Origin of the sequence: Variovorax beijingensis (assembly GCF_007828835.1) — a bacterium.
Taxonomy (GTDB): domain Bacteria; phylum Pseudomonadota; class Gammaproteobacteria; order Burkholderiales; family Burkholderiaceae_C; genus Variovorax; species Variovorax beijingensis_A.
Genome location: NZ_VIVL01000016.1, coordinates 54,092 through 101,762 on the forward strand (window position 1 = coordinate 54,092; position 47,671 = coordinate 101,762).

The window sequence follows — 47,671 nt, forward strand, 5'->3', positions numbered from 1 at the left end:
CCAGCACATTGCCGGCGCGAATCGCCTGCAGCAGCCCCGGCACGCCCAGCGTGGAATCGGGGCGCAGCTCGAGCGGGTCGAGGAACTGGTCGTCCAGCCGCTTGATGAGCCCGTGCACCGGCCGCAGCCCCTGCAGGGTCTTGAGGTAGAGCCGCTGGTCGCGCACCGTGAGGTCGCTGCCCTCGACCAGCGTCAGGCCGAGATAGCGCGCCAGGTACGCATGCTCGAAGTAGGTCTCGTTGTAGGGGCCGGGCGTCAGCAGCGCGATGTGCGGCGGCACGCCGGCCGGGCACATGCGCTGCAGCCCGTCCATCATGGCGCTGTAGGTGGCGGCCAGGCGCTGCACCTGCAGGGCCTCGAAGGCCTGCGGAAACTGCCGCGTGATGGCCAGCCGGTTTTCCAGCAGGTAGCCCAGCCCCGAGGGCGCCTGCGTGCGCTGCGACACCACCCACCAGTTGCCGTCGGGCCCGCGCGCAAGGTCGAAGGCCGCGATATGCAGCCAGGTGTCGCCCGGCGGTTTCACGCCGTGCAGCGCGCGCAGGTAGCCGGGGTGGCCGTGCACCAGCGCCGCAGGCAGCAGGCCCTCGGCCAGCAGCTGCTGCGGGCCGTAGACGTCGGCCATGACACGGTCGAGCACGCGCACGCGCTGCAGCACGCCGGTCTCGATCTGGCTCCAGCTCTCGGGCGAGACGATCAGCGGGAACAGGTCGAGCGACCAGGGACGCTGCGGCCCGTCGGCGTCGGCATAGACGTTGTAGGTGACGCCGTTGTCCCGGATCTGCCGCTCGAGGCTGACGGCGCGCCGTGGCAGGTCGCTGAAGCCGCCCGGGCCGAGCTGCTCGAAGAAGGCGTTCCAGGCGGGTGTGAGGGGCGGGTTGTCGTTGGAGGAGGGCTGGAGGACCTGGGTCTGCGTCTGGGATTGGGCTGGGGGCAGGTCCGGCGGCATCGCGGGCCGCTCCGCCGCAGCGTCGTAGAGCATGGGCGGCAACGGAGCCATGGGCGCCGTGCCCGCAACCGGCCGCGCCGGCGTGGCCTGGCCGCGCAGTTCGTCGAAGTGGCCGGGCAGGGCGGCCGGCGCGAGCGCCGACGCCAGGGCGGCTGGAAATTCCAGCGCCTGGGCGTCGAACAGGGATTCGTTCAAAGGTTCCACAGGAGGTGGATTGTCACATTGCCGTCACCGGCCGGATGGCGGCAATGTGCTGGATGTCCTCTTGCGGGTTTTTTTGAGGCCCTCTCAGCGCCGCAGATCGAGCGTGAACGGGAATTCGCGGCTGCCCGCGAGTTCGATGGTTGCGGGCGGCGTGCGCATCAGCCCCGGCGTGTGGCCCATGCGCGTGAAGCGCGACATGCGACGGCTTTCCGCCTCGTAGGCATTGACCGGGAAGGTGTCGTAGTTGCGCCCGCCGGGGTGGGCGACGAAGTACTGGCAGCCGCCCAGCGAGCGCTTCATCCAGGTGTCGACGATGTCGAAGGTCAGCGGCGCATGGGCGCCGATGCTCGGATGCAGTGCCGACGGCGGGTTCCAGGCCTTGTAGCGCACGCCCGCCACGAATTCGCCGACGGTGCCCGTGGGTTGCAGCGGCAGCACCTTGCCGTTGACGGTGATCACGTGGCGGCTTTCGTTCAGGCCGGTCACGCGCACCTCGATGCGCTCGAGCGACGAATCGACATAGCGCACCGTGCCGCCGGCCGAGCCTTCCTCGCCCATCACGTGCCAGGGCTCGAGTGCATTGCGCAGCGACAGCTCCACGCCCATGGCCTGCACCTGGCCCACCAGCGGAAAGCGGAACTCCAGGTGCGGCGCGAACCAGTCGGCATCGAAGGCGAAGCCGGCTTGGCGCATCTCGCTGATCACGTCGTCGAAATCCATCTTGACGAAGGTGGGCAGCAGGAAGCGGTCGTGCAGTTCGGTGCCCCAGCGGGTGACGGGCGCCTTGTACGGTTCGTCCCAGAAGCGCGCCACCAGCGCGCGGATCAGCAGCTGCTGCGCAATGCTCATGCGCGCATGCGGCGGCATCTCGAAGGCGCGCAGCTCCAGCAGGCCGAGGCGGCCGGTGCTCGAGTCGGGCGAATAGAGCTTGTCGATGCAGAACTCGCTGCGGTGCGTGTTGCCCGACACGTCGATCAGGATGTTGCGCAGCGTCCGGTCCACCAGCCAGGCCGGCATGTTCTGGCCGTGGATCTCGCGGTTCCTGGCGATTTCCTTCAGCGCGATCTCGAGCTCGTAGACCTGGTCGTTGCGCGCTTCGTCCACGCGCGGCGCCTGGCTGGTCGGGCCGATGAACATGCCCGAGAACAGGTAGCTCAGCGAAGGGTGGTTGTGCCAGTAGAGCAGCAGGCTCGCGAGCAGCTCGGGCCGGCGCAGGAAGGGGCTGTCGGCCGGCGTGGCGCCGCCCATCACGAAGTGGTTGCCGCCGCCGGTGCCGGTGTGGCGCCCGTCGGTCATGAACTTCTCGGCCGAGAGGCGGGTTTCGAACGCGGCGTTGTAGAGGAACTCGGTGTGGGCGACCAGTTCCTTCCAGTTGTGGGCCGGATGGATGTTGACTTCGATCACGCCCGGGTCGGGGGTGACGGCCAGCATCTTCAGGCGCGGATCGCGCGGTGGCGGATAGCCTTCCATCACGATGCGCATGCCGAGCTGTTGCGCCGTGGCTTCGACGGCCGCGACCAGGTCGAGGTAGTCCTCCAGGCGCGCGAGCGGCGGCATGAAGACGTAGAGCACGCCCGAGGCGCTGCCTTTTTTCTCGGCCGACGGGCCGTTGGCGCGGCGCGGGTCGCGCACTTCGACGCACAGCGCGGTGCGCGTGACCCAATGGGCCGATTCGCCGCGCACCGGCTGGCGCGTGGCTGGCGTGGCGGAGGAGCGGATGGCTGCTGCGTCGGCTGCGGCGGCATCGCCGCTTGCCGCTGTGCCTGCTGCAGCCACCTCGCCCGGCGCCTGCATGCGCAGGGCCGCGGGCACCACCGGCGGCGCGCCGAAGGCATAGGGCACCGCGCCCAGGTCGGCACCCGCTGCGCCGCCGGCCGGCACGGCATAGCGCGCGCGGTAGTCGGCCGAGCTCGGCAGCGCGGCGCGCGGCGCGGTCGGGTCGCGCTCGACGAGGTAGGGGTAGTCGCCCTTGCTGGCCCAGGGCTGCGAATCGAGCGGCAGGCGGTAGCCCATCGGCGAATCGCCCGGGATCAGGTAGAGGCGGTCGTCGCGCAGGAACCAGGGGCCGGTCTTCCAGCCCGGGCCTTCGAGCGCCGGCGCGTCGGCATTGGCGTTGCCGGGTTCGAGCGGCAGCATGTAGCCGATGACCGCGTCGAGCTTCTGCGTGAACACGCGGCGCAGGCGAACGCGCTCGAGTTCGTCGTCGAGCTTCGATTCGAAGGGATCGACGTTGACCGGCAGCCGGCGTTCGCGCCAGAGGTAGTAATAGACGTCTTCGTAGCCGGGCTGGATGTAGCGCTCGGTGATGCCGAGCTTGTGCGCCAGCACGGTGGTGAAGCGGCGCGCGTCCTCGCTCGTGTAGTGCGTGGGCACGCGCTCGTCGGCAAAGAGTTCGGGGTCGTGCCAGAGCGTCTGGCCGTCGGCGCGCCAGAAGATCGACAGCGCCCAGCGCGGCAATTGCTCGCCCGGGTACCACTTGCCCTGGCCGAAGTGCAGGAAGCCGCCCTGGCCGTACTCGGCGCGCAGCTTGTGCACGAGCTCGGTGGCATAGCCGCGCTTGGTGGGGCCGAGCGCATCGGTGTTCCACTCGGGCGCGTCGCGGTCGCTGGTGGCCACGTAGGTGGGCTCGCCGCCCATCGTGAGCCGCACGTCGCCGGCTTTCAGGCGCGCATCGACCGCGTCGCCGAGCGCGAGCACCTCGGCCCACTGCTCCTCGGTGTAGGGCTTGGTCACGCGCGGCGATTCGTAGATGCGCGTGACCTTCATCTCATGGCCGAAGTCGACCTCGGCTTCGTCCACCGCGCCTTCGATGGGCGCGGCGCTCGAAGGCGTGGGCGTGCAGGCGAGCGGGATGTGGCCTTCGCCGGCAAGAAGGCCCGAGGTGGCGTCAAGGCCGATCCAGCCCGCACCGGGCAGGAAGACCTCGCACCAGGCGTGCAGGTCGGTGAAGTCGACCGTGGTGCCGCTCGGGCCGTCGAGCGCCTTGACGTCGGGCGTGAGCTGGATCAGGTAGCCCGAGACGAAGCGCGCGGCCAGCCCGCAATGGCGCAGCAGCTGCACCAGCAGCCAGCCCGAGTCGCGGCAGGAGCCGCTGCCGCTGGCGAGCGTTTCTTCCGGCGTCTGCACGCCGGGCTCCATGCGGATCAGGTAGTTGACGTCCTTCTGGACCTGCTGGTTGAGGCCAACCAGAAAATCGATGGTGCGCTGCTCCTTGCGCTCGATCTTGTCGAGGTAGGCCTGCAGAAGCGGCGTGGGTTCCTCGGTGACGAGGTAGGGCGCGAGTTCCTCGGCCTGCGAGGCGGTGTACTTGAACGGGAAGTTCTCGGCCTGCGGCTCGAGGAAGAAGTCGAAGGGGTTGTAGACCGCCATCTCGACGACCAGGTCGACCGTGACCTTGAACTCGCGCGTCTTCTCGGGAAACACGAGCCGCGCCTGGTAGTTGGCGAACGGGTCCTGCATCCAGTTGACGAAGTGCTCGGCCGGCTCGACCTGCAGCGAATACGAGATGACGTTGCTGCGGCAATGCGGCGCGGGCCGCAGGCGCACGACCTGCGGGCCCAACTGCACCAGGCGGTCGTATTTGTAGTGGGTGACGTGGTGGAGTGCGGCGTGAATGGACATGCGTTTTGTGTGCAGTACTGCGAGATTGCATCGAAAAGATGTCTCTTGTGAGACGCATACTAGCCTAGGGCCTGTCACCAATTAAGCGCCTTCGAGAATTGGTGGCAGGCCCTGGAAGCAAAGCAATTAACGCGCCACTGAGCGTGAGTGCAGGGAGGGTTTGCATCATGTGTTCTGGAGATTGCCGGTGAGGCCGGCGCGCGCGTCCGGCGGCGCCGCGGCATCGTCGTGGGCCTTTGCTGCGCTGGGCGGATCGCTGCTCGGCGCGGCATTGCAATTGCATCAGCCGAAGCTGTGGAGCGCGGGTGCCTATGCGGCGCTGTTCTTCGCGGGCCTGGCCGGCCTGGCGGGGCTGTCGCGGCGATGGCGGCCGCTGCCTCGCGCATGGCGCTTGCCGGCGGGGCTTGCGATGGTCGTTGCCCTGGCCTGCGGAGCGCTCGCCGCCGGCGGGCTCGCAGGCTGGCGGGCGGTGGCCTATGCGCGGGGCGCACTGGACCCGGCCCTCGAAGGCCTCGACCTGCAAGTGGTCGGCGTAGTCGCGCAGATGCCCCAGCGCAGCGAGGGCGGCACGCGCTTTCGGCTCGATGTCGAATCGGCCCGCTGGGCCGATGAACGGCTTGGGTCCGCGTCGCGTGTTCCGGCGCGCATCGCACTCGGCTGGTACCGCGACGACACGAGTCTCTGGGGGCGCGCTCCGGAAAGCCGTGCCGCGGCGACGGGCGGCGATGCGGCTGCGCTGCATGCGGGCGAGCGCTGGCGCCTCACGGTGCGGCTCAAGGCGCCGCACGGCAATCTCAATCCGCATGGCTTCGACAACGAGCTGTGGCTGTGGGAGCAGGGCGTGCATGCCAGCGGCTATGTGCGAACGGGTGCCCGCGACGCCGCACCGGCGCGCCTGCAATCCACGTGGCTGCATCCCGTCGAGCGTGCGCGGGAGGCGGTGCGCGACGCGGTGTTCGAGCGCGTGGCCGACACCCGGCAGGCGGGCGTCATCGCCGCACTCGTCACCGGCGACCAGGGTGCCATCGACCGCAGCGACTGGGATATTTTTCGCGCCACCGGCGTGGCGCACCTGATGTCGATCTCGGGTCTGCACATCACCATGTTCGCCTGGCTTGCCGCGCATGCGGTGGGCGCACTGTGGCGGCGCAGCGGCTGGCTGATGCTGCGCATTCCCGCGCCGCAGGCCGCGCTGGCCGGCGGGGTGCTGCTGGCCGGGCTCTACGCGCTTTTCAGCGGCTGGGGCGTGCCTTCGCAGCGCACGGTCTGGATGCTCGCGACCGCGGCGCTGCTGCGGCTCACCGGACGGCGCTGGCCATGGCCCCATGTCTGGCTGCTGATCGCCGCGGTGGTGGTGGCGCTCGACCCGTGGGCGCTGATGCAGGCCGGCTTCTGGCTCAGCTTCGTGGCGGTGGGTATCCTGTTCGCGACCGGCTTCATGCGGCCGGCCGGGGAGACGGCTGGAAAATGGTCCCGGCTGCTGGGGTTCTTCCGCGAGCAATGGGTGATCACGCTGGCGCTCACCCCGCTCAGCTTGCTGCTTTTCCAGCAGGTGTCGGTGGTGGGCCTGCTGGCCAATGCGGTGGCAATCCCCTGGGTCACGCTGGTGGTCACGCCGCTGGCCATGCTGGGCACCGTGGCGGCGCCGCTGTGGACGCTGGCCGCATGGGCCGTGCAGGCGCTGGCCGTGATGCTGAGGTGGTTCGCCGCATGGCCATATGCCACGCTCTCGATGGCGGCGCCACCCGTGTGGATGGCGGCCTGCGGGGTGGCGGGCGGCGTTCTGCTGGCCATGCGCCTGCCATGGTCGCTGCGCACGCTGGGCCTGCCGCTGCTGCTGCCGGTGCTGCTCTGGCACGCCCCCCGTCCGGCCGAGGGGCAGTTCGAACTGCTGGCCGCGGACATCGGGCAGGGCAATGCGGTGCTGGTGCGCACGGCAGCGCACAGTCTGCTGTACGACGCCGGCCCGCGCTACAGCCTCGAGAGCGACGCCGGCCATCGCGTGCTCGTGCCGCTGCTGCGCGCCTTCGACGAGCGGCTGGACATGCTGGTGCTGAGCCACCGCGACAGCGACCACACCGGCGGCGCGGCCGCGGTGCTCGCGATGCAGCCGCAGGCGGCGCTGTTGAGCTCGATAGAGGCCACGCACCCGCTGCAGGCGGTGCGTCCGGCGCGGCGCTGCGAGGCGGGGCAGCGCTGGACCTGGGACGGCGTGGATTTCGAGATCCTCCATCCGGCGGCGGACGACTACCTGTCGTTCACCAAGCCCAATGCCATTTCCTGCGTGCTGCGCATCGCCAACGGCCGCGCCACGGTGCTGCTGGCCGGCGACATCGAGCGCCTGCAGGAGGCCGCGCTGGTGTCGCGCACGGCCGATCTGCGGGCCGACGTGCTGCTCGCGCCGCACCATGGCAGCAAGACTTCGTCGAGCGCGCTGTTCCTCGAAGCGGTACGCCCGCGCATCGCGCTGGTCCAGGCGGGCTACCGCAACCGCTTCGGCCATCCGGCCCCGGAAGTGGTCGAGCGCTATGCCGCGCAGGGCGTGAAGCTGGTCGAGAGCGTGCCCTGCGGCGCAATGCTCTGGCGCAGCCGGGAACCGGGCGAAGTCGGCTGCGAACGGGAGCGCAATGCCCGCTATTGGCACCACCGCCTGCCGTGAAAGCGGGCGGCGGCGCGGTGTTTCGCCTCAACATAGGGCTTTCACTGGCCTCGAACTTGCTAAGCTATGGCTCAAGGAGATTGGTCGTTCCATGCACAAATTCGACGAGATGTATGAGCAGTTGCCCTATGCGGGGGCTGCAATCCGGCAGCACTACAAGCGCTACGACCAATGGCTCGCGAAGCAACCCGGCGAGGTGATGCGATCGCGGCGCGAAGAGGCGGAAATGATCTTCCGCCGGGTCGGCATCACCTTTGCGGTGTACGGCGCCAAGGACGAGGACGGTTCCGGCACCGAGCGGCTCATCCCGTTCGACCTGCTGCCGCGGATCATTCCAGCCCACGAGTGGGAGAGCATGGAAAAGGGGCTGGTGCAGCGCGTGACGGCGCTCAACCGCTTCCTGCATGACGTCTACCACGACCAGGAAATCATCAAGGCCGGCATCATCCCGGCCGAGCAGATCCTGAACAACGCGCAGTTCCGCCCCGAGATGATGGGCGTCAACGTGCCGCACAACGTGTACTCCAACATCTCGGGCATCGACATCGTGCGCGCCCCCGATGCCCAGGGCAACGGCGAGTACTACGTGCTCGAAGACAACCTGCGCGTGCCCAGCGGTGTGAGCTACATGCTCGAGAACCGCAAGATGATGATGCGGCTCTTCCCCGAGCTGTTCAACCAGAACCGCATCGCGCCGGTGGCGCACTACCCCGACCTGCTGCTCGAAACCCTGCGTGCCAGCGCGCCGCCCGCCACGGCCGAGCCCACGGTGGTGGTGCTCACGCCCGGCATGTACAACAGCGCCTACTTCGAGCACGCCTTCCTTGCCCAGCAGATGGGCGTGGAACTGGTCGAAGGGCAGGACCTGTTCGTCAAGGACAACTTCGTCTACATGCGCACCACGCGCGGGCCGCGGCGCGTCGACGTGATCTACCGCCGCGTCGACGACGACTTCCTCGACCCCGAGGTGTTCCGTCCCACCTCCACGCTCGGCTGCGCGGGCCTGATGCGCGCCTACCGCGAAGGCAACGTCGTCATCTGCAATGCCGTGGGCACCGGCGTGGCCGACGACAAGTCGATCTACCCCTATGTGCCCAAGATGGTCGAGTTCTACCTCGGCGAAAAGCCGATCCTCAAGAACGTGCCCACCTACATGTGCCGCAACAAGGACGAGCTGCAGTACACGCTCGACAACATGAAGGACCTGGTCGTCAAGGAGGTGCACGGCGCCGGCGGCTACGGCATGCTGATCGGCCCGGCCGCCACGCAGGCCGAGATCGAGGACTTCAAGAAGGCCGTGATCGCCAAGCCCGACGGCTACATCGCCCAGCCCACGCTGAGCCTGTCGACCTCGCCGACCTTTGTCGATGCCGGCATCGCGCCGCGCCACATCGACCTGCGCCCCTTCGTGCTTTCGGGCAGCGAGGTGCAGATGGTGCCCGGCGGCCTCACGCGCGTGGCGCTCAAGGAAGGTTCGCTGGTGGTCAATTCGTCGCAGGGCGGCGGCACCAAGGACACCTGGATCCTCGAAGCCGACCGCACGCCCAGGCCCAAGGCGGCCACGCAGTCGCAAAGCCAATCGTAGGAGCACAAACGATGCTGTCACGCACCGCCGACCATCTCTACTGGATGTCCCGCTACACCGAGCGCGCGGAAAACACCGCCCGCATGCTCGACGTCAACTACCAGACCTCGCTCTTGCCCCAATCGGCCGAAGTGGCCAAGTACGGCTGGCAGGGCGTGCTGTCCATCAGCGAGCTGCTGCCTTCGTACAACAAGAAGTACGAGCAGATCACGCCGCACGACGTGATGGAGTTCATGGTCAAGGACGAGAGCAATCCGTCTTCGATCCTTTCCTGCCTCAAGGCCGCACGCGAAAACGCGCGGGCGGTTCGCGGCGCGCTCACCACCGAGGCCTGGGAAACCCAGAACACCACCTGGCTCGAAGTCAACCGCATGCTGCGCGCCGGCGACTTCGAGCGCGACCCGGCCCAGTTCTTCGAATGGGTCAAGTTCCGCTCGCACCTGTCGCGCGGCGTCACGCTCGGCACCATGCTGCAGGACGAGGCGTTCTACTTCTCGCGCCTGGGCACCTTTCTGGAGCGCGCCGACAACACGGCGCGGCTGGTGGACGTGAAGTTCCACGCGCTCAACAGCGAGTTCTTCGGCACCGCCACGGAAGAAGACCAAGAGTACGACTTCTACCACTGGAGCGCCATTTTGCGCAGCGTCTCGGCCTTCGAGGTGTACCGCAAGGTGTACCGCGACGTGATCAAGCCCGAGCGCGTGGCCGAGCTGCTCATTCTTCGCGCCGACATGCCGCGCTCGCTGCATGCGAGCCTGGTGGAGGTGGTGAACAACCTCGCCAAGGTGCAGAACGAGCAGAGCGCAGAAACCCAGCGCCGCGCCGGCAAGCTGCTGGCCGACCTGCAGTACGCACGCGTCGACGAAATTCTCGCGACCGGGCTGCATGCCTACCTCACGCAGTTCCTCGACCGGGTGAACGAACTCGGCGGGCGGATCAGCCAGGATTTCCTGGTTCCGGCGCACTGACCAGGCCACCCCGGCGGGCCGTCGTCAGCGCGAGAACGACTCGACGGCCACCGGGATCTTCGGCGGCTGCCAGCGGTATGCGGCGTCCAGCACGTTGCGCTCCGGCATTTGGCCGCTCCAGCGGAGCTTGAGCAGGTCCATCAGCGTCCAGGCCGTCCAGTCGGCGCGAAAGGGCTGCTGCTGCGCGGTGCCGTCCGGCAGCGCCTGCCGGTTGCGCCAGATCACCGCCGGAATGCGGTAGCCCGACGCGGTCGAAGGACTGTGGCCCGCACGGTCGCTGCCATGCCCCACTTCCTGGCCGTGGTCCGACAGGTACATCCACGCACGGTAGTCATTCGGCTGGCCCGTGCTGCGCGTCTGCTGCAGGAGCTCGGACACCACGAAATCGTGATACAGCAACGCGGCGTCATATTCCTGGCGGAAGCGGCGCACCCAGGCCGACCGGCCGTTCTTCACCAGGCCGGTTTCGACCGCGTCCACGTCATCGTCGAACGGATTGGCATTCTCGGGAAAGCGCAGGCTGTAGTGCGGATGCGCGCCCATGAGATGCACCACGATCAGCTTGCGGTCGGTGCCTGCATCCTGCAGCGCTTCCTGCACGCAGTCGAGGATCTCGCCGTCCAGCGAGGCGCTGGCGCGGCCGGGCGTGCGGTTCACCATGTCCACCACGTCTGCGAAGCGTGCATGCTGCTGTTCGATGGCCAGGTCGTCGTGGTTGCTGATCCACCAGACCTTGTAGCCCGCGGCGCGTGCCAGCGCCAGCAGGTGCGGTGGGTTCTCGCTCTCGGGCAGGCCGAAGTGGAACATGTTGCGCAGCGCGGGCAGGGTGCTCGCGTCCGCCGACCACGCGTGGCGCAGCACGGCCATCTGGCTGCCGGCCTGCGCCTTGTGCGCCAGCAGGCGCGGCGTGGTGGGGCGGCCGTAGCCGTAGAGCGCCATGTTGTCGCGGTTGATGCTGTCGGTGATGACCAGCACCACCGTCGACGAGCCGACTTCCAGCGGCACGGGCGCGATCGCCTTGGCGTGCACCATCATGCGGTCGCGCACCTGCTGCTGGTCGGCCCATGCGGCGCGCAGCGTGTGTACCGAATGCGACCACTGGGTCCAGAAGACCGCAGGGTGAAGCCGGCGCCATGGCTTGCTCGCGTAGGCCAGGCACGCGAGCAGCAGCACGGCAAACACCAGCGATTTCAGCCAGAAAGGCAGATGCATGCGCAAGCCGGGGGGCGCTGAAACCGAAGCCACCGCACCGCGGCGCACGAACACAGCCGCCAGCATGCCGGCGGCCAGTACTGCCATCGACCAGACAACGGCGGATCGCCAATGCATCCTGAGGTATTCGGTGCCTTCGCGCGCATTGGTGTTGGCCACGGCGCCCAGCACCATGGCCCCATCGGGGGCCGCTTGGTAGGTGTCGAGCAGGTAGGCACGCATCACGCCGTCGAGTGCAAAGCCCATGACCCAGAGCCAGACGCATCCTGCGCGCACGCGCCGCAGCCGCGCGCTGCGCAGCGGCCACGCGAGCCAGAGCACCATCGGCGCGGCGAGCACCGCGAGCTGGGCGATGCGTCGGCCGTCATGGCCCAGCGCGATGAGGGCCAGCAGCGTGGCGCCGGCCGCGCCGCAGGCGAGCAGGGGGCGTGGGTGCGAAGCGTTCCGGACAGCGGACGCTTCGGAGTGGAGGGTGGTCAATCGTGCAAAGCGGGAGGTCGGAAGGGCGGGCGCATTTTGCCCCGCGACTTGTGCCGTGAGTGCCAGTGTCCGGGCTGTCTCGGGGTCTTTGGCGCGGCACTGCGGGATATCCCCCGCGGAACTTATTGCGCCTCGCAGGCCCAGACGGGCTCGCCCGGCATCGCCGGACATTCTTCTTGAAGCTCGATAGAAAAGGAACCCACGCTCCATGTCCAGATCCAGCCGACTGCCCGCGCTGCTCCTCGCATTCGTTCTCTCGTGGATGGCATTGCCGTTCGCATTCGCCGCCGAGCGGCAGATGGTCAGTTCCGCGGCCAAGACCCTGAACATGCGCACCGGGCCCGGCCAGCGCTACGAAGCGCACTGGACCGTGGGCAAGGGCTACCCGTTCCGCGTCATCGGCAGGAAGGGCGACTGGCTGCGGGTCAGCGACTTCGAAAACGACAAGGCATGGGTCTACCGCCCGATGACCAGCAGGACGCCGCACCACGTGGTGAAGGCGAAGGTGGCCGTGCTGCGCAGATCACCGAGCACGCGCAGCCCGGCGGTGAAGCGGGCGGTCTATGGCGACGTGCTGCGCACGCTCGAGCGCCGGGGCGACTGGGTCAAGGTCCGGCACGAAGGCGGCGGCACCGGCTGGGTGGCGCGGCGCCTGGTGTGGGGCTGGTAGGCTGGGCAGCGGGCCTCAGGTCGCCGTGGCCTGCCGCACCGCGCGCTCCCAGCGCGCCATCGATTCCTCGGCCTGCGCGCGGCCCATGGTCGGCATGAAGCGCCGCTCCACCTTCCACAGCTTCGACAGCTGTCGCGCGTCGCTGTAGACGCCGGTCGACAGGCCCGCAAGGTAGGCGGCGCCGAGCGCGGTAGTCTCGATGACTTCGGGCCGCACCACGGGAATGCCCAGCAGGTCGGCCTGGAACTGCATCAACAGGTCGTTCACGCTGGCGCCGCCGTCCACGCGCAGTTCGGCGACGGGCGTGCCGCCGGCCGCGACCGCATCGCGGCTCATGGCCTGCAGCAGCGCGGCGCTCTGGTAGGCGATGCTTTCCAGCGCCGCGCGCGCGATGTGCGCCACCGTGGTCCCGCGCGTGAGGCCGGTGATGGTGCCGCGCGCATCGGCGTCCCAGTAGGGCGCGCCGAGGCCGGTGAAGGCCGGCACCATCATCACGCCGCCCGCGTCGGGCACGCTTTCGGCGAGCGACTGCACTTCGGCGCTGCCCTTGATGGCCTTCAGGCCGTCGCGCAGCCACTGCACCACGGCGCCGCCGACGAAGACGCTGCCTTCCATTGCGTACTGCGGCGTGGCGTCGGTCTGCGCGGCGCTGGTCACGAGCAGGCCGTTGTGCGAGGGCTGGAATTCGCTGCCCGTGTGCATCAGCAGGAAGCAGCCGGTGCCGTAGGTGTTCTTGGCCATGCCCGCTGCAAAGCAGGCCTGGCCGAAGAGGGCGCTCTGCTGGTCGCCGGCCACGCCGCCGATGGGCAGCGCGCGGCCGAGCAGGGCGGCATCGGTGTCGGCAAAGTGCGAGCTCGACGGCTGCACCCGGGGCATGAGCGCGGCGGGAATGTCGAGGGCCTTGAGCAGGTCGGCATCCCATTCGTTGCGGTGCACGTTGAAGAGCATGGTGCGCGAGGCGTTGCTCACGTCGGTGACGTGCACCTTGCCGCCGGTGAGCTGCCACATGAGCCAGCTGTCGACGGTGCCGAAAGCGAGCTCTCCGCGCTCGGCCTGCGCGCGCGCGCCGGGCACGTTGTCGAGCAGCCAGCGCAGCTTGGTGCCGGAGAAATACGCATCGATGACCAGCCCGGTCTTCTCCTGGATGGTGCCGGCCATGCCTTCGTCGCGCAGCTGCGCGCACAGCGGTTCGGCGCGCCGGTCCTGCCAGACGATGGCGTGATGCACGGGCTGGCCGGTCTTGCGGTTCCACAGCACGGTGGTCTCGCGCTGGTTGGTGATGCCGATGGCATGGATGTCCGTGGGCTGGAGCTTGGCCTTGGCGAGCACGTCGCGCGCGGTGGCAAGCTGGCTCTGCCAGATCTCCATCGGGTCGTGCTCGACCCAGCCGGGGCGCGGATAGATTTGCGTGAGTTCCTTCTGCGCGATGGCGACGATGCGGCCTTCGCGGTCGAACACGATGCTGCGGGAACTGGAGGTGCCCTGGTCGAGGGCGAGCAGGTAGGTCATGGCTTGAAGGGTCCTCGGGGTCGGGTCATGTCATTTGTTCCTGGCGCTGTTGTTCGGGGCGCGTGCACGGATCACCGGGTACTCCCCTCCGCGAATGTCCCCCGGCCTGCGGCCTCCTCCTTTATTTCGCTGCGGGGAGCACCCGATGCTCTGTGCACCAGGGCACGCTGCCGGTGTACCGCCGACCAACGACCGCTCTGTCCAACGCTCCCGTCGATGGGGTGCCTTGCGCAGCGAAATAAAGGGGGAGGCCGCAGGCCGGAGGACATTCGCGGAGCAAGGTACCCCGTCGGCGGGAGCGTGCCCTGAACGAAGCAACTCAAACACAACAGAGAAGCAAGTTTTCATCTTCAATCGCGCGCAATCTCGAGCCGAACCTGCGCCGCATGCAGCAGATCCGCAAAAGGCGCAGGCGGCTCCGCATCCGTGAACAGCCGGTCGATCTGCGACAGCGTACCCAGCTGGATCATCGCGGGCCGGTTGAACTTGCTCGCGTCCGCCGCGAGCCACACCTCGCGCCCCTGCGCGATGATGGTCTGCGCCACCTTCACCTCGCGCAGGTCGAAGTCGCGCAGCGATCCGTCGGGCTCGATGCTCGACACGCCGATCAGCGCGATGTCCACCTTGAACTGGCGGATGAAATCGATGGTCGCCTCGCCCACGATCGCGCGGTCGCGCGGGCGCACCGAGCCGCCCGCCACGATCACCTCGCACGACGTGTTGCCGCTCAGGATGGTCGCCACGTTCAGGTTGTTGGTGATCACGCGCAGGCCCGTGTGGCGCAGCAGCGCCTTGGCGATGGCTTCGGTGGTGGTGCCGATGTTGAGGATCAGCGAACAGTCGTTGGGCACCAGCTCGGCCACGCGCCGCGCGATGCGCGCCTTGCCCTCTGCATGCAGCGTTTCGCGCTGCTGGTAGCCGATGTTCTCGGTGGTGGAGCTCGGCACGCGCACGCCGCCGTGAAAGCGCGTGAGCAATCCCTGGTCGGCCAGCCGCTGCACGTCGCGCCGCACCGTCTGCAGCGTGACGCCCAGCATGTCGGCCAGTTGCTCGACGGTGACCGAGCCGCGCGTGCGCACGGTATCGAGAAGATTGATCTGGCGCGGATTGGAGTTCACAGAGACGTCGTGGAAAGCAGGAAGACTCTCCAGAGAGTACAGGCCGTGCCACTTTAAAACGAACGAAAACGAATCCTACTAAGGGAAAACTCGGAGGAAAATCGCGCCAAAAGGAATCCAAATGAAAAGACGCGAAAATACAATGGCGCCCTTCCGTGACCGAAGTCATGAACCAACGGGCCCATCTTCTGTGAGCGATTTCTCCTCCAATCCGCCTTCGCCGGCAACCGATTGCGACGTGCTGATCGTCGGCGGCGGCATCAACGGCTGCGGCATTGCGCGCGACCTGGCCGGCCGGGGCTGGCGCGTGGTGCTGTGCGAGAAGGACGATCTCGCCTCGCACACCTCGTCGTCATCCACCAAGCTGATCCACGGCGGCCTGCGCTACCTGGAGTACTACGAGTTTTCGCTCGTGCGCAAGGCGCTGCAGGAGCGCGAAGTGCTGCTCAAGAGCGCGCCGCACATCATGTGGCCGCTGCGCTTCGTGATGCCGCACGACCCTTCGATGCGGCCGGCCTGGATGATCCGCATCGGCCTGTTCATGTACGACCACCTTGCCAGGCGCGAAGTGCTGCCGGGCTCGCGCAGCATCGACCTGCGCAGCCATGCCGCCGGCGCGCCGCTCAAGCCGCAGTTCAAGCGCGGCTTCGTCTATTCCGACGGCTGGGTCGACGACGCGCGGCTCGTGGTGCTCAACGCCATCGACGCCAGGGCGCGCGGCGCCGAGGTGCTCACGCGCACCCGCTGCGTGCATGCGCAGCGCGATGCCGATGGCTGGACCGCCACGCTCGAAGCCGCCGACGGCGGCATCCGCGTGGTGCGCGCGCGCGCCGTGGTCAATGCCGCGGGGCCGTGGGCGGAATCGTTCCTGCGCGGCGTGGCGCAGTCGGCCAAGGGCGAGCCGCTGGCCACGCGGCACCTGCGGCTGGTCAAGGGCAGCCACATCGTGGTGCCGCGCCTGTTCGAGCACGACCATGCCTACATCTTCCAGAACCCCGACAAGCGGATCATCTTCGCGATTCCCTACCAGGATGAGTTCACGCTGATCGGCACCACCGACATCGAGCTGAACGGCGACGATCCCGGCGCGGCGCGCATCGCCGAGGAAGAAATCGCCTACCTCTGCATGCAGGCGAGCCGCTATTTCGAGAAGCCGGTCAAGCCGGCCGACGTGGTCTGGACCTACTCGGGTGTGCGCCCGCTGCTCGACGACGCGTCGGGCGACCCCTCGGCCGTCACGCGCGACTACATGCTCGAGTCGAACACCACGGCGGCGCCGCTGCTGTCGGTGTGGGGCGGCAAGATCACCACCTTCCGCAAGCTGGCCGAGGACGCGGCCGACGAGGTCGGCAAGATGCTCGGACAGTCGAGCGCGCAGCGCCCGCCCTGGACCGATGGCGCCTTCCTGGCCGGCGGCGATCTTTCCGCATGGATCGGCGCCGCCACGCGGCCCGACGACGATTTCGAACGCTTCGTGGCCGCGGTGCAGGCGCGCCATGCATGGCTGGACGCGCGGCTCGCGCGCCGGCTGGCACGTGCCTACGGCGCACGCGTGGCCGAGCTGCTCGGCGATGCGCAGTCCATGGCCGACATGGGCGCGGCCGTGGCGCCGGGGCTCCACGAGCGCGAGCTGCGCTTCCTGCAAGAGAACGAATGGGCCGTGAGCGCCGACGACGTGCTCTGGCGCCGGTCGAAGCTCGGCCTGCGCTACACGGCCGAAGAGCGCCGGCAGGTGGCCGCCTGGCTGCAGGCGCACACCACCAACAACAGCTACATGATCAACGGGGAGCGCTGATGCAATTGACTCTGGAGCGCGTCACCAAGAAGGTCGGCGCGCAAACCTGGCTTTACGAGCAGAGCATCGCGCCCAAGAGCGGCGCGGTCACCGTGCTGCTGGGCGCCACCCAGGCCGGCAAGACCAGCCTGATGCGCCTGATGGCAGGGCTCGACACGCCCGGCACGGGCAAGGTGCTGGTCGATGGCAAGGACGTGACCGGCATGCCGGTGCGCGAGCGCAACGTCGCCATGGTGTACCAGCAGTTCATCAACTATCCGTCGCTCACGGTGGCCGACAACATCGCTTCGCCGCTCAGGCTGCGCGGCGAAGCGAACATCGATGCCCGCGTGAAGGCGCTGGCCGACAAGCTGCACATCGGCATGTTCCTCGACCGCCTGCCGGCCGAGCTGTCGGGCGGGCAGCAGCAGCGCGTGGCGCTGGCGCGCGCGCTGGCCAAGAACGCACCACTGATGCTGCTCGACGAGCCGCTGGTGAATCTCGACTACAAGCTGCGCGAAGGGCTGCGCGAAGAGCTCACGCAGCTCTTTGCCACCGGCGATTCGACGGTGATCTACGCCACCACCGAACCCGGCGAGGCGCTGCTGCTGGGCGGCTACACGGCCGTGATGGACGAGGGCGAGCTGCTGCAGTACGGCCCGACCGCCGAAGTGTTCCATGCGCCGCAATCGCTGCGCGTGGCGCGCGCCTTCAGCGATCCGCCGATGAACCTGCTGGCCGGCACCGCAACGGCCGGCCGCGTGCAGCTCGCGGGCGGCCCGTCGCTCGCGCTGGCGGTGCCTGAAAGCGTTTCGGGCGCGGTCACTGTCGGCCTGCGCGCGAGTGCATTGAACGTGGACGCGGGGGAGGGCGACATCGCCTTGCCCGGCAAGGTGGAACTGGCCGAGATCTCGGGCTCCGACACCTTCGTGCACGTCGAGACGGCGGTCGGCGAACTGGTGGCGCAGCTCACCGGCGTGCACCGCTTCGAGCTGGGCACGCCGATCACGCTGTACTTCAGCGCCTCGCAAGCCTATGTGTTCGATGCCGGCGAAAAGCTGGCGCTCGCGCCGGCATGGCGCAAAGGAAGCTGACATGGCACGCATCGATCTCGACCTGGCCCACGCCTACCGTCCCAACCCGAAGCAGGACAGCGACTATGCGCTGTTGCCGCTCAAGATGAGCTTCCGCGATGGCGGCGCCTATGCCTTGCTCGGGCCCTCGGGCTGCGGCAAGACGACCATGCTCAACATCATCTCGGGCCTGCTGGTGCCGTCGCAGGGCACGGTGACCTTCGATGGCCGCGACATGACGCGCGCCACGCCGCAGGAGCGCAACATCGCGCAGGTGTTCCAGTTTCCGGTGATCTACGACACCATGACGGTGGCCGAGAACCTCGCGTTTCCGCTGCGCAACCGCAAGGTGCCCGAAGACCAGATCAGGAAGCGCGTGGGCGAGATTGCCGAGATGCTCGATATGAGCGGCCAGCTGAACCAGCGCGCCTCGGGCCTAGCGGCCGACGCCAAGCAGAAGATCTCGCTCGGCCGCGGCCTGGTGCGCAGCGACGTCTCGGCCGTGCTGTTCGACGAGCCGCTGACGGTGATCGATCCGCACCTGAAGTGGCAGCTGCGCCGCAAGCTCAAGCAGATCCACCGTGAGCTCAAGCTCACGCTGATCTACGTCACGCACGACCAGGTCGAGGCGCTCACCTTCGCCGAAGAGGTGGTGGTCATGACGCGCGGCAAGGCCGTGCAGGTGGGCAGTGCCGAGGCCCTGTTCGAACGGCCGGCGCATACCTTCGTCGGCCACTTCATCGGCTCGCCGGGCATGAATTTTCTTTCGGCGAAGAGTGCGAACGGCGCGCTCGAGGTGGCGGGTACGCCGCTCGTGCCGACACGCGAACTGCCGCAGGGCGCGCTCAAGATCGGCATCCGGCCCGAGTACCTGCGCCTGTCGAATGCGGGCGCGGCCGGCGCCGTGCCCGCAGTGGTGAAGCAGGTGCAGGACGTCGGCACGCACGCCATGCTGAGCGCCGAGGTCGATGGTGGCGTGGTCAAGGTGCGGCTGCACTCGGACGACCAGCCGCCGGCAGTGGGAGACACCGTGTGGCTGCGGGTGCTCGACACCCACACCTGCTACTACAAGGACGAGGAGCTGGTGGCATGAACCCCCCGATCACAGGCAGCGTGGTGCCTTTGTCTTTCTCCCTCCCCTCCCGGGGGAGGGCCGGGGTGGGGGCAAGCGGCGCCCCCATCGGGCGCTCTGCCTGCCCCCATCCCAACCTTCCCCCGGAAGGGGAAGGAGCCAAGCCATGAACGCAACCAACAAGCCCATCAACCAAAAAGCCTGGTGGCTCGTGCTGCCGGTGCTGATCTGCGTGGCCTTCTCGGCCATCGTGCCGCTGATGACGGTGGTCAACTATTCGGTGCAGGACATCATCTCGCCCGACCGGCGCGTGTTCGTCGGCACCGAATGGTTCGCCTCGGTGATGCGCGACGACGAACTGCACCAGGCGCTGTGGCGCCAGCTGGGCTTCTCGCTGTCGGTGCTGCTGGTGGAGATTCCGCTGGGCATCTGCCTGGCGCTGTCGATGCCGGCCAAGGGCTGGAAGTCTTCGGCGGTGCTGGTGGTGGTGGCGCTGTCGCTGCTGATTCCCTGGAACGTGGTCGGCACCATCTGGCAGATCTACGGCCGCGCCGACATCGGCCTGCTGGGCCATGCGCTGCAGACGCTGGGCATCGACTACAACTACACGGGCAGTGCGGCGGATGCCTGGCTCACGGTGCTGGTGATGGACGTGTGGCACTGGACGCCGCTGGTGGCGCTGCTGTGCTTTGCCGGCCTGCGCTCGATTCCCGACGCCTACTACCAGGCTGCGCGCATCGATGGCGCAAGCAAGTTCGCGGTGTTCCGCTACATCCAGCTGCCGAAGATGCGCGGCGTGCTGATGATTGCGGTGCTGCTGCGCTTCATGGACAGCTTCATGATCTACACCGAGCCTTTCGTCCTGACAGGCGGCGGGCCGGGCAATGCCACCACCTTCCTGAGCCAGTACCTCACGCAGAAGGCCGTGGGGCAGTTCGACCTGGGGCCGGCGGCTGCGTTCTCGCTGATCTATTTCCTGATCATCCTGTTGTTCTGCTTCGTGCTCTACAACTGGATGCAGCGGGTCGGCACGCAAACGGTGGAGGTCGAGCAATGAACGAAAAGAGATTCCGCAAACGCAGCATCTTCCTGGTGCTGTACATCCTGTTCGCGCTGCTGCCCATCTACTGGATGGTCAACATGAGCTTCAAGACGAACGAGGAAATCGTCTCCAGCTTCTCGTTCTTTCCGCACGAGCTCACCTGGGCCAACTACGCGCGCATCTTCACCGACGAGTCGTGGTACTCGGGCTACATCAACAGCCTGATCTACGTGGCCATCAACACCGTGATCTCGCTCACCGTGGCGCTGCCGGCGGCGTATGCGTTCTCGCGTTATTCGTTCCTGGGCGACAAGCACGTCTTCTTCTGGCTGCTGACCAACCGCATGACCCCGCCCGCGGTGTTCCTGCTGCCGTTCTTCCAGCTCTACAGCACCGTCGGCCTCATGGACACTCACCTGGGCGTGGCGCTCGCGCACCTGCTGTTCAACGTGCCGCTGGCGGTGTGGATCCTCGAAGGCTTCATGAGCGGCATTCCGCGCGAGATCGACGAGACGGCCTACATCGACGGCTACTCGTTCCCGCGCTTCTTCGTGAAGATCTTCCTGCCGCTCATCAAGGCCGGCGTGGGCGTGGCGGCGTTCTTCTGCTTCATGTTCAGCTGGGTCGAGCTGCTGCTCGCGCGCACGTTGACCAGCGTGAACGCCAAGCCCATCGTCGCGACCATGACCCGCACCGTGAGCGCCTCCGGCATGGACTGGGCCACGCTGGCCGCCGCGGGCGTGCTCACCATCGTGCCCGGTGCGATCGTGATCTGGTTCGTGCGCCACTACATCGCCAAGGGTTTCGCGATGGGCCGCGTTTAAGAGGAGGAAAAAAAACATGTTCGACTGGATGGTCTGGACCACCCCGGTGGCCGTTTTCTTCATCTGCATCGCGCTCATGCTGGTCGGCATGACGGTGTGGGAGTTCAAGTCGCCCACCACCATGCGGCGCGGCTGGCTGCCGATTGCCACCACGCGCGGCGACCGGCTCTTCATCGGGCTGCTGGCCGCGGCCTACGTGAACCTGGTCTTCATCGGCCTGGCCGGCAAGTTCCAGGAATGGCTGAGCCTGGAGGCCGAGCCCTCGATCTGGATCAGCTTCGTGCTGTCGATGTTTCTTCTGGCGCTGGTGATGCGCAAGGGCTGAGCCCGACGATTTCTTTTCAGACGCGACCGGCTCTCCGCCTCCCCGGAGCCGCGATCGAAAAAACCGGGGAAGCTTTCAACCGAGGAGACACATTCATGAAGATGCGCTACACGGCATTGGCAATGGCAGCGGCGATGTTCGCCGCGCAGGGTGCATGGGCCGCAGAGCCCGAGGCCAAGAAATGGATCGACAGCGAGTTCCAGCCATCCACGCTCAGCAAGGACCAGCAGGCTGCCGAGATGAAATGGTTCATCGATGCGGCCAAGAAGCTGCAGGCGAAGGGCGTGAAAGAGATCTCGGTGGTGTCGGAAACCATCACCACGCATGAATACGAATCGAAGACGCTGGCCAAGGCCTTCGAGGAGATCACCGGCATCAAGGTGAAGCACGATCTGATCCAGGAAGGCGACGTGGTCGAGAAGCTGCAGACCTCGATGCAGTCGGGCAAGTCGATCTATGACGGCTGGATTTCCGACTCCGACCTGATCGGCACGCACTACCGCTACGGCAAGATGATGAACCTGACCGACTACATGGCCGGCGCGGGCAAGGAGTTCACCAACCCGGGCCTGGACATCAAGGACTTCATCGGCACCAAGTTCACCACCGCGCCCGACGGCAAGCTCTACCAGCTGCCCGACCAGCAGTTTGCCAACCTCTACTGGTTCCGCGCCGACCTGTTCGACCGCAAGGACCTGAAGGACAAGTTCAAGGCCAAGTACGGCTACGACCTGGGCGTGCCGCTGAACTGGAGCGCCTACGAGGACATCGCCGAGTTCTTCAGCGTCGACGTCAAGACCATCGACGGCAAGCCGATCTACGGCCACATGGACTACGGCAAGAAGGATCCGTCGCTCGGCTGGCGCTTCACCGACGCCTGGCTCTCGATGGCCGGCACCGCCGACATCGGCAACCCCAACGGCATGCCGATCGACGAGTGGGGCATCCGCGTGGCCGACGACAAGTGCACGCCCGTGGGTGCATCCGTGTCGCGCGGCGGCGCCACCAATTCGCCGGCCGCCGTGTACGCGCTCACCAAGTACATCGACTGGATGAAGAAGTACGCGCCCAAGGAAGCCATGGGCATGACCTTCGGCGAAGCCGGCCCGGTGCCGGCGCAGGGCCAGATCGCGCAGCAGATCTTCTGGTACACGGCCTTCACGGCCGACATGACCAAGAAGGGCCTGCCCGTGGTGAACGAGGACGGCACGCCCAAGTGGCGCATGGCGCCCGGCCCCAACGGTCCGTACTGGAAGCAGGGCATGCAGAACGGCTACCAGGACGTGGGTTCGTGGTCGTTCTTCAACGGCCATGACGCCAACAAGACGGCCGCCGCCTGGCTCTACGCCCAGTTCGTCACGTCCAAGAGCGTCTCGCTCAAGAAGACCATCGTGGGCCTGACCCCGATCCGCGAATCGGACATCCAGAGCAAGGCCATGACCGACCTGGCGCCCAAGCTTGGCGGCCTGGTCGAGTTCTACCGCAGCCCGGCCCGCGTCGCATGGACGCCCACCGGCACCAACGTGCCCGACTATCCGAAGCTCGCGCAGCTCTGGTGGAAGAACGTGGCCGAGGCCGTCACGGGTGAGAAGACCCCGCAGAAGGCGATGGACAACCTGGCCGACGAGATGGACAACGTGATGGCCCGCCTGCAGCGCGCCGGCATGGCCCACTGCGCGCCCAAGCTCAACGCCAAGGGCGATCCGAACAAGTGGCTCAGCGATCAGCACGCTCCATGGAAGAAGCTGGCCAACGAGAAGCCCAAGGGCGAGACCATTGAATACAGCAAGATGCTGACGGCTTGGAAGGAAGGCAAGGCGCGCTGAGCGGCTGCTTCTTTCCGAACAGCGTCCGACGAAGGGCCGCGCCGTAGGGTGCGGCCCTTTTTTTCTTCGCTGCCCTTTGCGCAGCCAATCACCCGCCGCGTGAATTTGTGCACTGAAACGGCGGGTGTCCGGCTCGCAATTGCTACTTTCGGGTGCTTCCACCGCAAGAACATCGACTTACATAATCCCTGCACAAAAGCCAGCCCGTATCCGGAGCGGCAGGACACATTCAGGGAGTCCCATGTTCAATCTACACGGCGTGCCTGCACGCCTGCGGCAGCCATGAAGCGCCGCGTCACCCTCCAGACGCCGCTGGGTGCGGCACTGCAATTCCACCGCCTTGTCGGACGAGAGACGCTCAGCCAGCCATATGTCTTCGACGTCGACTTGCTGGGCGGCAGCAATGCGATCGACCCCGCCGCTCTTCTTGGCCAGCCCGCCACCGTCGTGATGGAAACCGAGAGCGGCGCTCCGCGCTACCTCGGCGGCCTTGTCACCCGCTTCGGTCTTTCGCACGAAGACAACCGCCAGGCTTTCTACAGGATGCGCCTGCGGCCCTGGCTTTGGCTGGCCACGCGCCGCTCCGACTTCCGCAACTTCCAGGACCAGACCGTGCCCGAGATCGTCATGGCCGTGCTCGGGCACTACGGTTATCCCCTCGAGCACAGGCTGAGCCGCAGCTATCGCACATGGACCTACTGCGTGCAGTACCACGAGAGCGACTTCGACTTCATCTCGCGCCTGTGCGAGCACGAAGGCATCTACTACTACTTCCGCCACGAGGCCGGGCAGCATGTGCTGGTCTTCGCCGACGACATCGCCACTTCGCACGGCCCGCTGCCCGGTGGCGAGGCCGTGCGCTACCACCCGCACGAGAAGGCCGGCATGACCGGCGGACTGACGCCCAGCGAGCGCATCTACGAATGGGCATTCTCGGAAGAAGTGCGCTCCGGCCACCACTACACCAACGACTACGACTTCGAGAAGCCAAGGGCCGAACTCACGAGCCTGCGGCAGATGCCATCGGGGCACGATCACGACGCCTTCGAGCGCTACCAATGGCCCGGCGGCTTCACGCAGCACCACGACGGCGAGGCTTACGCGCGCATCCGCATCGAAGAACAGCTGAGCGCACACGCCCGGGCCAGCGGCCGCGCCAACCGGCGCGATCTCGCCCCGGGCCACACCTTCACGCTCACGCACCATCCGCGCGCGGACCAGAACAGGGAGCACCTGCTGATCAGCGTGGCGTACGAGTTGCAGGAAAACCTGCAGGCCAGCGAAGGGGCGGCCGGGTCCGAGGGCTCGGTCCAGCGTTTCGCCTTCGAGGCCCAGCCCACCAGCTACGCCTGGCGCCCGAGCCGCAGCACGCCCAAGCCGCGCACCCGCGGCCCGCAGACCGCCATGGTGGTGGGCCCGGCCGGCGAGGAGATCTGGACCGATCAATATGGCCGCATCAAGGTGCAGTTCCACTGGGATCGCATTGGCCAGCGCAACGAGAATTCGAGCTGCTGGGTGCGCGTGTCCACGACCTGGGCCGGGGCCGCCTTCGGCGAAGCCGCCTTGCCGCGCATCGGGCAGGAGGTCATCGTCGACTTTCTGGGCGGCGACCCCGACCACCCGATCGTCACCGGGCGGGTGCACAACGCCGACGAGATGCCGGCCTGGCAGCTGCCCCAGCAAAAGCAGCTCACGGGCATCCGCAGCCGCGAGCTCGGCGGCAGCAAGAGCAACCACCTGGCTCTTGACGATACGAACGGCAAGGCGCAGGCCCAGCTCAAGAGCGACCACCAGAGCACCAGCCTGAGCCTGGGACACATCGGCCGCATCGACGATGTCTCCGGCCGCCGGGACGACCGGGGCCAAGGCGCCGAGCTGCGCTCCGACGGCCACGGCGTCCTGCGCGCCGGCCAGGGTCTGCTGTTGAGCACCGAGGCGCGTCCCAACGCCCAGGGCCACATCACCGACATGCGCGAGACGGTGGGCCGGCTCACCGAGGGGCGCGACCTGCACGAAAGCCTGAGTCAAGCCGCGCAAGCGGCCAAGGCGCACGAGCCCGGCGACCAGGACGAAGTGACCAAGGCGCTGAAGGCGCAGAACGACGCCATCAAGGGCAGCGGCGGGGACAAGGCGCACGGCCTCTTCCCCGAATTCCAGGAACCGCACCTCACGCTGGCCAGTCCCGCGGGCATCCAGACCACCACGGCCGGCAGCACCCACATCGAGAGCGCGGGGCACACCGCCATCACCAGCGGCGCGCACACCAGCATTGCCGCCGGCAAGAGCTTTCTTGTCACCGCACAGGACGCGATCCGTGCATTCGCCATGAAGGCCGGCATCCGCATCGTCGCCGCGCAGGACAACATCGACATCACGGCATTGAAGGCCAGCATCAATGCACTGGCCAAGCTCAACATCAAGATGGAATCCAACCAGATCACCATCACGGGCAAGGACGAGGTCGTGATCAGCGGCGGCGGCAGCTACACGCGGTGGAACGCGAATGGCATCGAGCATGGCACCACTGGCCAGTCGCGCGTGCATGCGGCCAGCCACAGCTTCGTAGGGCCGGACAGCCTGCCCGTGGTTCCGTCTCCCATGCCCACCGCGCTTTGCCTGGACTGCCTGAAAAAGGCGCTGGCAGGCGGCTCGCCGCTGGCGAAGGTCTGAACGCCATGGACTTCGCACAAGACCCCATGTCGCCGCACATGGCCAATACGCTGCTGGCGCAGGTCGCACAGGACGCCGGCCAACACTGGTACCTGCTTTGCGACAGCGCCTTCAACAACCACAGCGTCGATGTCACCTACCGCGACGAAAGCGCCAATTGCTACGGCCAGGAGCCGGTGCTGGATCTTGCGCGGGGCGGACCGAGGCTCATCCTGCTGCACCAGCCCGGAGACACAGTGTCCGTTGCTGCCGAGCGGCTCGCACCGTGGCTGTCGCACTGCTCCGGCCGGCCGATGCTGAGCGTCGTTTCCAGCCCGGCATCGGCGCACGACATCGCGCAGCACTGGTCCAGCCTGCACCTGGTGCGCACCGAGAGCGGCGAGCGCTATCTGCTGCGCATGGCCGACACCCGAACGCTGCCGCTTCTGGCGTACTTTCTCAAGCCGGCGCAATGGGCGGCATGGACGCAGCTCCTGGCGCGCTGGCTCTATATCGACAGGCTGGGAGACCTGCGCGAACTGCCGATGCCCGTCGCCGGCGTTGCACCTGCCCGCGCGCCGCTCATGCTGGACGACGCGCAGGTCGACCAGCTGGCCCTGTATGCCGAACCGGATTCGATGATTGCCTACCTCAGCGAATCGATGCCGGACATGAGGTCCGAAGCCGAAAAAATGCGCGCCAGCCACTGGTACCAGATCGTCGACGACGTGCTGGAAATTGCCCGCCAGCATGGCGTCGATCGCATCGAGGACAAGGTGGCCATGCTGCGGGTCGCGCGCCTGACGCGCGGGGCGAGCACGACGGACGCGCGCGTGCTCGAGATGCTGCGCAGCAAGCGATGGCAGCCGGGCGCGATGGATGACGCGCTGCTGGCGACGGGCGTGCTGGGATGAGCGACGTGACAGGAAGTAAGCCGAACACCGGCTTCCGCAACCGGTCGACGTTGCGTTGGCTGGCCGCAGGCGCATGCGCGCTGCTGGTCGGTTGCAGCGATGAAATGGTCCCGGCGTCGGTCATGGGCTACAACCACATGAGCGATTGGGGCATCGAGAGCTTTACGGTGGACGGTGCTGGGGGACCGAACATAACGCCCGAAGCGGGAGGAGGGAAATCGTCATGCTGCGGGAAAATTCCGGCGCACTGGCGTGCTGGCATGAAAGTCAAAGTGCAATGGAGCTACGACACCACGCAAGGTGGTCCCAGGCCGCCGCCTCCTCAAGAAGCCGTGGTTGAAATCCCTGAGTACTCCAAGCGCACTGGAGATATCCAGGCGCATTTCTATCCGAACCACAAGGTCAAGGTCGTGGTCTCCAACTATGGGATCGAACACCCTCGCTATCCCATGAGCGAAGAAGACAAGCTCCCCTGGAAAACCAGCAAACAGCTGCTGGAATACGAAAAGGAAGGGAGACTGCCTGAATGACGGACAGCATCGATGCGGCTTTGAATCCCGCACTCAATCCAATCATCTCCCGGAGAACACCGTGCTCAGAAATTTGATAGAGATCGGTAAATCGACCGTTCGCCTGGCCGGGAGGAAGAAATGGAGTTTGCTGGCCGCAGGAGCATGCGCGCTGCTGATAGGTTGCAGCGACGAAATGGTCCCGGCGTCGGTGGAGGGATACAACCACATGAGCGACTGGGGCATCGCGAGTTTTACGGTTGATGGTGCTGGGGGGCCGAACCTGACTCCGAGATCTGGAGGCGGAGGATCGTCATGCTGCGGAAGAGTTCCGGCGCGCTGGCGCCCTGGCATGAAGGTCAAAGTGCAGTGGAGCTACGACACCACGCAAGGTGGTCCCAGGCCGCCGCCTCCTCAAGAAGCCGTGGTTGAAATCCCTGAGTACTCCAAGCGTACGGGAGATAATCAGGCGCATTTCTATCCAGATCACAAGGTCAAGGTCGTGGTCTCCAACTATGGAATTGAGCACCCCCGCTATCCCATGAGCGAGGAAGACAAGCTCCCCTGGAAAACCAGCAAACAGCTGCTGGAATATGAAAAGGAAGGGAGGCTGCCTGAATGACCGACAGCATCGAAGCAGCTTTGAACCCCGCGCTCGGCCTGACCCGAAGCCGCGAGCGTCCGTTGACGCCGCGCGAACTGATGCAGCGCGACAAGGCGGTGTGCGCCGCCAACCCCGTGAGTTCGAAGCCAAGCTGCACCGGCGTCATCTTCGTGGGCATGTTCTTCGACGGCACCGGCAACAACGAGGATGCGGACTTCAAGAAGCCAGAGCGTTCTCCGCGCGAGCAAAAGCACAGCAACGTCGTGCGGCTGTATCACGCGTTTCCGGGCCAAGATGAGGGCGAACACACGTCCGGCACCACGAGCTACTATCGCTACTACATACCCGGTGTGGGCACGCCCTTCGAGGAAATCGGCGATGACGGCAAGGGCATCGATGGCCAGATCTCGCAGACGCTGGGGTCAACCAGTGCCTGGTACGGCGAACCCCGAATCATCTGGGGCCTGACACGGATATTCAATGCCGTCAGCCGGTATGCCTACAAGTCCAATATCTTCGACAACAAGGCGGCGGCCTCGCTGGCCCGCAACCTGAGCGGCGTGACGTCCTTTGGCTCCGAACGGCGCAAGGTGCTCAAGGACACCTGGCAGGCCAAGCTCAAGTCCCAACTGGTCAACCGCAAGCCCGAGATCACGCAGATCAATCTCAGCGTCTTCGGTTTTTCTCGCGGCGCGGCCGAGGCACGGGCCTTCGTCAACTGGCTCTGCGAAATCTGCGAACACAAGGATGGCGGCTACCTCTTTGCCGGCATCCCGCTGCGCGTGCAGTTCCTCGGCATCTTCGACACCGTGGCCTCGGTGGGTGCGGCCGGGCTGTACAGCGTGTTCGAAGGCCGCCAGAGCTGGGCCTGGAACAACATGCAGGTGCACCCGGCCGTGGAGCAGTGCCTGCACCTGGTGGCGGGCCACGAGGTGCGCGCGTGTTTTCCGCTCGACTCGGTGCGCATCGACGGCAGGTACCCGCCCAACGTGCGGGAGTACGTGTATCCCGGCTCGCACTCCGACGTGGGCGGCGGCTACATGCCGATGTGCCTGGGCAAGAACGACTGGGCCGAGGACGACCGGCAGCTGGCGCGCATCCCGGGCTTCGAGATGTACTGTGCGGCCATGATTGCGGGGGTGCCTTTCACGCCGCTGGAAAAGTTGCGGGAGCCGGTGGCAAAGGCGTTGGTGCCCCACCCCCGACACCCTCGAAGCCTTCCACGCCTACTACAAGGCCGCGGACATCACGCCCGGCCCCGTGGAGGAGATGCACCGCCAGCACATGGGCCACTATTTCATCTGCCGCTGGCAGTTGCTGGACCGTGGGTTGCAGGCCTCGCCGGAATGGGCGCGCGCGAGCCGGCATCCCAACAAGGGCAAGAACTACGACGGCGAGCTGCAGTGGCTGCAGGCCACGCAGCGCGCGCTGATCCATGTGATTGCGGCGGTGCTGGCCGAAATCGACCGCCGCATCGAAAGCGGCAACAGCCGCTGGAGCTGGAGCAAGGACGAGCGGCTGAAGCAGCCGCTGGCCTTCGACCTGGGCGTTCAGTTGCTGAGCCCGGTGGCGACCCTCGCTGAACTGGGCGGCAAGGCCGATGCGCGCATGGATCGGCTCAAGGAAGGCGAACTGCACGCCAGGGCCGCCGCGCTGGCCCGCCAGGCGCCGGCGTACCTGGCCAGGTGGCGCAAGTGGCTGGCCGACAACCAGCAGGCCGAGGTGCACGACACCGACATCGAGCGCGAGCCGGTGCTGCTGCTCGAAAGCCCGAGGTCGACGCCGCTGCCCGCGGACGTGTCGACCTTCTTCTCGAATTTCGTGCACGACTCGATGGCGGGCTTCATCGGCTTCGGCATGCCCGAATTCGAGGCCAACGGCTTTGGGCTGGCGAAGTTCCGGCGCATCTACGCGGGGAACAGGGGCGACGATTTCCTGCGCGGGATGGTCGTCAGGGCGAACGAAAAGAAGATCGCCGCGGCCCAGGCGCTGCGTACGCAGACGGCCCAGTGGCGGATGGAGTCGGAGAACTACAGGCGCGCCAATCCGAATCCCTGGTAGCCAGGGGGCGAGGGGAACGCGGCGGCAACGCCCGCCTCCATGGTCCGGCGGTTTTTTTCGTCCATCCGTGGGATCGACGCGACGGCATGACCAATGGCAGATGCGCCAGTGCGACGGTTGGCTTACATTCGACGGCCCCGCCTCGCCCCAGCAAGTGAACTCAAGCATTTCCAGCCCCGCCGCGCGCACCAAGCGTGTCCTGGTGATCCACTATTCGCAGACCGGCCAGCTCGGCAGCGTCGCCGAGCAGATCGTCGCGCCGCTCAGGGCCGACCCGGGGATCTCCGTGCACGTCGAAACCCTGCGCCCCGAGGCGGATTTTCCGTTCCCGTGGCCGTTCCTGACCTTCTTCGACGCGTTCCCGGAGTCGGCCCACATGAAGCCGCCGCCGCTGGCGCCGCTCTCGCTCACGGGCGACGAGGATTTCGACCTTGTCATCCTGCCGTACCAGGTGTGGTTCCTGGCGCCGTCGCAGCCGGTCGTCGCCTTCCTGAAGCATCCGCTGGCCCGGCGCCTGCTCGAGGGCAAGCCGGTGGTCACGGTCATTGCCTGCCGCAACATGTGGCTGCTGGCCCACGAGAAGCTCAAGGGCCTGCTCGATGCGGCGGGCGCGCGCCTGATCGACAACGTGGTGTTCACCGATCCCGGCCCGACGCTGGCCACCTTCTTCACCACGCCGGCCTGGCTGATCTGGGGCCGCAAGCGCGGTTTCTGGGGCATGCCCGATGCCGGCCTGAGCGACGCACAGATCCGGGGCGCGGGCCGTTTCGGCCGGGCGCTGCGCGAGGCGCTGCATGGCGACCGGGAGCGCGGATCGCAGCCGCTGCTCGCGGGCCTGGGCGCGGTGCAGGCCAATGCGCGGCTTCTCATCAGCGAAAAGGCCGGCACGCGCAGCTTTTTCCTCTGGGGCAAGCTGATCATGGCGGCGGGCCGGCCCGGCGCCTGGCAGCGCAAGCCGCTGCTGCTGCTCTATGTGGCGTTCCTGCTCGCGCTGATTGTCACGGTCGTCCCGGTGAGCCTGAGCCTCCAGGCGCTGCTGCGGCCGCTGTTCAAGGGGTGGCTGACTAAAATGACGGCCAGCTTCGAACGCCCTTCGGGCTCGGCCACGGACCGTTCCCCCCTCTATGACGACTGAAGTCTTCCTGACCCGCACCGCCGCCTTCCTGCCCTTTTCCCCGGTCAGCAATGAAGACATCGAAGACGTCCTCGGCCGCATCGGCGGCAAGGCCTCGCGCGCGCGGCGGCTGATTCTGCGCAGCAACGGCATCCAGTCGCGCCACTACGCGATCGACCGGGCCACCGGCCAGCTCGCCATGAGCAATGCGCAGCTCACCGCCGAAGCGATCCGGGCGCTCGGCGACACCGGCCCGGTGGATTGCCTCGTCACCGGCACCTCGCTGCCCGACCAGCTGATGCCCAACCACGCGGTGATGGTGCATGGCGAGCTCGGCTGGCCGCGGCTCGAGGTGGTGGCTTGCGCGGGCATCTGCCTGGCGGGCACCACGGCGCTCAAGCATGCCTGGCTCTCGGTGCGTTCGGGCGACGCGCGGCGCGCGGTGGCCACCGGCTCGGAACTGGCCTCGGCCGTGATGCGCGGCTCCAGGTTCGAAGCCGAGCTGGAGCACAAGCTCCAGGCGCTCGAGGAGCGGCCCGAACTCGCCTTCGAGAAGGATTTCCTGCGCTGGATGCTTTCCGACGGCGCCGGCGCCGTGCTGCTCGAGCGCGAGCCGCGCGGCCCGCTGTCGCTGCGCGTGGAATGGATCGACCTGTCTTCCGCCGCGCACGAGCTGCCGGTGTGCATGTACGCGGGCGCCGACAAGAATGCCGAGGGCGGGCTCGACGGCTGGGCGCGCACCGACCCCGAAGATTGGCGGCGCGAATCGACCTTCGCCGTCAAGCAGGACGTGCGCCTGCTCAACGAGAACATCGTGCGCGCCACGCTGGGCGAGCCGCTGGCGGCCATCGTGGAGAAGCGCGGCCTGAAGGCGGCCGACGTCGACTGGTTCCTGCCGCACCTGTCGTCCGGCTATTTCGTGGAGCCCGTGAGCCGCTGCCTCGAGTCGATGGGCTTTGCCATTCCGCGCGAGCGCTGGTTCAGCAACCTCGCGACCAAGGGCAACACCGGGTCGGCCTCGCCCTACATCATGCTCGACGAGCTGTTCCGTTCGGGCCGCATCAAGCCCGGCCACAAGCTGCTGATGTTCGTGCCCGAAAGCGGCCGCTTCTCGAGCGGCTTCATCTACATGGAAGCCGTGTGACATGAACCACGCCACAACTCGCCGAAAGGCCTGACATGGACCTCGATGCTGTTCCGCAGGAAGGCAACGCCACGCTCGACGGCCATGCCAAGCTCATGTACGCGCGCGACGCGCAGGGCCGCGTGGTCACCACGCGCTCGCGCGGCTGGGAGGCGGAGGAAATCGTCACCAGCCATGCAGTCGACGTGCTCATCGAGCAGGCCCGCGACGCCAGGGAACGCGTGGCCCGCGGGCTCGCGTCGCCGCTCGAATACTGGATGTACGAGCGCCGCATGGACGTGGCGCTGCTCTCGCAGACCAGCGGCTTCTGGCAATGGCGCGTGCGGCGCCACCTGAAGCCGAAGCACTTTGCAGCGCTGTCCGCGAAGCAGCTGGCGCGCTATTCGGAGGCGCTGGGACTTCCCGTTTCCACCTTGCAGGGCCTGCCGTGACATTCGAACACCAGCAAGCGGCGCATTGCGAAAGCGGCGTCATCTCCAGCCTCATGCGCCACCACGGCGCGCCCATGACAGAGAGCATGGCGCTCGGCCTGTCGTCGGCGCTGTCCTTCGCCTACCTGCCGTTCATCAAGCTCTCGGGCCTGCCGCTCATCTCGTACCGCATGCCGCCCAAGGCCATCATCAAGGGCCTCCTGGCGCCGATGGCCGCGCGCTTTCGCTTCGAGACCTTCCGCAGCCCCGAGGCCGGTGCGCAGCGCCTCGATGCACTGCTTGCGGGCGGGCAGATCGTGGGGCTGCAGACCTCGGTCTACTGGCTGCCGTACTTTCCGCCCAACATGCGCTTCCACTTCAACGCGCACAACCTGCTGGTGTACGGCAAGGAGGGCGACGACTACCTGATCAGCGATCCGGTGTTCGAAGAGCCGGTGCGCTGCGCCAGCGCCGATCTTTCGCGTGCGCGCTTCGCCAAGGGCGTGCTGGCACCCAAGGGCCTCATGTACTACCCGCAGGCGATCGAGCGCAAGACGGTCGATGCGGCCTCGGTGACCAAGGCGATCCGCAAGACGGTGCGCACCATGCTCGCGCCGATTCCGATCGTCGGCGTGCGCGGCATGCGCACGCTGGCCAAGCGCATGCAGAAGCTGCCGCCGGGCGATCCGCGCAGCGTCGACTTCATCGGCCACGTGGTGCGCATGCAGGAAGAAATCGGCACGGGCGGGGCGGGCTTCCGCTTCATCTACGCGGGCTTCCTGCAGGAGGCGGCGCAGCTGCTCGACAAGCCGCAGCTGCAGCAGATGTCCGAGCGGCTGATCGCCATCGGCGACGGCTGGCGCGCCTTCGCGCTCAAGGCGGCGCGCATGGTGAAGGGCCGCGAGCCGGTCGATCCCATGGCACTGGCCGGCAAGCTGCGCGAGCAAGCTCAGCAGGAAGAAACCTTCTTTCGCGACCTCAAGGCCGCTGTTGCCTGAATGAAGGCTTGTTTTTCCGTTCGTCGCGTTGGAGGGCATTCAGGGCGCGCTCCCGCCGACGGGGTACGCGGCGAAGCGAATGTCCCCCGCCTTCGGCTCCTCCTTTATTTCGCTGCGCAAGGCACCCCATCGACGGGAGCGTTGGACAGTGCGGTCGTTGATCAGCCGTGCACACAGAACGTGCCCAGGTGCACAGGGCATCGGGTGCTCCCCGCAGCGAAATCAAGGAGGAGGCCGCAGGCCGGGGGACATTCGCGGAGGGGAGTACCCGGTGGCCTGTGCACGGGCCCTGAACAAGAGCGCCAAGAACAACAGCGCACAGCCCGATGCTGGAACTGAAGAACCTCGGCTACCGCTATCCGCACGCCGACGCCGCCGCGCTGGCCGACGTCTCGCTCGCGGTACCCCGAGGCTGCGTGATGGGCCTGCTCGGACCCAACGGCGCGGGCAAGACCACGCTGATCTCGCACCTCTCGGGCGCGCTCGCGGTGCAGTCGGGCGAGATCCGCATCGACGGCCAGCCGCTGCAGCAGGTGCGCGCCAAGGCACCCACGCGCATCGCGGTGGCGCCGCAGGACCAGGCCTTCTATCCGATGCTCACGGTGGCCGAGAACCTCGCATGCTTCGCCGCGGCGGGCGGCCTGGCCGGTGCGCGCAGGAAGGCGCGCATCGAGGCCTGTACGCACTTCGCCCAGCTCGAGCAATTTGCCGGCGTGCGCGCCGAGCGGCTCTCGGGCGGCCTCAAGCGCCGCCTTAACCTTGCCATCGCCTTGTTGCCCGAGCCCGAGCTGATGCTGTTCGACGAGCCCACGGTGGGCGTCGATCCGCAGTCGCGCGCCTTCATCCTCGACGCCATCAAGAGCCTGGCGCAGCAGGGCGCGGCGGTGATCTATGCCTCGCATTACATGGAAGAGATCGAGGCCATTGCCGACCGCGTGGCCATCCTCGACCATGGCCGCGTGCTGCGCGAAGGCTCGCTCGAACAGCTGCTGTCGAAGAGCGCCATGCTGCTCACGCTGGCGGCCGACGGGCTCGACGCGCAGAGGCTCTCGCGCTTCGGTGCGGTGGAGCAGGGCGGCGTGCACTGGCGCATCCACCTGCGCGAAGGCACCGGACCCGGTCCCGTGCTGGCGGCCCTGGAAGCCGAAGGCATCGAGGTGCGCCACGCCGAGTTCGGCCGCCACGATCTCGAGCAGCTCTTCATGGCGCTCACCCATCGCTCGCTGCGCGATTGAAGAACCCCATGCTCTTCGCGCTCATCAAGAAGGAACTGCTCGCACTGGTGCGCGACATGCACGGGCTCGCGGCGCTGTTCCTGATGCCGATGGTCTTCATCGTGCTGATGTCGCTCACGCTGAAGGACATCTACCGGCCGCCGCTGGCCGAACTGAGCTATGCGGTCGACCGGCGCGACACCGAAACGCCCGCGCAATGGCTGCAGCAGATCTGGCAGCGCAGCCATGGCGCGCCCAAGGCGCTCGATGCCGACTGGCAGGCGCAGCTGCGAAGCGGCGCGCTCAAGTACGTGATCGTGCTGGAGCCCGGCCTGTCGGAGGAACTCGAATCGGCCGCGCTGTCGACCCAGGCCCACATCCGGCTGCTGACGGAGCCCGGCATCGACGCCAACCTGTTCAACGCGCTGCGCGCCGAACTCATCGGCGCGTCCGGCGAACTGAAGGCACGCCTGGCGCTGGCGGTGCCCGGCACCTCGGGCCCGCCGCCGGGCGCCTCGATCCAGGCGCTGGTGAAGGCCGAGCGCTATGCCACCGCCGGGCCGCGGCCCACTTCGGTGCAGCAGAACGTGCCCGCATGGCTGGTGTTCGGCATGTTCTTCGTGGTCGCCTCGCTCTCCAGCCTGTTCGTGCAGGAACGCAGCTCCGGCGCGCTGGGCCGGCTGCGCAGCCTGGGCGTCTCGCGCGTCATGCTGCTGATGTCAAAGGCGCTGCCCTACCTGGGCGTCAACGCGCTGCAGGCCGTGCTGATGCTGGCCGCCGGCATCTGGCTGATGCCGCTGATCGGCGGCGACGCGCTTTCGCTCGCGGGTATCCATTGGGGCGCGCTGGTGCTGGCGCTCGCGGCCGTGAGCCTGGCCGCGGTGAGCCTGTCGCTGGCGCTCGCATGCGCAGTGCGCAGCCATGCGCAGGCCGCCACCATCGGGCCGATGGTCAACGTGCTGATGGCGGCAGCCGGCGGCATCATGGTGCCCAAGTTCGTCATGCCGGCCTTCATGCAGCGGCTGGTCGAGATCTCGCCGATGAACTGGGGGCTGGAGGCGCTGCTCACCGTGCTGCTGCGCGGCGGCGGCGTGGCCGACACGCTGCCGCAGGTCGGTCGGCTCGTGGTGTTTGCGGCAGCCATGTTCCTTCTCGCCGTCTTTCTGTTTCGCAGGCGCGCATCGTGACCCACTCCCATTCCGCTGAATTCATCGCCAGCCTGAAGGCCATGGTGCTCGAGGCCGTCGAAAAGGACGCACCGCCGGGCGGCCTTGGCGACGACGAGCCGCTGTTCGGGCCCGAGGCCCGGCTCGACCTCGATTCGCTCGATGCCCTCCAGGTATCGATGACGATCCAGCAGCGCTTTGGCGTGCGCATGCCCGACAGCAAGGAAACGCGCCGCGCGCTCAGCTCCATCGCCCACCTGGCCGACCACCTGGTGCAAGCGGGCAAGGCATGAGCGGCAAGAGCGTGTACCTTGCCGGCATGGGCCTGGCCTGCGCGCTCGGCAACGATCTTCTGTCCGCCGTGGCCGCCCTGGCGCGCGGCGGCGTGCAGCCGGTGCCGGTCGCCGTCTCGGAAGGCGTGCAGTGGCCGGTGCACAAGCTCCCGCCGCAGGAGGGCGATTGGAAGCAGCGGCTGGAGCGCGTCGTACGCGGCGTGGCCGCGCAGGCGTACCAAGGGGCGGCGGCGGCGCGGTCCGGGCCGCTCTTCGTCGCATCGTCCTCGCTCGACATCGGCGGCATGGAACACACGGTGCAAGACTTGCGGCTGGGCGGCGACCTGCAGGACTTTGCCGGCCTCGTGGCCGCTGCGCTCGACTGGCAAGGGCCGGTCTTCACCATCTCGACGGCCTGCACCTCGGCGCTCAACGCCGTGCTCGCGGCCTGCGACCTGATTCGCAGCGACCAGGCCGGCGAGGCACTGGTGATCGGCGCCGAGCTGGGCAACCGCTTCACGGTGGCCGGCTTCGGCGCGATGCAGCTGCTCTCGCCCGACAGCGCGCGGCCCTTCGGCGCCGGACGCAACGGGCTGGTGCTTGGCGAGGCGGTGGCCGCATTGCGCCTCGGCTCGCGCGCGGCGCGCTGGCGCATCGTGGGCGGGGCCAACGTGGTCGACGGGCGCAATCCATCGGGCACCGAAGCCAGCGCGGTGCTTGCGATGTGCCATCAGGCACTGGCGCAGAGCGGGCTGCGGCCGCAGGACATCGACCTGATCAAGGTGCAGGCTGCGGGCAGCCCGGCCAACGATGCGATCGAGGCGATGGCATTGAAGCAGGTCTTCGATCCGCTGCCGCCGCTGGTGTCGCTCAAGTCGGCGATCGGCCACACGCTGGGTGCCTCGGGTGCCGCCGAGCTGGCCTTGCTCGTTGCCTGTATCGAGAGTGGCGTGTGGCCGTCGGCCGGCTATGCGCTCGACGATGAACTCGGCATTGCCCTGAGCACGCAGGCGCCGGCCGGGCTGCGCCACATCCTGCTCAATGTGGTCGGGTTCGGCGGCGGGCACGCCTCGCTGGTGCTGGAGGATGGCCGATGAACGCCGGCTCCGCTCAGGCATGGCGCACCGCCGCCCACTTCACGGCCGATCCGCTGCCTGCGGACTGGCGCGACCGGCTCGCGCACCGGCTCGGCCGGCGGCCGCGGCGCGTCGGGCTCTGGACCGAGCTTGCGATGTTCGGGGCCCGGCAGTGCCTCGATGCCGCGGGCGAGGCGGCCTTGCCCGCGGGGGCGCGCCTGCGCGTCTCGAGCCTGCGCGGCGCCTGGGGAGCGACGCATGCGGGCCTGGCGCAGCTCGACGCCGGCATGCTGATGCCGTTCACCTTCATGCAGGGCCAGCCCGCGCTGATGCTGGCGGAGGTCGGCCGCTGCCTCGAATGGCAGGGCGACGCGAGCTTTGCGCTCAGCCGCGATCCGCAGCAGCTGCTGCAGTTCTCGAAGCTGGGCGCCGGCAGCGCCGGCCTGCTGGTCGGAGTGGTGGAAGAGGAGCGCAATGGCGAGAAGCCGCGCTCCGAATGGTGGCGGCTGGTGCCGGCCTGAAGCACCGCAAGGCAATCCCGCAGGCGCGGAATCAGGCCAGCGCTGCGATCGACCGGGCCAGGTTGGCGCGGGCCCTTGCCTCCAGCAGTGCATGCATTCGCGGCGTGGCGTAGATCGCCTCCCGCGCGAGGAAGCGTTGCAGGATCGCGCGGCGGCGCGGCCGGCGCACCTCGGCGGGCACGAACGCATATTCGGCATGCACCTGCCGTTCGTACTCGTCGAAGCGCGCGGGGTCCGCGCCGAGGATCGACAGGTCGATGTCGATCAGCAGTTCGGCATCGCGGCCCTCGGGCACGGCATCGTGCCGCGTGGCCATCACGAGCGCATGCACGCGGTCGGCCGCGTCGGCCGGCGCGCCGGCCGAGAGGATGGCGCCGCGCGCCCATTCAGCGCTGCGGGCCTCGTTGTCGTGCGCATGCACGTCGTAGACCGCGTCATGGAACCACAACGCGAGCGCCACTTCGCCGGGGCGTTCGGCCAGTTCCTTCTCGCGCTCGAACCAGGCCAGGCATTCGCCGAGATGCTGCAGCGTGTGATAGTGGCGCTGCGGCTCGCCGTAGCGGCACTGCAGTTCGATGCACAGCGCCTCGTCGGCAGCGGCCACGCCCAGCGCGCGCCAGGCGGCATTCCAGTTGTCCCGCAGTGCCTCGGGTGCCATCGGGCTATTGCTCCATGGCGGCCTTGACCTCCTGGCCGAGGTCGAGCACCGACATCGCGTAGTAGCTGCTCCAGTTGTAGCGCGTGATCACGTAGAAGTTGCGCGTGCCGGCCACATAGCTTGGCGGCGCATCGGCGCCGTTCTGCAGTTCGATCAGCGCGAGCAGGCCCTTGTGGCGCAGGCCCTCGCCTTCAGGGACCGCACCGGCCGCCACGAAGCTGTCGGTGCTGAAGCTCGGCAGGATGTCGGGCGCCAGCAGCAACGCCTTCTGGAGGCGGGCCTCCTCGAAATGCACGGGGTAGGTGGCGGGCATCCCGGGCGTCCAGCCAAAGGCCTTGAAGTAGTTGGCCACCGAGCCGATCACGTCGGCGGGGTTGTCGACCAGGTCGATGCGGCCGTCGCCGTCGAAGTCGACCGCGTACTTGGCGATGCTGCTGGGCATGAACTGCGGCATGCCCATGGCGCCCGCATAGCTGCCCACGGGCCGCAGCGGGTTGTCCGAAGTGCGGCTTTCGGTGCTCAGGAAGCTCTCGAGTTCGCCGCGGAAGAAGGCCTCTCGCTCGGCCGCGCGCGGATGGGCCTGCGGGAAGTCGAACGACAGCGTGGCCAGTGCATCGATCACGCGGAAGTTGCCCATGTTGCGGCCGTAGATGGTTTCCACGCCGATGATGCCCACGATGATCTCGGCCGGCACGCCGTACATCGCCTCCGCGCGCGCGAGCGTGTCGGCATTGTTGCGCCAGAAGCGCACGCCGGCGGCAATGCGCGTCGCGTCGATGAAGCGGCTGCGGTAGGCCTGCCAGTTCTTCACCGTGCCGGCCGGGCCCGGCAGCATCAGGCGCGGCACGTTCGGCAAGAAGCGCGCGCTGCCGATGGTGGCGCGCACCCATTCGCGGTCGAGGCCGCGGCGCTCGGCCACCTCGTCGGCAAAGCGCATGGCGTCCTCGCGCGTGGCGTAGGGCGTGCTGCCGGCCACGGTTTTCACGCTGCGGGCGCTGGGGGCTTTCTGGGCCTGCGCCCCCATGGACCCTGCGCAGCAGGCGGCGAGGAGGGCAACGGCGGCGGCGCGGCGCGGCGCGGAAAGAAAAAATCGCATGGCGCCGATTGTGCCGTCCGCGCGAGCCTGCCTCGGCGGGACGCACGCGGCATCAGCGGGCAGCGGAGGGCGCGGCGGGCCAGTCCAGGCGCCGGAACTCGGCCCGCAGGGCCGCGAGCGAGGCCGGCGAGGCCTGGGCGTAGCGCTGGGCCTCGAGCTTCAACAGCCATTCGCCCACCGCCTGCGCCGCGGGGCCGAAGCGGGCCTCTGCCTGGGCGGCCATCTGGCGCGGCGGTGCCGTGCCGGACACCTCGAGGCCGGCCTTGGCGAGGCGCGCGCGCGCCTGGCCGAGCAGGCGCAGCCACGGGTCGTGCTGGCTGCGCTCCCACAGGGCCCATGCCGCGCCGGCAAGGCTCGCGCCCACCAGCAGGTAGAGCAGCACGTAGGCCAGGTCCTCGAGGCTGGGCGCGTTGAAGCCGATGCTCTTGAGCAGGTTGAGCTGCCGGCTCTGCGTGTAGTTGAGCACCCACTGGTTCCAGCCGTTGTTCACCGCTTCCCAGGCGGCGCGCAGGTTCTGCGCCAGCGTGGGGCTCATCGCGCCGATGGCGCCTGCGAACAGGCCCGGCTGCGGCACGAGCCGCTGCTGCTGGCCGACCCGGCCCGGCGACACCGCGCCCGTGGGATCGACGCGCACCCAGCCCACGCCGTCCTCCCAGACCTCGGCCCAGGCGTGCGCGTCGCTCTGGCGCAGCACCCAGTAGTTGTCGACGCCGTTGAGTTCGCCGCCCTGGTAGCCGGTCACGATGCGCGCCGGAATGCCTGCTCCGCGCATCAGCACCACGAAGGCCGAGGCGATGTGCTCGCAGAAGCCTTCCTTGCGGTCGAACCAGAACTCGTCGGCCGTGTCGTTGCCATAGACGCCGGGCTCCAGCGTGTAGCTGTAGCCACCGGTGCGCAGCCGCTGCAATGCGGCGCGGATGAAGGCCTGCGTGCCGCCGCTGGCCAGCGCGGGCTGGGCGCGCATTTCCGCGGCAAGCGCAGCGGTGCGCGGGTTCGATCCGGGCGGCAGCGCGAGATAGGGCCGCAGCGCGGCCGTCTGCCGCATGGGGCCGCTGTGGAACTGCGTGAAGCTCTCGGCGCGGTAGCGCACGAGGTCGGAGATAGGGCGGTTCGCCACCCATTGCAGGTCGGGCGTGCCCGTGACTTCGAAGCCGGGCGCCTGCGGCGCGGCGGGTGCCGCATCGAGCGTGAGCAGCCAGGGGCGGTGGTTGGGTTCGAGCGTGACCTCGTAGCGCACCGGCTGGCCGCTGGTGCGCAGGTTGCCCGATGGCGGCGCGCCGCGCGCCCAGGACGGCAGCGCCGTCCATTCGCGCCCGTCGAACTGCGCGAGCACCGGGCCGCGGAAGTACAGCTGATTCTGGGGCGGCGCGCGGTTGTCCTCGAACTTGATGCGCGCCGCGATGCTGTCGTCGAGCGCCAGTTCGGCGATGGCGCCCACGCGCATGGTGTTCGACAGGCCCGTGCGCCCGGCCATCGCATCGGCGGGTGTGCCCCATAGCGGCGCGAAGCGCGGAAACAGCAGGAACAGCGCGAGCATGATCGGCGCGCCCGCCAGGGCCATCCAGCTGGCAGTGCGCGCCGCCTGCATCAGCGGCGGCTTGCCCACCGGCATGTGCGCATTGACCAGCGCGGTGAGCAGGCCCAGCAGCGCCAGCAGCATGGTGACCGCGGTCATCAGCGACTGCGAATAGAAGAAGTTCGTGAGCATCGCGAAGAAGCCCAGGAAGAAGATGACGAAGGCGTCGCGGCGCGCGCGCAGCTCCAGCGTCTTGAGCGCGAGCAGGATCACGACCAGCGTGACCCCGGCATCGCGTCCCAGCAGCGTGCGGTGGGTGGCGAACGTGGCGGCCAGCGCCAGCACCAGCAGGCCCACGCGCGCCCACTTGCCCGGCAGCGGACGGGCCTCCACGGCGAGCGTACTGCGCCACACCAGCACCATCGCCGTGATGGCGGTGCACCACCAGGGCAGGTTCGCGGCCTGCGGCAGCACGATGAGCGCGATCACCGCGAGCAGGAACAGCGTGTCCCGGGCGTCCCTTGGCAGCGCGGAGATTTCCCGCATGAACTTGTTCATGGGCGCGGCTCCAAATTCAACATAGCGCCAGCGCCTCCAGGCAGGCCCTTCGGTGGGCTTCTCCCTGCGAGGGCTGCACCACGCGCGCGGCCACGCGGATGCCGTAGTCCACGCCCAGCCGGTCCGCCATCAGCACCCAGGCACAGAGCCGTGAGACGCGGGCCTCGGTGTCGGCGAGTTGGGTGGCCTGCGCGTCGAGCCACAGCTCCTCGCGCTGCGTCTGCTGCGTGTCGCGGCTCACCAGGTCTTCCGAGCCGGTGGCTTGCGCGCGGGCCGCCTTCTTCCAGACCACGAGCTTGAGCGGGTCGCCGCGCCGGTAGGCCCTGAGGCCGTCGTACTCGCCGGCGGCCTGCGCGCGCAGCGCGGCCGATGTGGCGGCCGGGCCCGACAGCGGCTCGCCCGGCGGCAGCGGCGGCGGATGGGCCTCGGGCGCCGGATAGACCAGCATCTTCGCGGCCGGCCGCCACACCGTCCAGACGCGGAAGGTGCCGAGCGGAAAGCGCGTTTCGGCGGTGAGCGCAGGCACCGGGTGGAGCCCGCGCCGCTCGGGCTTGAATGCGATCTCGACCGTGGCGCTGCCTTCGGCCGGAACGTCGGTCCAGGCCCACTGGCCGCTGCCGCGCACGGCCATGCCGATGCCGTAGCGCACGCTGCGCCGCGTGTTGTGCAGCACCACGCGAAAGACCGCGGCGGCGCCTGCGTAGTGCGCCTCGGGCGGCATCATGTGCATGGCCAGGCCGCGCAGCGTGGCGTGGCTCACGTGCATGCCCACGGCCACGCTGCCCGCGAGCAGGAAGGTCAGCAGGTAGCCGAGGTTGAGCTGGTAGTTGATCGACGCGATCAAGAGCACCAGCAGCGTGGCGCCCAGCGTCCAGCCGGCGCGCGTGGGCACGATGTAGACGTTGCGCTGGGTGAGCTCCATCGTGTCCGAAGGCGGCCGGCGCGACAGGAACCAGCCGTCGATGCGCGAGCGTAGCGACGCGATCATCGGTGGCCGGAGGGCGTGCTCGTTTTCACGGCAGCGGCACGTCCGCGATCATTGCGCGCACCTGCTCCACGGCACCGCGGCCCGCGTCGCCCACCGGGGTGAGGCGGTGCGCAATGGTCTGCGGCAGGATCGACTGCACGTCGTCCGGTGCCACGTAGTTTCGGTTGGCCAGCAGCGCCTGCGCCTTGGCGGCGCGCAGCACGGCGATGCCGGCGCGCGGCGAGAGGCCCTGCAGGAACCAGCGGCCGGAACGCGTGGCGGCGATCAGGTCCTGCACGTAGTTCAGCAGCGGCTCGGCCGCATGCACCTGCTGCACGCGCTGCTGCAGCGCGGTCAGCTCGCCGGCGGTCAGCATGGCGGGCAGGGTGGCCAGCATTTCGCGTCGATCGGCGCCCGAGAGCAGCTCGCGCTCCGCGGCGCGGTCGGGGTAGCCCAGCGAGATGCGCATGAGGAAGCGGTCGAGCTGCGATTCGGGCAGCGCGAAAGTGCCGAGCTGGTCCTGCGGGTTCTGCGTGGCAATCACGAAGAAGGGCGTGGGCAGCGGCCGCGTCTCGCCCTCGATGGTGACCTGCTTTTCTTCCATGGCTTCGAGCAGCGCGCTTTGCGTCTTGGGGCTCGCGCGGTTGATCTCGTCGGCCAGCAGCACCTGCGCGAAGATCGGCCCGGGGTGGAACACGAAGGCCTGCTGGCCCCGGTCGTAGATGGCCACGCCCGACAGGTCGCCCGGCATCAGGTCGGCGGTGAACTGCACCCGGGAAAACTGCAGCCCGAAGGTGTGCGACAGCGCATGGGCGAGGGTGGTCTTGCCGACCCCCGGCACATCCTCGATCAGCAGGTGTCCGCCCGCGAGCAGGCAGGCCACGCAGTCGCGCACCTGGGGCTCCTTGCCCACGATCACCGTGTTAAGCTGACTCAGCAAAGTGGCAAGCTTCGCAGCAACGTCCATATTTGTATCCATATGCAAACGATACCGTAAGACTGCGCGGCCCCATGCCGTGTGAGGTCTAGATACGACAGAGACACGGCAAACACATGGGCAAGACCGGCTACTTCACACATCGCGATTGCTGGAAGCACGACATGGGCCGGGGCCATCCCGAATGTCCCGAGCGGCTCGACGCCATCGAGGACAGGCTGCTGCTCACCGGCGTGGGCGACGCGCTCGAACACCGCGACGTGCCGCTGGCCACCCTGGCCCAGATCACGCGCGCGCACAGCGAGGCGCACCTCGAACATCTCGAATCGCTGCACCAGCGCCTGGTGGCCGACGAGCCGGCCGGCGGACCCCGGCATGCGCAGCTCGACCCCGACACCATTCTGAACCGCTTCACCCTGCTGGCCGCGCGCCGCGCCGCGGGCGCCGCCATTGCCGCCACCGATGCGGTGATGGCGGGCGAGATCGAGAACGCGTTCTGCTCGGTGCGCCCGCCCGGACACCATGCCTGCCGCGAGCAGGCCATGGGCTTTTGCTTCCTCAACAACGTGGCCATTGCGGCGCGGCATGCGCTCGAGGTGCACGGGCTGGAGCGCGTGGCCATCGTCGACTTCGACGTGCACCACGGCAACGGCACCGAGAACATTTTGTCGAACGATCCGCGCGTGCTGATGGTGGGCTTCTTCCAGCATCCGTTCTATCCGTACAGCGGCACCGAGCACCCGGCCTCGAACATGCTGAACCTGCCGATCCCGGCCTACACCAGGGGCATGGACGTGCGCGAGCTGATCGAGGCCGCCTGGATGCCCCGGCTCGAAGAATTCGCGCCGCAGATGGTCTTCGTGAGCGCGGGCTTCGACGCCCACCGCGAGGACGACCTGGGCCAGCTCGGCCTCACCGAGAGCGACTTCGCCTGGATCACGGGCCGCATCCGCGATGTCGCCCGGCGCCATGCGCAGGGGCGCATCGTCTCGATGCTCGAAGGGGGCTACAACCTTGACGCCCTGGCGCGCAGCGTCGAAGCCCATATCCGTGTCCTTGCCGACCTGTAGAGCCGCCGGCGCGAACGCCGCGCCCTGTTTTTCCAAGAGATGAATTTCAACGATTTCACACAACGCCTGGGCCAGGTCGACGCGCGCGGCCTGGGCATCGAGCTGGCGGCACTGGTCGCCTGCGTGGTCATCGCCTGGGTCGTCACCCGCTGGTTCGGGCGCGACCAGCCGAAGGATTCCATCTGGTTCGGCGAGCGCACCTTCGATGGGCTTTTGTTCCCGCTGCTGGCACTGGTCTTCGCCGAACTGGCCCGGCGCCTGGTAAGCGGCTACCAGCCCGTGCTCGTGTTGCGCATCGGGGTGTCGGTGTTCCTGTCGCTGGCGGTCATCCGGCTGTTCGCACGCGTGATGCGGGCGGTCTTTCCCGCCTCCAACCTGGTCCGGCTGCTGGAGCGCACGATCTCGTGGCTGGCGTGGATCGGTGCCATCCTCTGGATCGTGGGGCTGCTGCCGCCGGTGCTGGCCGAGCTCGACGACATCACGCTGGCCTTCGGCAAGACGCGCGTCAGCCTGCAGACCATCTTCCAGGGCGTGCTGTCCGCCGGGCTGGTGCTGGTGATCGCGCTGTGGATCGCCGCCACCATCGAAAAGCGCATCCTGCGCGAAGCCGTGACCGACCTCTCGATGCGCAAGGTGGCCTCGAACGCGGTGCGCGCCTTCCTGCTGCTGGTCGGCCTGCTGTTCGCGCTGTCGGCGGTGGGGGTCGACCTCACGGCGCTCTCGGTGCTGGGCGGCGCGCTGGGCGTGGGCCTGGGTTTCGGGTTGCAGAAGCTGGCCGCCAACTACGTGAGCGGCTTCGTGATTCTGCTGGAGCGTTCCATCCGCATCGGCGACAACGTCAAGGTCGACACCTTCGAGGGCCGCATCACCGACATCAAGACCCGCTACACGCTCATCCGCGCGGGCAACGGTCGCGAGGCCATCGTGCCGAACGAGTCGCTGATCACCAGCCGGGTCGAGAACCTCTCGATGGCGGACCGCAAGTTCAACATCACGACCAGCATCGTGGTGGGCTACGACAGCGACGTGGCGCAGGTGCAGGGCATCCTGTGCGAGGCGGCCAAGGCCCAGGCGCGCGTGATCACCGATCCGGCGCCCGTGGCCTTCCTGATGAACTTCGCGCCCGACGGACTGGAGTTCACGCTGAACTTCTGGGTCGCCGACCCCGACAAGGGCAAGGACAACCTGCGCTCGGCCATCAACATCGCCATTCTCGAAGGCCTGCGCAGCGCGGGCGTGGACATTCCGTATCCGCAGCGCGTGCTGCGGGTGGAGTCGCTGCCGCCGGGCGTTTCCGCAGCGCGCGGCCCTGCCGTATAATCACGAAAAAGCACGGTCGTTCTTTTTTGTTGCACCACGATACCAGTCGCCATGGGCGCAGGTGCGGCAAAGGCCGGACCCTAAAATGACCGGCTGCCCTCGAAGCCCCCTTTTTGCAATCCCAATGGAGTCAAGTCAATGAAGGTTCTAGTGCCTGTCAAACGGGTCGTCGATTACAACGTCAAGGTGCGCGTCAAGAGCGACGGCACCGGAGTGGACATTGCCAACGTCAAGATGAGCATGAACCCCTTCGACGAGATCGCCGTTGAAGAAGCGGTTCGCCTGAAGGAAAAGGGCGTGGTCACCGAAGTCATCGCCGTCTCCTGCGGCGATGCCAAGTGCCAGGAGACGCTGCGCACCGCCATGGCCATCGGCGCCGACCGCGGCATCCTGGTGGAAACCTCCGAAGAGCTGCAGCCCCTGGCCGTGGCCAAGCTGCTCAAGGCCCTGGTCGACAAGGAACAGCCCCAACTGATCATCCTCGGCAAGCAGGCCATCGACGACGACGCCAATCAAACGGGCCAGATGCTCGCCGCGCTGGCCGACCTGCCGCAAGCCACCTTCGCCTCCAAGGTCGAAGTGGCCGACGGCAAGGCCACCGTCACGCGCGAAGTCGACGGCGGCCTGGAGACCATCACGCTCAGCCTGCCGGCCGTCATCACGACCGACCTGCGCCTGAACGAGCCGCGCTACGTGACCCTGCCCAACATCATGAAGGCCAAGAAGAAGCAGCTCGACACCTTCAAGCCCGAGGACCTGGGCGTGGACGTCAAGCCGCGCCTGAAGACCCTCAAGGTCAGCGAGCCGCCCAAGCGCGGCGCCGGCATCAAGGTGCCCGATGTTGCAACGCTGGTGGACAAACTGAAGAACGAAGCGAAGGTGATCTGAACATGACCGCACTTGTTATTGCCGAACACGACCACGCGACCGTCAAGCCCGCGACCCTCAACACCGTGACCGCGGCGCTGGCCTGCGGCGGCGACGTCCACGTGCTCGTGGCCGGCGCCAACGCCGCCGAAGCCGGCAAGGCCGCCGCCCAGATCACCGGCGTGGCCAAGGTCATCGTGGCCGACAGCCCGAGCCTGGCCGAGAACCTGGCCGAGAACGTCGCCGCCCAGGTGCTGGCGATCGCTGGCAACTACAGCCACATCCTGTTCCCCTCGACCGCCAACGGCAAGAATGTCGCGCCGCGCGTGGCCGCCAAGCTCGACGTGGCGCAGATCAGCGACATCACGCTGGTGATCAGCCCCGACACCTTCGAGCGCCCGATCTATGCGGGCAACGCGATTGCCACCGTGCAGAGCGCCGATGCCACCAAGGTGATCACCGTGCGCACCACCGGCTTCGATGCCGCCGCCGCCACGGGTGGCAGCGCAAGCGTTGAAACGGCCGAAGGCGTGGCCGACAGCGGCAAGAGCACTTTTGTGGGCCGTGAAGTCACCAAGAGCGACCGCCCCGAACTCACCGCCGCCAAGATCATCGTCTCCGGTGGCCGGGCCCTGGGCAGCGCCGAGAAGTTCACCGAGGTGATGACGCCGCTGGCCGACAAGCTCAACGCCGGCCTGGGCGCGAGCCGCGCCGCGGTGGATGCGGGCTACGCCCCGAACGACTGGCAAGTGGGCCAGACCGGCAAGATCGTCGCACCGCAGCTGTACATCGCCTGCGGCATCTCGGGCGCGATCCAGCACCTGGCCGGCATGAAGGACTCCAAGGTGATCGTGGCGATCAACAAGGACGAGGAAGCGCCGATCTTCTCGGTGGCCGACTACGGCCTCGTGGCCGACCTGTTCACGGCCGTGCCCGAACTGGTGAAGGCGCTCTGACGCGATTGCCGCATTGAGCCGGAGGGCATCGTTCGCGATGCCCTTTTCGTATCCGCTGTATCTGGAGACAAGAGATGAGCTACACCGCCCCCCTCAAGGACATGCTGTTCGACATCGAGCACCTGGCCAACATCGGCGAGATCGCCAGGCTGCCGGGCTTCGAGGA

General features: G+C 67.7%; 41 protein-coding genes (1 of these 41 only partly in view). 31 read left to right on the top strand and 10 right to left on the bottom strand.

Annotated elements, in window-relative coordinates:
• Together FB547_RS30075 and FB547_RS30080 are read right to left on the bottom strand one after the other, a co-directional pair.
• A protein-coding gene (locus FB547_RS30075; protein WP_145747285.1) for a circularly permuted type 2 ATP-grasp protein crosses the window boundary here: on the bottom strand, positions 1–1,150 show its start. The gene continues 1,583 nt to the left of window position 1, outside the view; the window shows 1,150 of its 2,733 coding nt (coding positions 1–1,150); the start codon lies at positions 1,148–1,150; its stop codon lies off the left edge, out of view.
• Positions 1,151–1,234: 84 nt separating this feature from the next.
• Positions 1,235–4,771, bottom strand: coding sequence for a DUF2126 domain-containing protein (locus tag FB547_RS30080; protein ID WP_145747286.1), 3,537 nt, complete (start codon positions 4,769–4,771; stop codon positions 1,235–1,237).
• A 187-nt stretch (positions 4,772–4,958) separates the two neighbouring features.
• Between FB547_RS30080 and FB547_RS30085 the strand changes: the two genes are divergently transcribed.
• The 3 genes from FB547_RS30085 to FB547_RS30095 all read left to right on the top strand — a co-directional run bounded on the left by FB547_RS30085 (position 4,959) and on the right by FB547_RS30095 (position 9,983).
• Positions 4,959–7,430 carry a DNA internalization-related competence protein ComEC/Rec2 gene (locus FB547_RS30085; protein WP_186454300.1) on the top strand — a complete coding sequence of 824 codons (2,472 nt, stop codon included), beginning with the start codon at positions 4,959–4,961 and terminating at the stop codon, positions 7,428–7,430.
• Positions 7,431–7,521: 91 nt separating this feature from the next.
• Positions 7,522–9,015 carry a circularly permuted type 2 ATP-grasp protein gene (locus FB547_RS30090; protein ID WP_145747287.1) on the top strand — a complete coding sequence of 498 codons (1,494 nt, stop codon included), beginning with the start codon at positions 7,522–7,524 and terminating at the stop codon, positions 9,013–9,015.
• Between the two features lie 11 nt (positions 9,016–9,026).
• Positions 9,027–9,983 carry an alpha-E domain-containing protein gene (locus FB547_RS30095; protein WP_012748499.1) on the top strand — a complete coding sequence of 319 codons (957 nt, stop codon included), beginning with the start codon at positions 9,027–9,029 and terminating at the stop codon, positions 9,981–9,983.
• A 24-nt stretch (positions 9,984–10,007) separates the two neighbouring features.
• On the opposite strand, the gene FB547_RS30100 is transcribed toward FB547_RS30095, so the two are convergent.
• Entirely contained in the window at positions 10,008–11,846 is a 1,839-nt protein-coding gene (locus FB547_RS30100; RefSeq protein ID WP_145747288.1) for a sulfatase-like hydrolase/transferase, read from the bottom strand.
• A 37-nt stretch (positions 11,847–11,883) separates the two neighbouring features.
• Here FB547_RS30100 and FB547_RS30105 point away from each other — a divergent pair, with 37 nt between their 5' ends.
• On the top strand, positions 11,884–12,345 hold the full coding sequence (locus tag FB547_RS30105) for an SH3 domain-containing protein (protein ID WP_145747289.1): 462 nt from the start codon (positions 11,884–11,886) through the stop codon (positions 12,343–12,345).
• Positions 12,346–12,360: 15 nt separating this feature from the next.
• Here FB547_RS30105 and glpK read toward each other — a convergent pair whose 3' ends face one another.
• Positions 12,361–13,854 carry a glycerol kinase GlpK gene (glpK, locus tag FB547_RS30110; RefSeq protein ID WP_145747290.1) on the bottom strand — a complete coding sequence of 498 codons (1,494 nt, stop codon included), beginning with the start codon at positions 13,852–13,854 and terminating at the stop codon, positions 12,361–12,363.
• A 350-nt stretch (positions 13,855–14,204) separates the two neighbouring features.
• Entirely contained in the window at positions 14,205–14,972 is a 768-nt protein-coding gene (locus tag FB547_RS30115; protein WP_018907393.1) for a DeoR/GlpR family DNA-binding transcription regulator, read from the bottom strand.
• A 121-nt stretch (positions 14,973–15,093) separates the two neighbouring features.
• Between FB547_RS30115 and glpD the strand changes: the two genes are divergently transcribed.
• From glpD to FB547_RS30225, 22 genes are all read left to right on the top strand, one after another.
• On the top strand, positions 15,094–16,767 hold the full coding sequence (glpD, locus tag FB547_RS30120) for a glycerol-3-phosphate dehydrogenase (RefSeq protein ID WP_145747291.1): 1,674 nt from the start codon (positions 15,094–15,096) through the stop codon (positions 16,765–16,767).
• Positions 16,767–17,840 carry an ABC transporter ATP-binding protein gene (locus FB547_RS30125; protein WP_145747292.1) on the top strand — a complete coding sequence of 358 codons (1,074 nt, stop codon included), beginning with the start codon at positions 16,767–16,769 and terminating at the stop codon, positions 17,838–17,840. Before glpD ends, FB547_RS30125 begins: the two co-directional genes overlap by 1 nt.
• Position 17,841: 1 nt before the next feature.
• A complete protein-coding gene (locus FB547_RS30130) occupies positions 17,842–18,912 on the top strand; it encodes an ABC transporter ATP-binding protein (protein WP_062366553.1) in 1,071 nt (356 codons plus the stop codon).
• Positions 18,913–19,057: 145 nt separating this feature from the next.
• A complete protein-coding gene (locus tag FB547_RS30135) occupies positions 19,058–19,948 on the top strand; it encodes a carbohydrate ABC transporter permease (protein ID WP_145747293.1) in 891 nt (296 codons plus the stop codon).
• Positions 19,945–20,757 (top strand): carbohydrate ABC transporter permease, encoded by an 813-nt coding sequence (locus tag FB547_RS30140; protein ID WP_145747294.1) that lies wholly within the window; start codon positions 19,945–19,947, stop codon positions 20,755–20,757. The genes FB547_RS30135 and FB547_RS30140 overlap by 4 nt, the downstream gene beginning before the upstream one ends.
• A 16-nt stretch (positions 20,758–20,773) precedes the next feature.
• Positions 20,774–21,082, top strand: a complete 309-nt coding sequence (locus FB547_RS30145; protein WP_145747295.1) for a DUF2160 domain-containing protein — start codon at positions 20,774–20,776, stop codon at positions 21,080–21,082.
• Positions 21,083–21,177: 95 nt separating this feature from the next.
• Positions 21,178–22,908 carry an ABC transporter substrate-binding protein gene (locus tag FB547_RS30150; protein ID WP_145747296.1) on the top strand — a complete coding sequence of 577 codons (1,731 nt, stop codon included), beginning with the start codon at positions 21,178–21,180 and terminating at the stop codon, positions 22,906–22,908.
• Positions 22,909–23,190: 282 nt separating this feature from the next.
• A complete protein-coding gene (locus FB547_RS30155; RefSeq protein ID WP_145747297.1) occupies positions 23,191–25,578 on the top strand; it encodes a type VI secretion system Vgr family protein in 2,388 nt (795 codons plus the stop codon).
• Positions 25,579–25,583: 5 nt separating this feature from the next.
• Positions 25,584–26,471, top strand: coding sequence for a DUF4123 domain-containing protein (locus FB547_RS30160; RefSeq protein ID WP_145747298.1), 888 nt, complete (start codon positions 25,584–25,586; stop codon positions 26,469–26,471).
• A complete protein-coding gene (locus FB547_RS30165; RefSeq protein ID WP_145747299.1) occupies positions 26,468–27,001 on the top strand; it encodes a DUF3304 domain-containing protein in 534 nt (177 codons plus the stop codon). Before FB547_RS30160 ends, FB547_RS30165 begins: the two co-directional genes overlap by 4 nt.
• A gap of 61 nt (positions 27,002–27,062) precedes the next feature.
• A complete protein-coding gene (locus FB547_RS30170; RefSeq protein WP_145747300.1) occupies positions 27,063–27,602 on the top strand; it encodes a DUF3304 domain-containing protein in 540 nt (179 codons plus the stop codon).
• On the top strand, positions 27,599–29,167 hold the full coding sequence (locus FB547_RS30175) for a T6SS phospholipase effector Tle1-like catalytic domain-containing protein (RefSeq protein ID WP_145747301.1): 1,569 nt from the start codon (positions 27,599–27,601) through the stop codon (positions 29,165–29,167). The genes FB547_RS30170 and FB547_RS30175 overlap by 4 nt, the downstream gene beginning before the upstream one ends.
• Entirely contained in the window at positions 29,151–29,645 is a 495-nt protein-coding gene (locus tag FB547_RS30180; RefSeq protein ID WP_145747302.1) for a hypothetical protein, read from the top strand. The genes FB547_RS30175 and FB547_RS30180 overlap by 17 nt, the downstream gene beginning before the upstream one ends.
• Positions 29,646–29,799: 154 nt before the next feature.
• The gene (locus FB547_RS30185; protein WP_145747303.1) at positions 29,800–30,780 is read left to right on the top strand and encodes a dialkylrecorsinol condensing enzyme; all 981 of its coding nucleotides are present in this window, start codon (positions 29,800–29,802) and stop codon (positions 30,778–30,780) included.
• The gene (locus tag FB547_RS30190) at positions 30,770–31,903 is read left to right on the top strand and encodes a beta-ketoacyl-ACP synthase III (RefSeq protein ID WP_145747304.1); all 1,134 of its coding nucleotides are present in this window, start codon (positions 30,770–30,772) and stop codon (positions 31,901–31,903) included. Before FB547_RS30185 ends, FB547_RS30190 begins: the two co-directional genes overlap by 11 nt.
• A 35-nt stretch (positions 31,904–31,938) precedes the next feature.
• A complete protein-coding gene (locus FB547_RS30195) occupies positions 31,939–32,334 on the top strand; it encodes a hypothetical protein (protein WP_145747305.1) in 396 nt (131 codons plus the stop codon).
• Complete coding sequence (locus tag FB547_RS30200; RefSeq protein ID WP_145747306.1) at positions 32,331–33,311, top strand: BtrH N-terminal domain-containing protein; 981 nt, start codon at positions 32,331–32,333, stop codon at positions 33,309–33,311. The genes FB547_RS30195 and FB547_RS30200 overlap by 4 nt, the downstream gene beginning before the upstream one ends.
• Before the next feature lie 326 nt (positions 33,312–33,637).
• On the top strand, positions 33,638–34,546 hold the full coding sequence (locus tag FB547_RS30205) for an ABC transporter ATP-binding protein (protein WP_145747307.1): 909 nt from the start codon (positions 33,638–33,640) through the stop codon (positions 34,544–34,546).
• Between the two features lie 8 nt (positions 34,547–34,554).
• Positions 34,555–35,712 (top strand): ABC transporter permease, encoded by a 1,158-nt coding sequence (locus tag FB547_RS30210; protein ID WP_145747308.1) that lies wholly within the window; start codon positions 34,555–34,557, stop codon positions 35,710–35,712.
• On the top strand, positions 35,706–35,984 hold the full coding sequence (locus FB547_RS30215) for an acyl carrier protein (protein ID WP_145747322.1): 279 nt from the start codon (positions 35,706–35,708) through the stop codon (positions 35,982–35,984). Before FB547_RS30210 ends, FB547_RS30215 begins: the two co-directional genes overlap by 7 nt.
• Positions 35,981–37,060: a beta-ketoacyl synthase N-terminal-like domain-containing protein gene (locus FB547_RS30220; RefSeq protein ID WP_145747309.1), complete on the top strand. Its 1,080-nt coding sequence runs from the start codon at positions 35,981–35,983 to the stop codon at positions 37,058–37,060. The genes FB547_RS30215 and FB547_RS30220 overlap by 4 nt, the downstream gene beginning before the upstream one ends.
• Positions 37,057–37,560: a hypothetical protein gene (locus FB547_RS30225; RefSeq protein ID WP_145747310.1), complete on the top strand. Its 504-nt coding sequence runs from the start codon at positions 37,057–37,059 to the stop codon at positions 37,558–37,560. Before FB547_RS30220 ends, FB547_RS30225 begins: the two co-directional genes overlap by 4 nt.
• A gap of 31 nt (positions 37,561–37,591) precedes the next feature.
• Here the strand turns inward: FB547_RS30225 and FB547_RS30230 are convergent, their stop codons facing one another.
• Genes FB547_RS30230 through FB547_RS30250 form a run of 5 tightly spaced genes read right to left on the bottom strand, consistent with a single transcriptional unit; the run spans position 37,592 to position 43,322 of the window.
• Complete coding sequence (locus FB547_RS30230) at positions 37,592–38,218, bottom strand: N-methyl-D-aspartate receptor NMDAR2C subunit (protein WP_145747311.1); 627 nt, start codon at positions 38,216–38,218, stop codon at positions 37,592–37,594.
• A gap of 4 nt (positions 38,219–38,222) precedes the next feature.
• Positions 38,223–39,314, bottom strand: a complete 1,092-nt coding sequence (mltB, locus tag FB547_RS30235; RefSeq protein WP_145747312.1) for a lytic murein transglycosylase B — start codon at positions 39,312–39,314, stop codon at positions 38,223–38,225.
• 52 nt (positions 39,315–39,366) lie between these two features.
• On the bottom strand, positions 39,367–41,388 hold the full coding sequence (locus FB547_RS30240) for a transglutaminaseTgpA domain-containing protein (protein ID WP_145747313.1): 2,022 nt from the start codon (positions 41,386–41,388) through the stop codon (positions 39,367–39,369).
• Between the two features lie 16 nt (positions 41,389–41,404).
• The gene (locus tag FB547_RS30245; protein ID WP_145747314.1) at positions 41,405–42,376 is read right to left on the bottom strand and encodes a DUF58 domain-containing protein; all 972 of its coding nucleotides are present in this window, start codon (positions 42,374–42,376) and stop codon (positions 41,405–41,407) included.
• 25 nt (positions 42,377–42,401) lie between these two features.
• Positions 42,402–43,322 carry an AAA family ATPase gene (locus FB547_RS30250; RefSeq protein ID WP_145747315.1) on the bottom strand — a complete coding sequence of 307 codons (921 nt, stop codon included), beginning with the start codon at positions 43,320–43,322 and terminating at the stop codon, positions 42,402–42,404.
• Positions 43,323–43,408: 86 nt separating this feature from the next.
• Here FB547_RS30250 and FB547_RS30255 point away from each other — a divergent pair, with 86 nt between their 5' ends.
• The 5 genes from FB547_RS30255 to FB547_RS30275 all read left to right on the top strand — a co-directional run.
• Positions 43,409–44,362, top strand: a complete 954-nt coding sequence (locus FB547_RS30255; protein WP_145747316.1) for a histone deacetylase family protein — start codon at positions 43,409–43,411, stop codon at positions 44,360–44,362.
• Positions 44,363–44,401: 39 nt separating this feature from the next.
• Positions 44,402–45,682 (top strand): mechanosensitive ion channel family protein, encoded by a 1,281-nt coding sequence (locus tag FB547_RS30260; RefSeq protein ID WP_145747317.1) that lies wholly within the window; start codon positions 44,402–44,404, stop codon positions 45,680–45,682.
• Between the two features lie 138 nt (positions 45,683–45,820).
• Positions 45,821–46,570, top strand: coding sequence for an electron transfer flavoprotein subunit beta/FixA family protein (locus FB547_RS30265; protein WP_145747318.1), 750 nt, complete (start codon positions 45,821–45,823; stop codon positions 46,568–46,570).
• 2 nt (positions 46,571–46,572) lie between these two features.
• On the top strand, positions 46,573–47,505 hold the full coding sequence (locus FB547_RS30270; RefSeq protein WP_145747319.1) for an electron transfer flavoprotein subunit alpha/FixB family protein: 933 nt from the start codon (positions 46,573–46,575) through the stop codon (positions 47,503–47,505).
• A gap of 74 nt (positions 47,506–47,579) precedes the next feature.
• The coding region (locus FB547_RS30275) for an acyl-CoA dehydrogenase N-terminal domain-containing protein (RefSeq protein WP_145746269.1) at positions 47,580–47,671 on the top strand (92 nt) is incomplete at its 3' end.

Coding starts and splice junctions, on each gene's coding strand:
- FB547_RS30175 (WP_145747301.1), top strand. CDS start 27,599: ATGACCGACAGCATCGAAGCAGCTTTGAACCCCGCGCTCGGCCTGACC.
- FB547_RS30220 (WP_145747309.1), top strand. CDS start 35,981: ATGAGCGGCAAGAGCGTGTACCTTGCCGGCATGGGCCTGGCCTGCGCG.
- FB547_RS30270 (WP_145747319.1), top strand. CDS start 46,573: ATGACCGCACTTGTTATTGCCGAACACGACCACGCGACCGTCAAGCCC.
- FB547_RS30210 (WP_145747308.1), top strand. CDS start 34,555: ATGCTCTTCGCGCTCATCAAGAAGGAACTGCTCGCACTGGTGCGCGAC.
- FB547_RS30160 (WP_145747298.1), top strand. CDS start 25,584: ATGGACTTCGCACAAGACCCCATGTCGCCGCACATGGCCAATACGCTG.
- FB547_RS30100 (WP_145747288.1), bottom strand. CDS start 11,846: ATGTCCGGCGATGCCGGGCGAGCCCGTCTGGGCCTGCGAGGCGCAATA.
- FB547_RS30095 (WP_012748499.1), top strand. CDS start 9,027: ATGCTGTCACGCACCGCCGACCATCTCTACTGGATGTCCCGCTACACC.
- FB547_RS30090 (WP_145747287.1), top strand. CDS start 7,522: ATGCACAAATTCGACGAGATGTATGAGCAGTTGCCCTATGCGGGGGCT.
- FB547_RS30225 (WP_145747310.1), top strand. CDS start 37,057: ATGAACGCCGGCTCCGCTCAGGCATGGCGCACCGCCGCCCACTTCACG.
- FB547_RS30250 (WP_145747315.1), bottom strand. CDS start 43,322: ATGGACGTTGCTGCGAAGCTTGCCACTTTGCTGAGTCAGCTTAACACG.
- FB547_RS30080 (WP_145747286.1), bottom strand. CDS start 4,771: ATGTCCATTCACGCCGCACTCCACCACGTCACCCACTACAAATACGAC.
- FB547_RS30190 (WP_145747304.1), top strand. CDS start 30,770: ATGACGACTGAAGTCTTCCTGACCCGCACCGCCGCCTTCCTGCCCTTT.
- FB547_RS30240 (WP_145747313.1), bottom strand. CDS start 41,388: ATGAACAAGTTCATGCGGGAAATCTCCGCGCTGCCAAGGGACGCCCGG.
- FB547_RS30205 (WP_145747307.1), top strand. CDS start 33,638: ATGCTGGAACTGAAGAACCTCGGCTACCGCTATCCGCACGCCGACGCC.
- FB547_RS30105 (WP_145747289.1), top strand. CDS start 11,884: ATGTCCAGATCCAGCCGACTGCCCGCGCTGCTCCTCGCATTCGTTCTC.
- glpD (WP_145747291.1), top strand. CDS start 15,094: ATGAAAAGACGCGAAAATACAATGGCGCCCTTCCGTGACCGAAGTCAT.
- FB547_RS30165 (WP_145747299.1), top strand. CDS start 26,468: ATGAGCGACGTGACAGGAAGTAAGCCGAACACCGGCTTCCGCAACCGG.
- FB547_RS30135 (WP_145747293.1), top strand. CDS start 19,058: ATGAACGCAACCAACAAGCCCATCAACCAAAAAGCCTGGTGGCTCGTG.
- FB547_RS30145 (WP_145747295.1), top strand. CDS start 20,774: ATGTTCGACTGGATGGTCTGGACCACCCCGGTGGCCGTTTTCTTCATC.
- FB547_RS30130 (WP_062366553.1), top strand. CDS start 17,842: ATGGCACGCATCGATCTCGACCTGGCCCACGCCTACCGTCCCAACCCG.
- mltB (WP_145747312.1), bottom strand. CDS start 39,314: ATGCGATTTTTTCTTTCCGCGCCGCGCCGCGCCGCCGCCGTTGCCCTC.
- FB547_RS30230 (WP_145747311.1), bottom strand. CDS start 38,218: ATGGCACCCGAGGCACTGCGGGACAACTGGAATGCCGCCTGGCGCGCG.
- glpK (WP_145747290.1), bottom strand. CDS start 13,854: ATGACCTACCTGCTCGCCCTCGACCAGGGCACCTCCAGTTCCCGCAGC.
- FB547_RS30245 (WP_145747314.1), bottom strand. CDS start 42,376: ATGATCGCGTCGCTACGCTCGCGCATCGACGGCTGGTTCCTGTCGCGC.
- FB547_RS30155 (WP_145747297.1), top strand. CDS start 23,191: ATGAAGCGCCGCGTCACCCTCCAGACGCCGCTGGGTGCGGCACTGCAA.
- FB547_RS30265 (WP_145747318.1), top strand. CDS start 45,821: ATGAAGGTTCTAGTGCCTGTCAAACGGGTCGTCGATTACAACGTCAAG.
- FB547_RS30140 (WP_145747294.1), top strand. CDS start 19,945: ATGAACGAAAAGAGATTCCGCAAACGCAGCATCTTCCTGGTGCTGTAC.
- FB547_RS30195 (WP_145747305.1), top strand. CDS start 31,939: ATGGACCTCGATGCTGTTCCGCAGGAAGGCAACGCCACGCTCGACGGC.
- FB547_RS30150 (WP_145747296.1), top strand. CDS start 21,178: ATGAAGATGCGCTACACGGCATTGGCAATGGCAGCGGCGATGTTCGCC.
- FB547_RS30125 (WP_145747292.1), top strand. CDS start 16,767: ATGCAATTGACTCTGGAGCGCGTCACCAAGAAGGTCGGCGCGCAAACC.
- FB547_RS30260 (WP_145747317.1), top strand. CDS start 44,402: ATGAATTTCAACGATTTCACACAACGCCTGGGCCAGGTCGACGCGCGC.
- FB547_RS30255 (WP_145747316.1), top strand. CDS start 43,409: ATGGGCAAGACCGGCTACTTCACACATCGCGATTGCTGGAAGCACGAC.